This window comes from Syntrophorhabdus sp. (assembly GCA_012719415.1).
Taxonomy (GTDB): domain Bacteria; phylum Desulfobacterota; class Syntrophorhabdia; order Syntrophorhabdales; family Syntrophorhabdaceae; genus Delta-02.
In genome coordinates this window covers 1-51767 of the sequence record JAAYAK010000320.1, presented here as the reverse complement: position 1 = coordinate 51767, position 51767 = coordinate 1, and the positions used below count along the sequence as shown (strand labels likewise).

45 protein-coding genes, 2 tRNA genes, 1 other RNA gene and 4 pseudogenes are annotated in these 51767 nt (G+C 57.6%); 23 read left to right on the top strand and 29 right to left on the bottom strand.

Translation table 11 applies throughout. The features are described from left to right. Window positions 1-374: 374 nt before the first annotated feature. Window positions 375-1307 (top strand): tetratricopeptide repeat protein, encoded by a 933-nt coding sequence (locus GXX82_18200; protein NLT24971.1) that lies wholly within the window; start codon window positions 375-377, stop codon window positions 1305-1307. Window positions 1308-1844: 537 nt separating this feature from the next. Here the strand turns inward: GXX82_18200 and GXX82_18195 are convergent. The 4 genes and pseudogenes from GXX82_18195 to GXX82_18180 all read right to left on the bottom strand — a co-directional run bounded on the left by GXX82_18195 (window position 1845) and on the right by GXX82_18180 (window position 4141). Then, window positions 1845-1952 (bottom strand): annotated as a pseudogene (locus GXX82_18195) (DUF2497 domain-containing protein). A 378-nt stretch (window positions 1953-2330) separates the two neighbouring features. Next, a pseudogene (locus tag GXX82_18190) lies at window positions 2331-2552 on the bottom strand (isocitrate dehydrogenase (NADP(+))). A gap of 321 nt (window positions 2553-2873) precedes the next feature. Next, window positions 2874-3497 (bottom strand): annotated as a pseudogene (locus tag GXX82_18185) (AAA family ATPase). Between the two features lie 74 nt (window positions 3498-3571). Beyond that, entirely contained in the window at window positions 3572-4141 is a 570-nt protein-coding gene (locus GXX82_18180) for a helix-turn-helix domain-containing protein (protein ID NLT24970.1), read from the bottom strand. A 524-nt stretch (window positions 4142-4665) separates the two neighbouring features. Here GXX82_18180 and GXX82_18175 point away from each other — a divergent pair. The 12 genes from GXX82_18175 (at window position 4666) to GXX82_18120 (ending at window position 17569) form a co-directional block, all read left to right on the top strand. Continuing rightward, entirely contained in the window at window positions 4666-6504 is a 1839-nt protein-coding gene (locus GXX82_18175; GenBank protein ID NLT24969.1) for a KUP/HAK/KT family potassium transporter, read from the top strand. Between the two features lie 135 nt (window positions 6505-6639). Next, complete coding sequence (locus GXX82_18170) at window positions 6640-7995, top strand: potassium transporter (protein ID NLT24968.1); 1356 nt, start codon at window positions 6640-6642, stop codon at window positions 7993-7995. 9 nt (window positions 7996-8004) lie between these two features. Then, the gene (locus tag GXX82_18165; GenBank protein NLT24967.1) at window positions 8005-8649 is read left to right on the top strand and encodes a TrkA family potassium uptake protein; all 645 of its coding nucleotides are present in this window, start codon (window positions 8005-8007) and stop codon (window positions 8647-8649) included. Window positions 8650-8835: 186 nt separating this feature from the next. After that, window positions 8836-9147 (top strand): hypothetical protein, encoded by a 312-nt coding sequence (locus tag GXX82_18160; GenBank protein NLT24966.1) that lies wholly within the window; start codon window positions 8836-8838, stop codon window positions 9145-9147. A 4-nt stretch (window positions 9148-9151) separates the two neighbouring features. After that, entirely contained in the window at window positions 9152-11242 is a 2091-nt protein-coding gene (locus GXX82_18155; protein NLT24965.1) for a hypothetical protein, read from the top strand. A 27-nt stretch (window positions 11243-11269) separates the two neighbouring features. Continuing rightward, complete coding sequence (locus tag GXX82_18150; GenBank protein ID NLT24964.1) at window positions 11270-11785, top strand: V-type ATP synthase subunit K; 516 nt, start codon at window positions 11270-11272, stop codon at window positions 11783-11785. A 25-nt stretch (window positions 11786-11810) separates the two neighbouring features. Next, window positions 11811-12398 (top strand): hypothetical protein, encoded by a 588-nt coding sequence (locus GXX82_18145; GenBank protein ID NLT24963.1) that lies wholly within the window; start codon window positions 11811-11813, stop codon window positions 12396-12398. Continuing rightward, on the top strand, window positions 12395-13399 hold the full coding sequence (locus GXX82_18140; GenBank protein NLT24962.1) for a V-type ATPase subunit: 1005 nt from the start codon (window positions 12395-12397) through the stop codon (window positions 13397-13399). Before GXX82_18145 ends, GXX82_18140 begins: the two co-directional genes overlap by 4 nt. Continuing rightward, entirely contained in the window at window positions 13392-13736 is a 345-nt protein-coding gene (locus GXX82_18135; GenBank protein NLT24961.1) for a hypothetical protein, read from the top strand. Before GXX82_18140 ends, GXX82_18135 begins: the two co-directional genes overlap by 8 nt. A gap of 11 nt (window positions 13737-13747) precedes the next feature. After that, on the top strand, window positions 13748-15505 hold the full coding sequence (locus GXX82_18130; GenBank protein ID NLT24960.1) for a V-type ATP synthase subunit A: 1758 nt from the start codon (window positions 13748-13750) through the stop codon (window positions 15503-15505). A gap of 33 nt (window positions 15506-15538) precedes the next feature. Further along, window positions 15539-16915 (top strand): V-type ATP synthase subunit B, encoded by a 1377-nt coding sequence (locus GXX82_18125; GenBank protein NLT24959.1) that lies wholly within the window; start codon window positions 15539-15541, stop codon window positions 16913-16915. A 15-nt stretch (window positions 16916-16930) separates the two neighbouring features. After that, window positions 16931-17569, top strand: a complete 639-nt coding sequence (locus tag GXX82_18120) for a V-type ATP synthase subunit D (GenBank protein NLT24958.1) — start codon at window positions 16931-16933, stop codon at window positions 17567-17569. 55 nt (window positions 17570-17624) lie between these two features. On the opposite strand, the gene GXX82_18115 is transcribed toward GXX82_18120, so the two are convergent. The 4 genes from GXX82_18115 to GXX82_18100 form a co-directional block, all read right to left on the bottom strand. Next, the gene (locus GXX82_18115) at window positions 17625-18473 is read right to left on the bottom strand and encodes a cytidylate kinase-like family protein (GenBank protein NLT24957.1); all 849 of its coding nucleotides are present in this window, start codon (window positions 18471-18473) and stop codon (window positions 17625-17627) included. Between the two features lie 11 nt (window positions 18474-18484). After that, on the bottom strand, window positions 18485-19816 hold the full coding sequence (locus GXX82_18110) for a hypothetical protein (GenBank protein ID NLT24956.1): 1332 nt from the start codon (window positions 19814-19816) through the stop codon (window positions 18485-18487). A 285-nt stretch (window positions 19817-20101) separates the two neighbouring features. Continuing rightward, window positions 20102-21244 carry a sodium ion-translocating decarboxylase subunit beta gene (locus GXX82_18105; GenBank protein ID NLT24955.1) on the bottom strand — a complete coding sequence of 381 codons (1143 nt, stop codon included), beginning with the start codon at window positions 21242-21244 and terminating at the stop codon, window positions 20102-20104. Between the two features lie 381 nt (window positions 21245-21625). Beyond that, window positions 21626-21970 carry a hypothetical protein gene (locus GXX82_18100; GenBank protein ID NLT24954.1) on the bottom strand — a complete coding sequence of 115 codons (345 nt, stop codon included), beginning with the start codon at window positions 21968-21970 and terminating at the stop codon, window positions 21626-21628. A 127-nt stretch (window positions 21971-22097) separates the two neighbouring features. Here GXX82_18100 and ispG point away from each other — a divergent pair, with 127 nt between their 5' ends. Further along, window positions 22098-23159 carry a flavodoxin-dependent (E)-4-hydroxy-3-methylbut-2-enyl-diphosphate synthase gene (ispG, locus tag GXX82_18095; protein ID NLT24953.1) on the top strand — a complete coding sequence of 354 codons (1062 nt, stop codon included), beginning with the start codon at window positions 22098-22100 and terminating at the stop codon, window positions 23157-23159. 132 nt (window positions 23160-23291) lie between these two features. Here the strand turns inward: ispG and GXX82_18090 are convergent, their stop codons facing one another. The 5 genes from GXX82_18090 to GXX82_18070 form a co-directional block, all read right to left on the bottom strand. Then, the gene (locus GXX82_18090; GenBank protein ID NLT24952.1) at window positions 23292-23882 is read right to left on the bottom strand and encodes a CDP-alcohol phosphatidyltransferase family protein; all 591 of its coding nucleotides are present in this window, start codon (window positions 23880-23882) and stop codon (window positions 23292-23294) included. A gap of 11 nt (window positions 23883-23893) precedes the next feature. Beyond that, entirely contained in the window at window positions 23894-24985 is a 1092-nt protein-coding gene (locus GXX82_18085; GenBank protein NLT24951.1) for an inositol-3-phosphate synthase, read from the bottom strand. A 61-nt stretch (window positions 24986-25046) separates the two neighbouring features. After that, window positions 25047-25604, bottom strand: coding sequence for a Fe-S-containing hydro-lyase (locus GXX82_18080; protein NLT24950.1), 558 nt, complete (start codon window positions 25602-25604; stop codon window positions 25047-25049). Continuing rightward, entirely contained in the window at window positions 25601-26440 is an 840-nt protein-coding gene (locus GXX82_18075; GenBank protein NLT24949.1) for a fumarate hydratase, read from the bottom strand. The genes GXX82_18080 and GXX82_18075 overlap by 4 nt, the downstream gene beginning before the upstream one ends. A gap of 10 nt (window positions 26441-26450) precedes the next feature. Beyond that, window positions 26451-27812 carry an NADP-dependent malic enzyme gene (locus GXX82_18070; protein NLT24948.1) on the bottom strand — a complete coding sequence of 454 codons (1362 nt, stop codon included), beginning with the start codon at window positions 27810-27812 and terminating at the stop codon, window positions 26451-26453. 233 nt (window positions 27813-28045) lie between these two features. Here GXX82_18070 and GXX82_18065 point away from each other — a divergent pair. The 7 genes from GXX82_18065 to dacB all read left to right on the top strand — a co-directional run bounded on the left by GXX82_18065 (window position 28046) and on the right by dacB (window position 34604). Next, a tRNA-Ile gene (locus GXX82_18065) sits at window positions 28046-28118 on the top strand. A gap of 106 nt (window positions 28119-28224) precedes the next feature. Further along, window positions 28225-28935: a hypothetical protein gene (locus GXX82_18060; protein ID NLT24947.1), complete on the top strand. Its 711-nt coding sequence runs from the start codon at window positions 28225-28227 to the stop codon at window positions 28933-28935. Beyond that, the gene (locus GXX82_18055) at window positions 28935-29333 is read left to right on the top strand and encodes a ribonuclease HI family protein (protein ID NLT24946.1); all 399 of its coding nucleotides are present in this window, start codon (window positions 28935-28937) and stop codon (window positions 29331-29333) included. The genes GXX82_18060 and GXX82_18055 overlap by 1 nt, the downstream gene beginning before the upstream one ends. Next, an RNA gene (gene rnpB, locus GXX82_18050) (RNase P RNA component class A) lies at window positions 29326-29694 on the top strand. Before GXX82_18055 ends, rnpB begins: the two co-directional genes overlap by 8 nt. 131 nt (window positions 29695-29825) lie before the next feature. Then, window positions 29826-31406 carry a glycosyltransferase family 39 protein gene (locus tag GXX82_18045; protein NLT24945.1) on the top strand — a complete coding sequence of 527 codons (1581 nt, stop codon included), beginning with the start codon at window positions 29826-29828 and terminating at the stop codon, window positions 31404-31406. Window positions 31407-31411: 5 nt separating this feature from the next. Continuing rightward, a complete protein-coding gene (locus GXX82_18040) occupies window positions 31412-33055 on the top strand; it encodes a glycosyltransferase family 39 protein (GenBank protein ID NLT24944.1) in 1644 nt (547 codons plus the stop codon). 19 nt (window positions 33056-33074) lie between these two features. After that, the gene (gene dacB, locus GXX82_18035) at window positions 33075-34604 is read left to right on the top strand and encodes a D-alanyl-D-alanine carboxypeptidase/D-alanyl-D-alanine-endopeptidase (GenBank protein ID NLT24943.1); all 1530 of its coding nucleotides are present in this window, start codon (window positions 33075-33077) and stop codon (window positions 34602-34604) included. A 6-nt stretch (window positions 34605-34610) separates the two neighbouring features. On the opposite strand, the gene GXX82_18030 is transcribed toward dacB, so the two are convergent. The 16 genes from GXX82_18030 to GXX82_17955 form a co-directional block, all read right to left on the bottom strand. Then, a complete protein-coding gene (locus tag GXX82_18030) occupies window positions 34611-35366 on the bottom strand; it encodes an ABC transporter permease (GenBank protein NLT24942.1) in 756 nt (251 codons plus the stop codon). Beyond that, the gene (locus GXX82_18025; GenBank protein NLT24941.1) at window positions 35356-36087 is read right to left on the bottom strand and encodes an ABC transporter ATP-binding protein; all 732 of its coding nucleotides are present in this window, start codon (window positions 36085-36087) and stop codon (window positions 35356-35358) included. The genes GXX82_18030 and GXX82_18025 overlap by 11 nt, the downstream gene beginning before the upstream one ends. A 163-nt stretch (window positions 36088-36250) precedes the next feature. Further along, a complete protein-coding gene (locus GXX82_18020) occupies window positions 36251-36529 on the bottom strand; it encodes a 4Fe-4S dicluster domain-containing protein (GenBank protein ID NLT24940.1) in 279 nt (92 codons plus the stop codon). An 11-nt stretch (window positions 36530-36540) separates the two neighbouring features. Continuing rightward, on the bottom strand, window positions 36541-37830 hold the full coding sequence (locus GXX82_18015) for an FAD-dependent oxidoreductase (GenBank protein ID NLT24939.1): 1290 nt from the start codon (window positions 37828-37830) through the stop codon (window positions 36541-36543). A gap of 5 nt (window positions 37831-37835) precedes the next feature. Further along, the gene (locus GXX82_18010; protein NLT24938.1) at window positions 37836-38816 is read right to left on the bottom strand and encodes an electron transfer flavoprotein subunit alpha/FixB family protein; all 981 of its coding nucleotides are present in this window, start codon (window positions 38814-38816) and stop codon (window positions 37836-37838) included. A 15-nt stretch (window positions 38817-38831) separates the two neighbouring features. Beyond that, window positions 38832-39623 carry an electron transfer flavoprotein subunit beta/FixA family protein gene (locus tag GXX82_18005; GenBank protein ID NLT24937.1) on the bottom strand — a complete coding sequence of 264 codons (792 nt, stop codon included), beginning with the start codon at window positions 39621-39623 and terminating at the stop codon, window positions 38832-38834. Window positions 39624-40013: 390 nt separating this feature from the next. Then, window positions 40014-41315, bottom strand: a complete 1302-nt coding sequence (gene rpoD, locus GXX82_18000; GenBank protein NLT24936.1) for an RNA polymerase sigma factor RpoD — start codon at window positions 41313-41315, stop codon at window positions 40014-40016. Between the two features lie 256 nt (window positions 41316-41571). Beyond that, on the bottom strand, window positions 41572-43284 hold the full coding sequence (gene dnaG, locus GXX82_17995; protein NLT24935.1) for a DNA primase: 1713 nt from the start codon (window positions 43282-43284) through the stop codon (window positions 41572-41574). Beyond that, window positions 43281-45572, bottom strand: a complete 2292-nt coding sequence (locus tag GXX82_17990) for a hypothetical protein (protein ID NLT24934.1) — start codon at window positions 45570-45572, stop codon at window positions 43281-43283. The genes dnaG and GXX82_17990 overlap by 4 nt, the downstream gene beginning before the upstream one ends. 18 nt (window positions 45573-45590) lie before the next feature. After that, entirely contained in the window at window positions 45591-46040 is a 450-nt protein-coding gene (locus GXX82_17985) for a GatB/YqeY domain-containing protein (GenBank protein ID NLT24933.1), read from the bottom strand. Window positions 46041-46046: 6 nt separating this feature from the next. After that, window positions 46047-46256, bottom strand: coding sequence for a 30S ribosomal protein S21 (locus tag GXX82_17980; GenBank protein ID NLT24932.1), 210 nt, complete (start codon window positions 46254-46256; stop codon window positions 46047-46049). 148 nt (window positions 46257-46404) lie between these two features. Next, window positions 46405-47100 (bottom strand): hypothetical protein, encoded by a 696-nt coding sequence (locus GXX82_17975; GenBank protein ID NLT24931.1) that lies wholly within the window; start codon window positions 47098-47100, stop codon window positions 46405-46407. Window positions 47101-47225: 125 nt separating this feature from the next. Beyond that, a complete protein-coding gene (locus GXX82_17970; protein ID NLT24930.1) occupies window positions 47226-48515 on the bottom strand; it encodes an adenylosuccinate synthase in 1290 nt (429 codons plus the stop codon). A 114-nt stretch (window positions 48516-48629) separates the two neighbouring features. Further along, on the bottom strand, window positions 48630-49700 hold the full coding sequence (gene ruvB / locus GXX82_17965; GenBank protein NLT24929.1) for a Holliday junction branch migration DNA helicase RuvB: 1071 nt from the start codon (window positions 49698-49700) through the stop codon (window positions 48630-48632). Then, window positions 49697-50311, bottom strand: a complete 615-nt coding sequence (locus GXX82_17960) for a Holliday junction DNA helicase RuvA (protein ID NLT24928.1) — start codon at window positions 50309-50311, stop codon at window positions 49697-49699. The genes ruvB and GXX82_17960 overlap by 4 nt, the downstream gene beginning before the upstream one ends. After that, window positions 50308-50793, bottom strand: coding sequence for a crossover junction endodeoxyribonuclease RuvC (locus GXX82_17955; GenBank protein ID NLT24927.1), 486 nt, complete (start codon window positions 50791-50793; stop codon window positions 50308-50310). The genes GXX82_17960 and GXX82_17955 overlap by 4 nt, the downstream gene beginning before the upstream one ends. A gap of 344 nt (window positions 50794-51137) precedes the next feature. Between GXX82_17955 and GXX82_17950 the strand changes: the two are divergent. After that, a pseudogene (locus tag GXX82_17950) lies at window positions 51138-51596 on the top strand (nucleoside deaminase). After that, window positions 51577-51670 (top strand) — tRNA-Ser (locus tag GXX82_17945). The pseudogene GXX82_17950 and the gene GXX82_17945 overlap by 20 nt, the downstream one beginning before the upstream one ends. Window positions 51671-51767 lie beyond the last annotated feature (97 nt).

The following is a 51767-nucleotide window of genomic DNA, read 5'->3' as shown; positions in this document are numbered from 1 at the left end:
CCGGCAGTAAATGACCACCGCACAGGGAACGGTTCCAAGGAACCTCTCTTATCAAACTCTTGGGGGTGTTATCCTTTGCGTGTTTTTTACTGCAACAGGGCTTTTGCTGGATCCCGGCCTTCGCCGGAATGACGGCTATTAAGTGAGGAGCGATGGGAAAGAGGAGCGCCTCAGTGAACGGCCCTTGCGGTGTCAGGGAAGATCGGAACCTTTGCACTTTGCCTGGAGCCTGGAACGTGAAGCGTGAAACCGTCTTCTAAGGTCCTTAGCCTGAGACGTGTGACCTGCGACCTGAGACTGCTCTTCTTTGTCTTGACACGTCGGCGCCGCTTTGCTACTGTGTTGTTGCCTCATGCGTGAGTGCGGGAGATCGAATGGCCACCGCGAAGAAGACTGCCCAGCAATGGTTCCTCGAAGCCTACCATCACCACCTGCTCGAGCAGTCCATCGACAAGGCCATCAAGGCGTACAAGAAGTGCATACAGCTCGATCCGGCCTACACCGACGCCTATGTCAATCTCGGGCTCATCCATCTCAAGCGTGAGCAGTACGATAAGGCCCTGCAGTATTTCGCGCGCGTCACCCAGCTGGAACCGGACAATATAGAGGCATACATCAACCTCGGCTATGCCTACGAGAAGATGGACCGTTTCGGGAGCGCGAAACAGATGTACGAGCACTCCCTGAAGATAAATCCCCGGCACATGGAGGCCTTCATCAACCTTGCCAATATCGCCGAGATGCAGGCCGACTACAACGGGGCCATCGACCTGTGGAAGAAGGCCATCGAGGTCGATCCAAACGCCGCCCAGCCCCATTTCTTCCTGGCTTCGACGTATGACCGGCACGACATGTTCGACGAGGCCATCGAGGAATACGGGCAGACCCTCGCAATCGACCCCCACCATCTGAAGGCGCTGTTCAATCTCGGACGCCTTTTCATCCAGCAGGGTGAGCCGAGGAAGGCCTTCGACCCATTCGCGCGCATCGTGGAACTGAACGGCGACAACACGGCGGCATGGAATTACCTGGGATACATCTATGAAGCGCTGGGGAGCATCGAGTACGCCATCTTCGCGTACAGCAATTCCCTCATCATCAACAACTACCAGGAAGACGCCCACTATAATCTGGCGCGCCTGCAATACCTCCAGTACCGGGTAAGTCCTGACCCGGCAATGCTGGAAGGAATAAGGAGCAGGCTCCTCTACGTCACCTCAGTGAACCCCAAGCACCGCGAGGCCAAACAACTTCTCGGCATGATCCAACTCCACAGGACGAGGGAACAGAAAGAAAACGGGGAGTAGAAGACCGTTAGAGCCGTTGGCACCGTTAGAACCGTTGGAATCGCTGGAATCGTTTTGAGCGTTCAGGGGCTTCATCCTGCCGCTCTGTGATCGTTGTCTTTCAACCCCGAAAACACACTGACCGAGGAACATGCAAAAGAAAACCCCCATCAGTTCTCACTCATGGGGGCAACATTCTCAACGCTCAATCGGTTCTAACGGTTCTAACGGCTCCAACGGCCGTAACCTCGGGTTGCGGCGTTATGCTTCCAGCCTCTTCATGATAACCGTCAATATCTCGCTCCAGATGGAGACGGGGTCGACGGTTGGCGAGGCCGTGAGCTGGGGGTTCTTTTCCAATGTCTGTGCGGCCAGAACGCCCGCCACCTTTCTCTTCTGATCGACACCGGCCCCCACCGTCTGTTCCGCGATGTGAGGAGGGATCTCTATTCTGATCCTGCATCCGGCGATGACCGCCACATCGGGCTCTGTCTCCGCCTGCTCCTCCACACCCTCCGCGGATGCCCCGGCATATGCCTCCGGCGACTCTTGAGGTGCAGGAGGTGGCGGTGGCGGTGGCGGTGGCGCCATCACGGGCCTCTCCGTTGGTGGCGGTGGCGGTGGCGGTGGTGCCATCACGGGCCTCTCTGTCGGAGGTGGCGGCGCAGGTGGAGCCTCTTCTTTCACCTCAACAGGCCTGAATACCTCCTCAGGCTTCATCTCGGGCCCCGACACGACCTCTTCGGCAACAGCTCCGGCCTCTTCTCCGAACTCCAGTTGCTCCTCTTCTGCCAGCCCGGCTCCCTCGGGGGCGGCTTCGAGCACCGGCTCCTTCTCTTCCGCGGGAGTGATAACGGGGGGAGGCGCGGGCAACTCTTCCACCACTTCAGGCGCTACCTCCGATCTTCCTGCCGCAGCCTCCTGTCCCTGCATGGCGGGACCGGCAAAGAACTGCCCCGTTGGAGCCGGCGTCGCCGGCGGAGGCGGCGTCTCTTCCTCTACCGGCAGAGGAGGCGGAGGTGCTGCCATCACGGACTTTTCCGCTGGAGGAGGAGGTGGAGGCGGTGGAGGAGGCGGCGCCATCACGGGCTTCTCCGGTACCGGCGGTGGAGGTGGAGGCGGTGGAGGTGGAGGCGGTGGAGGTGGAGGTGGAGGTGGAGGTGGTGGAGGTGCCATCACGGGCCTCTCTGGTACTGGTGGGGGAGGTGGAGGTGCTGCCATCACGGGTTTTTCCGCTGGAGGAGGAGGTGGTGGTGGAGGAGGCGGTGCCATCACGGGTTTCTCAAGCGGCGGCACATCGACGGCCGGGGCCTGCATTGCAGGCGGCTCGGCTGCCTTTGCTTTTCTCACGGGCCGCTCCTTCACGCTCTTCTTCTGCACGGCGGGACCTGTCATCTTCAGGAAGCGCTGGCCGATCTGCTGAACAATGTCCCCGGTGATGACGTCGAAGTTGTTCGTCTCTCCCGCCTTCAGGCACAGCTTCGCTATCTTGTTGATGAGACGGGGCACCCCGTTCTCAGAGTACTGGTAGAGCCGTCGGACGGCGTCATCCGTGAAGATCTGCCTCGGGGCGCCCGCCATTTTCAGACGGGAGTCGACATAGTTCCTGACAAGCTCCTCGCTGTCCATCTTTTCGATCCTGTTGTACGTGCCGATACGCTGGAACAGGTTCGCCCTCTTCGGGTGCTCGAGCCTCTTTGCAAGCTCCATCTGGCCTGCAAGGACTATGGTGAAGAGATTTCTCGTATCGTCCTGCATGTTCGTGAGAAGCCGCAGGCTCTCGAGATTTGTCGGTGATATGGCATTGGCCTCGTCGATGAAGACAAGGACCTTCTTTCCCTCATCGGCCGTTTCAAAGAGAAGCTTGTTGAACACCTCGAGGAGTTCCGTCTTTCCACGGATCTCGCACTCCTTGCCGGTCAACTGACCTATGATCTCGCGGAGTATCTGCACGAAGGACATATCGGGGTTCGTGACAAAGGCTATCTTGTACTTGCTCTGGTCGAGCGAGTCGAGGATGAGGCGCAACGACAACGTCTTGCCAAGCCCCACGTCGCCGACGATCACCGTGAGACACTCGTTTCCTTCCTCGATCGCGAAGAGCGTCTCTGCGACAGTGTTTTCCACTGAGAGATGAGAATCAACATACATCGACGGGTCCGGCACATTGTCGAATGGCGGCTTTTTCAGGCCCCAGTACTCAGTGTACATGTGTTGTGTCCTCCTTCTGTCGGGCAACAGGCTACCCTGCCATATCCCCACCAGACAGCATGATCGCTGTTTCGTTACATCTGCAGACTGTTGCTCAAATAATCCACAACATCTTCAAGGAGAAACCGCCTGAGCTTCCCTATCTTGTAACTCTTGATCTCCTTCTCCTTCACCAGGCGGTACAGCATGCTCTTGCTTATCTGGAGCATCGTGGAAACATCGTTGGGGTTCAGCATGCGTGTCGTGTAGACGGGCTTGAAGTGGAAATTGAATGCTGTGCTCCCGTCGGCTGTTTGCTCCATAGACATCTTGACCCCGTGATGCTTGCCGCTCAAGAGGTCCTTGATGCAGTTCATGGACTGGACGATCTCGGACTGCTGGGGGCTGAGCTGAATGGAAAAGATCTGCTCCTCCTCCCCCGCCACTTCCTTGAATATGAGGTGATCCCCGTCCTGAATGTTGAAGCTTTCCGGCGAACCTGCGGTAGGAGCCGGGGCTGATACTTCGGGGATCTGCTCTATCTCGGTGACTTCCTGGTCGCTGACCGGGCTCGTGACAGGTGGAGCCGTATGGATCTCAACAACAGGATCCTGCGTTGCCTGCGCTGTCGTCTTTCTCCGTTTAACTATGCAAATCTTTTCCATGACTCCCCTTCGAGATATGGTATTTATTGTTCCCTCATTATCGCCTGCTTTGAAAAACGCTTTACTTCACTATTAAAACCGATATTTATGTGCATTCTATATCAATTTACTTCCAAAACAGGATTGACTACATTAGAACTTATTCCAAAAAGGGTGTCAATCAAATTTCCTAAGCCCTCTTCGTCCCCGGGAAATGGCGGTCGCATATCGTGTGGTCGGCATCGGGGCCCGGAAGGTTCACTGACAGGAAATAGCCGATAAGGCGGGCCGAAAGGTCCCGGGAGGGAAAGCGCTGGCAAAAGGCCGGAAAATGGAACTGATGAACATTTGGTCGTCTTCATGGTCCCGCCGCCTTCCAGCATGGTCATACAATCGCTAACCTGTGCGCTTCGAAACACACTATAGAAAATGCGGCCCTCCCTGTCAACGCATTTTTCCCGCCCCTCAGACATGGCGAACGTTGCTTTTCTCCTTGATTGGGTCTAGAATACAGACTGCCACATATCAGGGAACCTTGAGACCCCATGGAAACCACCTCCCCGACGACAAAAAGCAAGGATTCCGGCATCAAAGAGATCGTACGATCCCTGGGACTCGTCTTCGGGGACATCGGGACGAGTCCCATATACACCATCACGATCATATTCCTCCTGATGAAGCCCACGGAGGCGAATGTCATCGGGGTCCTTTCACTTATCCTCTGGACAATGACGGTCCTTGTGACCATCGAATACGCGTGGCTGGCCATGAGCCTCGGCGAGAAAGGTGAAGGCGGCGCGTTCGTCCTCAGGGGAATGCTCGTGCGCCTTCTGAAAAAGACCCGTTCCATGGTCTTCGTCACCGTCATCACCTTCATCGGCGTATCCCTCCTCGCCGGAGATGGCGTGATAACTCCCGCCATCAGCATCCTGAGCGCCGTCGAGGGCATACTCCTCATACCGGGTTTCAGCGGAACACGGCAGACGACACTCATAGCGATTGCCGGCATCATTGCCATCATACTCTTCGCCTTCCAGAAAAAGGGTACGGACAGGGTGGCCGGGGCCTTCGGCCCCCTCATGGTGATCTGGTTCCTCGCGCTTTCGCTGTCCGGTATCCTGTCCATCATACACACCCCCTCGGTCCTCAAGGCCCTGAACCCTTGGTACGCCGCCAGATTTCTCTGGCACGAGGGTATTGCCGGTTTCTTCGTCCTCTCGGAGGTCATCCTCTGCGCGACAGGGGGCGAGGCGTTGTACGCGGACATGGGGCACCTCGGCCGCAAACCCATCATACGCGCATGGTATTTCGTCTTTTTTGCCCTGGCCCTGAGCTACCTCGGGCAGGGTTCGTTCATCCTCACGCATCATGGCGGCACATCGAACGCGCTCTTCGGGATGATCCTCAGTCAGTCCGTTGTCCTGTATGTGCCCTTCCTTATCCTCAGCATCATCGCCACGGTCATCGCGTCACAGGCCATGATAAGCGGCATGTTCTCCATAGTCTACCAGGGTATCAACACCCGGCTCCTTCCCATGTTCAAGGTGGAATACACCTCGCCCAGGCTGCGGTCGCAGATATACATCGGTTTCGTCAACTGGTTCCTCCTTCTCTCGGTCCTCTTCATAATGGTCGAGTTCCGCGAGTCGCACCGCCTGGCCGCCGCTTACGGCCTCGCCGTCACGGGTACCATGGCGCTGACGGGGATCATGATGACGGCAATATTCCACCTGCGCCGGGAATGGTTCAAGATGACCGTCGCCATCCTGGTGACGCTCGTCGACCTTGCATTTCTCATTTCCAACACCTATAAGATACCCCATGGCGGGTACTGGTCCATCATCATCGCCCTCATTCCTCTTTTGGTCATGCTCGTGTACACGGCGGGCCAGCGCAGGCTCTACCGCCGGATACGGCCCCTGCCGCTTGACGTGTTCCTGGAGAGCTACAACCAGGTCTACCGCGAGCTCAACAAGATCCGTGGGACCGCCCTCTACTTTGCCCGTGACCCGCAGATGATACCTCCTTATATTGTCCACACCATGTTCCGGAACCACATCATCTACGAAACGAACGTCATCGTCTCCATAAAGACCCTCGATCAGCCCTTCGGCGTGCAGAGCTCGTTCCAGGATGCGCTGGCTGACGGGCTTGAAGCGTTCCGGATAGAAATGGGATACATGGAGGTCGTCAAGATCGAAGAGATCATGAAGGAGGCGGGGATCAATGAAAAGGTCATCTTTTACGGTCTTGAAGAGATAGCGACGGACAGGCCCCTGTGGAAGGTGTTCGCGATCTTAAAGAGGCTGACCCCGCCCTTCATCCAGTTCCACGACCTCCCTTTGAACAAACTCCACGGCGTGATCACGCGCGTCGAAATGTAATTCCCGGGTCAGAGTGTTCCCCTGCCGTGACAGGACATCGGCCGCCCGGCGACCCACCTGTTGCAATTGACCATGGTAATGTAATAACATTTCACCCAACACGTAAAGACCATGCCAACTGATCTATCGCTTTCAATGAGGCTGTATCTCTCCCGGCGTCTCACGCCCGCGCGCATATTCATCCTCGGGTTCATCTTCATCATCCTCGTCGGGACCGTCTTGCTGTCGCTGCCGTCCAGCGCTCGTCCGGGCCGGCTCGGTCTCGTTGACGCCCTCTTCACGTCGACATCGGCCGTCTGCGTCACCGGTCTTACCGTGATAGACATAGGCAGGGACCTCTCATTGAGCGGACAGACGATAACGCTCTTTCTCATGCAGGCGGGCGGCCTCGGTATCACGACATTCTCCGTCCTTTTCCTGGGAATGATGGGTTTCGGGATCTCGGCCAAGAGCAAGGATATCGTCCAGTCGACGTTCGCCCACTCTCCAGGCATCGATTTCCTGCACATCCTCCGGTCTGTCGTCCTCTACACCGCTGTCATCGAAGCGGCCGGGGCGGCCATCCTCTTTCTCTGCTTCGTGGAGGGATCCGATCCCGGCACGGCCATCTGGAGGGCCGTCTACCACGCGATATCGGCGTTCAACAATTGCGGATATTCGATCTTCCCGGACAGCCTGATGTCCTACCGCGATAACCCGGGCGTGAACCTGACGGTCATATCCCTTATCATCATCGGTGGGATCGGGTTCATCGTGATCCACGAGATCATCGAGCGCAACAGAGACCAGCGAAAGAGGCTCTCGGTGCATACCAGGATAGTTGTCATCACGACCTCCATTCTCATCGCGGCAGGGGCGGTCCTGATCTATGTCCTGGAGAGAAAGTTTATGCTCAAGGGCCTTGGCCTTGAGTCACAGGTCCTCATCCCCCTCTTCCAGTCCGTCACGGCGAGGACGTGCGGCTTCAACACCATCGACATAGGGGCTCTCACGAATGAATCCATCCTGGTGCTCCTCATCCTCATGTTCATAGGCGCCTCACCAGGTTCCACGGGAGGAGGGATCAAGACGACAAGCGCCGCGGTGCTTTTCCTGCTTCTCTGGAACCGGCTGAAGGGGAATACGCACGTCAATGTGTTCAACCGGACCATCCCCGAGGAGACCGTCACCAAGACGATCTCCATCATCTTCGCCTCGGCGTTCTCGATCGTGCTCATCACCTCGTTCCTTCTTTTCTCCCCTTCGCTGTCGTTGCCGCCGGACAGGACGCGTCATTTGTTCCTGGAATACCTTTTTGAGGCCGTTTCCGCTTTCGGCACCGTGGGCCTCTCCATGGGCGTCACGCCCCATCTGAGCACGGCGCAAAAGCTGGCAGTTATTGCTCTTATGTTCGCCGGGCGCGTCGGCCCCCTCACGCTGGCGCTTTCGCTCACTCTCGCGTCACGGAAGAAAAGCATCGCCTATGCCGAGGAAACGGTCATGGTCGGTTAGGGAGGATACATGAAAAGGGTCGTCGTCATCGGTATCGGGATCTTCGGCTTCAACCTGGTAAAAGAACTCTACGAAAACGGCATGGAGGTCATCGCCATCGATAAGAACAAGGACGTGGTGCAGAACATGGCCGACTTCGCCACGAAGGCGATAGTGAGCGACGGACTGGAGAAAAACGTCCTGGAATCGCTGGGGCTCAGAGAGAACGACGTCGTCGTCGTATCCTTCGGCGAGGACCTTGCGGCGAGCACGCTCATCACCCTCCACCTCAAGCAGATGAAGATCAGGAACATCATCGTGAAGGCTCCCAACGTCGAATACAAGCAGGTCCTGGAGAGCGTCGGGGCCACAGAGGTCATAATCCCCGAGAAGGAGATGGCAAGCAAGGTGGCCAGAAGCCTCATATCTCCCAACATACTCGATTACATTCCCCTGGCGGAGGACTATATCATCGGCGAGATCGCCCCACCCGCCGCCTTTCAGGGAAAAACCCTGGCGGATGTTCACCTGAGGAGCAAGCACAATATCAACGTCATTGCCATACGGGACACCCTGACCGACACAGTGACGATGGTACCTCCCAATTATGTGATCAAGGACAGCGAGATCCTGATAGTTATCGGCAAATCCAGGGATATCGACAAGATACAATGAGCCCCGGAAACCCGTGCGGATTCGCCTGTGTATCATTGTATGCACCTGTTTATCACTGGATAGAAAAAACTTGACATACAGTACCCCATCCATGTAACAATAGTGCTCAATTGCTTATTCATCCAGCCGGACCTGTCTTTCGGTTGATATCGCATAACCTTTCGAATGACGAGAAGGAACGACGATATGACATCCCTGCTTGACAACATAATATCGCTGGAACAGGAGGCGGACGGCATCATCGAGGCTGCCCACACCGGGTCCAAAGCGGTCCTCGCATCGGTAGATGACGAGCTCGCCAGGTACCGCGAGGAGCTTACTGCCGAGCTCGAGGCCCGCCTTGCTCAGTTCAAGACTGAGGTGGAGAAAGGATTTGCAGAATCCCTCTCCCGGGCTTCCGCGCAGCACGCCGAAAAACTCCGGGCGGTCAGGGAAGCGCCCGAAGAGTTCTCTACCCGCGGGGTCAACAGGATACTGGACAGGTTCCACAACTGGTAAACGAATGGCGATAGACCCCATTAAGAAGCTGACGATCCTGAGCCCCATGCACAGCAGCAAGCGCCTTCTGCGCACCGTCAGCTCCCTTGGCGTCGTTGACGTCACCGACGCCTCCGAAGGTCTCACGGACACGGCCCCCGACCTGAGGATCAAAGGTGTCTCCACAGAAGACATTGATGACATACTGCACAAGATCGACGCCATACTGAACCTCCTCAAGACATACGCGCCTGAGGAACAGGGGTTCTTTCAGGGCCTGACGCCAGTCCCCCAGATGATCGATAAACAGGAGCTCAAGAACGCGACGGAGAACTACGACCTCGCTGGCCGCTCCCGTGAGGCAAATGAGCTCGACGAGATACTCAGGCGCAGCGAACGCGCAAAGGGCGATATCGAGAACCGCCTGGCAACGTTGATGCCCCTGTGCGACCTGTCGTTCACAATGGAAGACTTTCACCGTCCCCGCCGGGTCCGTCTCCTGTTCGGTCATCTGCCCCGCAAGAACCTGGAGCATCTCTCGGGACCGGCATCCCCCTTAACCGATATCGCGTGGGAACCGATCGAGGAAGGGTCCGACACCTGCGGCGTCTATCCCTCCGGGTTCACACCCGCCCCGGGCGGGCAGAAGACAGCGAACAGGGACAACGTCAGGGTACTCATCGCTGTCCTTGCTGACGACGCGGACGAGGTGAAGGATGAGCTGTCCCGGCTTTCCTTTATAGAAACGGGCCTTCCCGACCTCTCCGGCACGATAGGAGACCACGTCAGGGCTCTTGAGGAGGACCTCGTCCAGCTTTCCACAACGATCGATGAGACCATCGCCAGGGTCAGGGCGCTTGCCTCCGACAGGCGCTCCCTCATCATCCTCAAGGCATTCTGGACCGCCGCAAGGAACGAGCGCCTGGCACTGACGAAGACACTCGGTGGAAAATGGGTCCATCTCCTCACCGGGTACATACGGGCCCGGGATGTGGAACGCCTGCAGAGCGCCTTCGCCAAAGAGTTTCCCGACTCCGTGGTCATCCTCGACGATCCTTCCGAGGACGAGAACGTGCCGGTGAGCCTCTCCCTCCCGAAGGTCTTCCGGCCTCTCTCACTGCTGGTGGAGATGTTCGGTCTGCCGCCGTATCGCAGCTTCGACCCGACACCCTATTTGCACATAAACTTCTATCTCTTCTTTGGCATATGCTTTTCCGATGTGGGATACGGCCTTATGCTCATCGCCACTTCCCTTTACCTGATAAAGAGAACAAAGCAATACCAGGGCGTGGCGGACTTCGGCCGCATCCTTCTTGGCGGCGGCATAAGCACCGTCATCTTCGGGGCCCTGCTGGGGTCCTGGTTCGGCGACCTCTACATGGAGAAGTATCTCGGCGAGAACAATCTCCTCATGCGAGTCCAGGCCTTTTTCGTGGTTCTCGACCCCATAAGCAAGACGATCTACGCCCTGCTCTTTGCCCTTTTGATCGGCGTCCTGAACCAGTTCTTCGGGATCGCCCTCAGAATGTACGGGGCGATCAGGAAGGGAGACTGGAAGAGTGCCGTCTTTGACGGTCTCTTCTGGTACCTGACACTCCCTGGCCTGCTCATAATCGTCAGCAAGCTTTTCATCGATACTCCCCAGACCCTTTACCGGACCGGTCTCGCGCTGTTCGGCGCCGGGGCGCTCGGGCTCATCCTGACGCAGGGACGGGACATGAAGGGCCCTGTCGCCCGCATCCTGGGCGGGGTCGTCAGCCTCTACGGGATCGTGGGAAGCTACGGGATCACCGCCTTCATCGGCGACGTCCTCTCCTATTGCCGGCTGCTTGCCCTCGGTCTCACCACGTCGATCGTGGGCACGACCTTCAACATGCTCGGCGGGCTCTTGAGGGACATTCCCTACGTGGGACTCTTCTGTTTCATCTTCATCGTCGTCGCGGGCCATCTTTTCAACTTCGTCATCAGTCTACTGGGCGCCTTCGTCCACTCGATGCGCCTCATATTCGTCGAGTTCTTCGGGCGCTTCTATGACGCGGGGGCGCGGCCCTTCCAGCCCCTCGGGTTCGACTCGCCGCTGTGCGAGATGAAAAAGGAGGGCACAAAAAATGGATAATCACAAAAACCTTGGAGGAAGAATACAATGACCCCAGAATGGATCGAGATTGGTCGCGGTCTTTGCTACGCGGGGGCGGGCCTCACCTTTGGCCTGGCGGGCGCCGGTTCGGCCTGCGGGATCGCCATCGCCTCCCATGCCGGAGCGGGAGTGATGCGCGAGAAACCGGAGCTTTTCGGGCGCATGCTCATCATGATCGCCTTGCCGGGCACGCAGGGATTCTACGGCTTTATCGCCGCCATCCTCATCATGACCCAGACGGGACTCATCGGGGGGGGAAACCTCAAGATATCCCTCGGGACGGGCCTCGCTCTTTTCTTCATCGGCCTCGGTAACGGGATCGCCCAGCTCGTCTCTTCCATAAAGCAGGGAGAGGCATCGGCCGCCGGGATCGCGCTCATCGCGAGACGACCGGAATCAGCGGGGCGGGCCATCCTCTTCCCCGCCTTCGTCGAGACCTACGCCGTCGTGGCCCTCCTTGCGACGATCCTCTTCATAATCTTCCTCACGCAACCCTCTGTGCTGCAGCTCTTGCCACAGTAGACGGATAAAGGAGCCGTGCGGGGCCATGAGTCTTGACAAGATCAAAGAAGCGGTATTGAAGGCATCAAGGACAGAGGCGGAACACATCAATGCCGCCGCCGCGAGACAGGCGAAAGAGAAGCTGGATATCCAGAAGGAGAACCTGCGTCGGGAATTCGAGTACCAGTATGAGGCCCGTTCCCGTCTCATCGAGGAAGAGTATGCCCGAAAACTGGCCCACTTCCAGGGAACTGCCGGAAAAGAGTACCTCGAAGCGAGAAACGCCTCCCTGCGGGCCATCTTCGACAGGGCCCGCGAGACGGTTCTCGCCTGGCCCGCCGATGAGTATGGACGGGTGATGGAAGGTTTCCTCGAAAAGATCGTCCACGGCGGGAAAGGGCGGATACGGGTCCACCCCGATGACAGGGAGGTATTCTCAAAACTTCTGGACGGCATGGCGTCAGAGGGTGGTGAGAGAACGGCGATCGAGATCGACCGGGACCCGCTCCCGGAAAGGGGCGGATTCATCTTCATAAGCGATGACTTTGAGGTGGACGCAACGATAGGCACCATATTTCAGGATATAGAGAGATCGATCCTGCCTGAGATCGCTGAGGACCTTGCACGCGAATGAGACTGTCTGCCGGCTACATGTTGCCTTTCATCAAGAACCGACCTGACTGGGGTTTCGTCTGCGGCAGGATCAGCGCGCTTGAAACGAAGCTCTTGCCCAGGGAGTTCTTCACCCTCGTCATAGAGATGCATCATACGGAAGACGTGTACCAGCACCTTCAGGGAACACTGATCGAGGACTATCTCGATCCCGGCGTCCCCTGGGATGATTTCAGCGCCATTGCCGACGAATGCTTCTACGACCTCGCCACATCGGTCAGGGCCGAGTGCCCTTCACCCGTTCCCGTTGACCTCTTCCTCATACGAAACGACTATCTCAACATAAAGAGCGCCCTTTCCGGCATAGACAGCCGTTTCCTGCCGGGCATGGTCAGGGAACAGGTAATAGGCGCCGTTCTCGATGGAGATTATGCTGACCTGCCCGCCCCTTTCAGGGACCGGATCACCGGCGCGGGAATAGACCTCGGCGAGCTCGATGAATCCATGTCCGACATGTTCGTCGACGGGGCATACCTCCGCCACCTGCTCATGCTGGCCGACGAGATCGACAGTCCCCTCATCCGCTCCTGCGTTCAGGAAAGCGTCCTGGGGCATGCCGTTTCCTCCCTGTGGCGCGTGCAGAGACAGGGTCGCGACCTGAAACAGGTCATCGATCTTTTCCTGCCCGTGGGAGAGGAAAACCCCCTCATCATGGACCTGGCGGGCGCGCCGGACCCTGCCATGTGGCCGGAGCTGGTGGGAGGCGAGATCGGGGACGTGCTGGCCCGCGCACTGCAGATGCCCTACGACGACCAGATCTCCACATTCGAGCTGAAGGTAACTAATTTCGTCCTTCACCTCTCCGCCTTCGCGCGCCTCGAAACGTCGGGACCCGAACGGGTCTTCGCCTTCCTCATGGCGCTTGAGGCCGAGATCCAGAACCTCAAGCTCGTCGTCACGGGAAAGATCAACAGGATAAACGAGGATATCCTGGGTCCGCGGTTGAGGTATGTCTATGGCTAAGGCTTGCATTGTTGGCGAGAAGCACCTGATCCTGGGCTTCAAGGGCATCGGTTTCGAGATCGTGGCCGTATCGGACCCGAAAGACCTTGCCGAGGAGCTCTTCATGCTTTCGCGCAGGAGCGACATAGGGCTCATTCTCGTCACCGAGAGCATCGCGGCTGAGGCTCCGGAGGTGGTCGAGGAATTCCGGTCACGGAGCGACGTCATTCTCACGGTGGTCCCCATGTATGAAGACAGCCCGAGGACGGGGTACAACGAGATGAGAAAGGCCATCGAACGCTCCATGGGTATAGACCTTTTCAAGAAGGAAGATACTGAAACGAGTGAACAGGAATGAGGGATGACAGCATGGATGGAATAAGTGGAGAGGTGATAAAGGTCTCGGGACCGCTGGTCGTTGCCAGGGGCCTGTCGGGCGCGCGCATGTTCGAGATGGTCCGTGTGGGTGAGATCAAGCTCTTCGGCGAGATCATCGAGATCAAGGGTGAGGAGTACTCGATACAGACATACGAGGAAACGGAAGGAATAGGTCCCGGTCAACCCGTTGTGCGCACCGGCGAACCGCTCAGCGTCGAGCTGGGTCCCGGTCTTATCCGTTCCATCTATGACGGCATCCAGAGACCTCTCGATGTCCTGGCGCAGGATTTCGGAGAATACATCGTGAGGGGAACCCAACGCCCGGCCCTCGACAGGACAAAGAAATGGGATTTCGTACCGCTGGCCCGCGTCGGCGATGTCGTGAAAGGGGGCGACATCCTGGGAACCGTAGAGGAGAGCGCTCTTGTCAGCCACAAGATCATGGTCCCGCCGGGCAAGTCGGGGACCGTGGGGAAGATACGTCCCGTAACGGGGAACGTGGACACGGAGATCGCCGTCATACAGAGTCCCGAGGGCCCCTTCGGTGTGACGATGGTCCAGAGATGGCCTGTCCGCGACCCGCGCCCGACAAAGCGGAAGGTGCCTCCAACTCAGACCATGACGACGGGGCAGCGCATCATCGACATGTTCTTCCCCATAACGAAGGGCGGCACCGCCTGCGTCCCGGGACCCTTCGGGAGCGGCAAGACCGTCGTGCAGCACCAGCTCGCCAAGTGGGCCGACGCGCAGATCGTCGTGTATGTCGGCTGCGGCGAGCGCGGCAACGAGATGACCGACGTTCTCATGGAATTCCCCCACCTCAAGGACCCTCAGTCGGGAGAACCCCTGATGGAACGCACGGTCCTTATCGCCAACACGTCCAACATGCCTGTCGCGGCCCGAGAGGCAAGCGTTTTTACGGGGATCGCCATCGCCGAGTACTTCCGCGATATGGGATACTCCGTCGCTCTCATGGCCGATTCCACAAGCCGCTGGGCCGAGGCCATGCGGGAGATATCGGGCCGCCTCGAGGAAATGCCCGGGGAAGAAGGCTACCCCGCCTACCTCGGCTCCCGCATTGCCGGTTTCTATGAAAGGGCAGGCTCGGTCATGTGCATAGGCACCGATGACCGCCGCGGTGCGGTCTCCATCATCGGGGCCGTTTCCCCTCCCGGAGGCGACCTTTCGGAACCCGTCGTGCAGACAACGCTCCGCGTCGTCAAGGTCTACTGGGGCCTCGACGACAAGCTGGCCTTCGCCAGGCATTTCCCGGCCATCAACTGGCTGTCGTCCTATTCGCTCTACCAGGACATCGTCGACGCCGACGCGGACGACAAGATAGACAAGATGTGGTCCGTCAACAGGAAACGGGCCATGACCATCCTTCAGAAAGAAGCGGAACTGGACGAGCTCGTCAGGCTCGTCGGCATCGACGCCCTTTCCCTCGAGGACAGGCTCCTCATGCAGGCCGCCAGGATGATCCGGGAGGACTTCCTCCATCAGAACGCCTTCGACGACCGCGACACGTACACGTCCCTGAGGAAGCAGTTCCTGCTCCTCAATCTCATCCTGCGCTACTACGACGAGATACGGACGGGGCTTGCCGACGGAGCCACTCTGGAGGCCCTTCTTCGGCTCAACGTTCTCGAGGACATAACACGGGCAAGGCTTATTCCCGAGGAGGAGCTGGAACGGTTCAGTTCCATCGAAGGGGACATAGTGAACAGCATTCGTGCGCTGGTCTGGTAATGAGATTGCGAGGTAGATGAAACGATGGGAAACATCATTCGGGAGTACAGGACAGTGAAGGAGATCGCCGGGCCGCTCATGCTCGTCGATGACGTGGAAGGTGTGACCTACGGAGAGCTTGCCGACATAAAGCTGGAGGACGGCAGCATCCGCAGGGGCCGGGTCCTGGAGGTACACGGAAGCAAGGCGATGGTCCAGGTCTTCGAGGGAACCCGGGGGCTCTCTCCGCAGGACGTGAAGGTAAAGTTCCTCGCCAAAGGGATGGAGCTCGGTATGTCCATCGACATGCTCGGCCGCGTCTTCGACGGCTCCGGTCGGCCCATAGATGATGGTCCCGCCATCATCCCCGAAAAGTATCTCAACGTCAACGGCAACCAGATCAATCCTTACGCCCGGGACTACCCGAATGAGTTCATCCAGACGGGCATTTCGACAATCGACCTTCTCAATACCCTCGTGAGGGGCCAGAAACTGCCTCTCTTCTCCGGCTCGGGCCTGCCCCATTCCCGGATCGCCGCCCAGATCGCGAGACAGGCAACGGTCCTCAAGACGGGTGAGAAGTTTGCCGTCGTCTTCGCCGCCATGGGCATAACATTCGAGGAGGCGGAGTTCTTCATAGCCGATTTCAGGAAGACAGGCGCCATAGAGCGTTCCGTCCTCTTCATCAACCTTGCCGACGACCCGCCCATCGAAAGGCTCACCCTCCCCCGCATGGCACTGACGACGGCGGAGTTCCTCGCCTTTGAGAAGGACATGCACGTCCTCGTCATCCTGACGGACATAACCAACTATTGCGAGGCCCTCCGGGAGATCTCGGCGGCACGGAAGGAAGTCCCCGGACGCCGCGGCTACCCGGGTTACCTCTACACCGACCTTTCGACGATCTATGAACGCGCGGGACGCATCAAGGGGAAGAACGGGTCCATAACACAGATCCCCGTCCTCACCATGCCCGAGGACGACAAGACACACCCCATCCCCGACCTGACGGGCTACATCACCGAGGGGCAGATCATCATCCTCCGCCCTCTCCACACCCAGGGCATCTATCCGCCCGTCGACGTCCTTCCGTCCCTCTCGCGACTCAAAGACAAGGGCATCGGGGCCGGAAAGACGCGGGAGGACCACTCGGACGTCATGAACCAGCTCTACGCGGCCTATGCCCAGGGAAAGAACGCGAGGGAGCTCGCCGTCGTGCTCGGAGAATCGGCGCTGACGGAAGAGGATGTCCTTTTCGTGAAATTCTCCGATGCCTTCGAGGACCGCTTCGTCCGCCAGGGCGAATACGAGAACCGGACCATAGAGGAAAGCCTGCGCATCGGCTGGGAGCTTCTCGGCATGCTCCCGCCCAACCTCTTGAAGCGTGTTCGCGATGAGTTCATCGAACGCTACTACCCGAAGACCTCGTGATCCCGGAGGATTGCTGTGAGACTCGCCGTTAACCCGACACGAATGGAGCTTCTGAAACTCAGGCGCCGGCTCGTCGTCGCCCGCCGGGGGCACAAACTCCTCAAGGACAAGCTCGACGGCCTGATAAAGGAATTCATGACCATAGCCCGCGAGTACCGCAACCTGCGGCAGATCGTCGACGAGGAGCTCCCCTACGTCATGAAGCTCTTCGTTCTTGCCGAGATCACCTCGTCACGCTCCATCACGGAGAACGCGCTGGAATCGGTCATGCAGGACCTCGCGCTCACGGTCCGCCCCGCGCGGCTGATGAGCGTCAGGGTCCAGAAGCTGGAGATCGCTTACGGGGAGGCCACGGGTCGCTACTCCCTGGTGCATACGTCGGCCGAACTCGACATGGCCATCGCGAAACTCCGCGAGTTCCTTCCGAAGCTCCTTTCCATGGCCGAGACCGAGGACACGGTCCGCCGGCTGAGCAAGGAAGTGGAGAAGACACGTCGGCGCGTGAACGCCCTCGAGCATTCCTTCATTCCCCGCCTGACCGAGACCATCCGCTTCATCACGTCGAAGCTTGAAGAAATGGAGCGCTCCACGACGAGCTCCCTCATGAAGATAAAATCCCAGCGCCTGGCCCGCGAGGCGGCACAGGGGACGTGACAAAAAAACTCCCCGGCGTTTATCACCGGGGAGTCGGAACTTGCGTAACTCGATCCTACCTGAAATCGAAGTGGCCGAACCGTGGAAGCATCTGGTACTGTATGTCAAACTCGAGCGGCAGATCGCCCGCGATGCCTTTCGCCCTTTCCTTGATGCTCTGCGCGTCGTCCGTCTCGTGCACGAAACCCCTCACGATGAGCCCGTAGCGGGGCATCCCCCCCTCTTTGGGAGCGACGTCGAGATAGGAAACGGTAAAGGAGGGGTCCGTCAGGATCGCGGCCTTCACCTTCGCGGCAACGGCCCTGAGGTTGAGGATGTCCAGCGCTTCCTTCGTCCTTAACGCCTCCTTCGCGGCAAGCCCCTTCTTGATCTCATCGATGATCTCCTCCTGGGTCCGCTTCGACCTGTCGAAGACCACGTCGAATTCCTTCCGATCGTTCCATTCCTTGCCGTAGATGACGTACATGGAACGTGCCATGTCGGCATCGACCTTCTCGATGATCCAGCGGGCCGTGGCCTCATTGATCACCTGGTCGCCCTGGACCCTGTTTACGCGGTCCTCCATGGAACTCTCTATCCTTATCCTGAGGGCGTGAGGGATCCCTTTCAGGAGGAACGTGGCTCCCGTGCCGGCGATGATCACCTTGTCCCGCTGCGCGTAGCTGTAAATAAGGTTCTGGATGATGGCGACGAAGGCCTTGAAGGACCAGTCGTTGCGCTCCCAGACATTTGGATAGTGTTCATCGAAGTCCTTCGCGTACGTCCCCCAGCGCGGGCCCTCCGACGAGATGTCCTTGAACATTGTGGACCTGTCGATGTACTCGTAGCCCAGGTCCCGGGCGATCTTCAGGGCTATTGCCCTGGCTCCGCCGCCGAACTGCCGTGAAATTGTCAATATTGCCATGATACACCTCCCTATTTCGCGAACGGGAAGACCCAGATAAGCATGGCCGGGATATAGCAGGCAATGAGCGATACTATCACGAAGGGAACGGTCATGCTGAGAAACTCCTTGAGCTTCACCTTCACCTGGTCCTCTTTCTCGCCAAGGTTCTTCGCGACGAAGAGCGCGGGCGCTCCGGCGATGGTGAGGTTGCTGCCGAGAGTACCGGCCCACAGAAGCATCCAGTAAAGGGGCCAGGGGTTCATGCCCGTCTCCTTCGCGAGGTCACGGATGACGTAGAGCATGGTAAGAATATAGGCGTCATGCTCGACAATACCCACGATAGGAGCAGTGACCCAGAAAAGGAGACTGCTTCCCACCACAAGGCTCTCTTTGATGAGCGGGGTTATCATGTTGGACACCAGCTTGATGACGCCCGAATGCTCGAGACCGCCGACAAGGGCAAAGAGAGCCACGTAGAAGAACACGGCGCGCCAGTCAAGTTCAGACAGGACGTGCTCCAGGCTCGGTATCTCCAGGGTGAACCGGTCTTTGAACATCTCGAAAACGAGGATGAGACAGATGGCCCCCCACATGGCTATGAAACCGAGATGATAGCCGAAGATGGGTCTTAGCGCCATGGCCAGGATCGTGAGGGCGAACACGACGCACACGGTGATCGCAAAGGGTTTGTCCTTGATATGGTCAAGAGGACGTTCATTCATGGATGCCACGTCCATGGTTATGCCTCTGTATTTCTTCTTGAACATCATGTAGAAGACCCAGCAAGTAACCGCATACGAAATGAGAAGGATAAATAACGAGGACGGCCTTCCCAGCTGCCAGATGAAACCCGCGAACTCGATGCCGGAGACGCTGTGGAGCATCTGGGGAGGCAGGTCACCAAGAAGCATTGCAGTACCCATGAAGTTCGCACAGAGGGCAAGGAAAAGCACCGGCGCAAAGGCGGGGAAACCGAACCTCCGGCAGGCGTGAAAGATGACGGGTGCGAACATGAGGACGACGACCACGTTGTCGATCAGCATGGAGACGAATCCGGCCAGCGCACCGATCATGGTCACAAAGAGGGCCACATTCCCCCTCGACAACCTGAGGATAGCCGCCGAGAGGAAATCGGGCACCCCCGACTTCCCGAAGTACCCGGAGATGATCCAGATGGACAGGAGAATGATGATAACGTTCCAGTCAACGATCTTGAAGGCATCGATGTCCGACATGATCCCGAAGAAGACCATGAAGAGGATGCCCAGCAACGCGGCCAGAACGCTGTCGATCCAGCCTGTTATGACGAGGATGATGCTCGCCAGAAAGATCACGAGTGATGCAGTCTGCACAAAATCCATAGGCCTTGAACCCCCTTTTTCCGTGCGTCACCAAGCAGACCGAGAGCATTCGCTCTCCCCAGTCACCCCGACAAGCTAAAGATCTGCACTTGCTTTGATTGTGATTGACACTGAGCTACTATATAACAAGTCACTTCTTTGAAGCAAGCACTATCGAACGAAAAGACCGAATTGCGGTGCCACTCCAGGCACCCCCTTTTCTCTGCCCCCAACAACGTCCAAAAAAAGGGCCGGACAGTCATAGCCTGTCCGGCTCCCGTTCAATTCCGTTCCCTGTTCTAATGCCTAGATGAGGCCCATTCCATTGAGGACGGAGAGCATGACGGCGGCCGCCATCACCGACCCGACCTGCCCGCCGGCATTGGCTCCCATGGCGTGCATGAGAAGATAATTTCTCTTGTTATACTTCAATCCTTCCTTCTGGGCGACGCGGGCCGCCATGGGAAAGGCCGATATACCCGAAGCGCCGATGAGCGGATTGACCTTGCCTCCGGTAACAACGTAGAGGATTTTCCCAAAAAGGATGCCGAAAACCGTATCAAGGCATATGGCGAGAAGCCCGAGGATAAGGATGATGAGGGTCTTGGGCTGCACAAAGACCGGCCCGCTCATGGTGGCGCCGATGGATATGCCGAGGAGGAGTGTCACGATATTGGCTATCTCGTTCTCCGCCGCGCTCGTCAACCTGCTGACGACTCCCGACTCCTTCATGAGATTGCCGAGCATGATCGTCGCCAGAAGGGGGAGACCCTTGGGGGCGATAAGACCGCCAACGATGGTGATGACGATGGGAAAGAGCATCTTCGTCGTCTTGGAGACGCTTTTTGCGTGGCTCTTCATGACCGTGGTGCGTTCCTTCTGCGTCGTCAGCATCCTCATGATGGGGGGCTGAAGGACCGGCACGAGGGCCATGTATGAATAGGCCGCGACTGTCACGGGCCCCAGCAGGTGTTGAGCGTACTGCGAGGCCACATATATGACGGTGGGACCGTCACAGGCGCCGATGATGCCGATGGTCACGGCATCCTTATAGGGAAAGCCGAGAGCGAGAGCGAGAAGGAGAGTGATGAATATTCCGAACTGGCCTGCCGCTCCCAGGAGGAAAGTATAGGGGTTTTCCAGAACGGGCCCGAAGTCCGTCATGGCTCCTATGCCGATGAATATGAAGAGGGGAAAGAGTTCCGTGATGACACCCGCGTCGTAGATGATGCGCAGGAATCCCTCTTTGTCCATGAGTCCCGCCAGGGGAATATTGATGAGGATACAGCCGAATCCGATGGGAACCAGGAGCAGAGGCTCACAGTCCTTCTTGATGCCGAGGTACAGCAACAGCCCGCCGATGATCATCATCACGGGATGCGACCAGTGCAGGTTCGCGAAACCAGCCGTAAGTCCATTCAAACCGCTCATTACCGAATCAGCAAACATGCCCCAATCCTCCCTTTATTTGTCTTCTTCTTTCCTGTACGGAAAGACCTTCTTGAGAGCAGACATAATGAGACTGAAAACAATGAGGGTACATATGGTACCGCCCATTCCGACAACAACCATCGTGAAGCCAAAGGTCCATTTGTCCATAGTAACCCGTCCTCCCGGTTTGGTGATTTTTATATGAATATTAAAGGTGCCGAAATTGCTGTAAAACACTATCTCAACCACTTACCCATAGTCAAGTGAAATTGTTAACGAGGAAGCACCTTGTCACGCGAAGGAGGCGGTCCTGCTGTCTGCCGGTGACGGGGCCTCAAGGGGCGCTTCCGACCCGTGAAAAGGGGTAATGAGGCAGCGGAAGACCTGCGGGAAAAGCTCCTACGGCTCCCGGGTCTGTTTCGCCTTCGACTTCGCCTTGTCGATCATCACGATCCCGATGTAGAGGAGGATGAACGTGGGAACCAGGAAGAACCTGAAGGGTATCTTCTCGATCCGCATCCTGTCGGGAGAAAAGGGGCTCTTCCCCGGGGTGTCGTCCGATGGTTTGCCGGCGGTGTCGGGCGGTGCGGGAACGGCACCTTTCGATATCCTGATACCGGCGTTGTAGAAATTGTCCATGAACCCCTTATCCATATCGAAACCGGAGACAAAGGGCAGGGCGAAGAGGGGAATGCAGATCCCTATCGCTATGAGGAGAATGCCTTGTTTTCTGCCGTCCTTCATGTTTGCTTCACTATATCACATGTGGCGCGGGAGAAGGACACTTTTTTGCCTCCGCTGATGATTGACATCCGCTCCCGGCGGGGATATGATAAGCGAGGTTCAGTCACTCCAATTCAAGGAACAAGAAATGAAACGAAAAAAGACACGGCAGATACAGGTTGGCGGGGTCCCGATAGGGGGAGGAAGTCCCATTGTTGTGCAATCAATGCTCAAGACGAACCCCGAGAACTTCATGGAGACCCTCGAACAGACACGGGAACTGAAGAGGGCCGGGTGCGAGCTGGTCAGGATCGCCCTGCCCCAGGAAGAGACCTGCAAGATAATTCCCTTTCTCAGGAAGGAGGTGGACGTGCCCATCATCGGCGACATCCACTTCAATCACAAGATCGCTCTGAAGGCCATGGAACTCGGCATCGACTGCATCAGGATCAATCCCGGCACCATCAATAACCTGCGCAAAATGCGGGAGATCGCTGCCGCGGCCCTGGAAACGAAGACACCTGTCAGGCTCGGGATGAACATCGGTTCCATGGAGAAAAGGGTCCTTAAGAAGTACACGAGGCCGAGCGCCGACGCCATGGTGGAAAGCGCCCTCTACCACGTGGCCCTCTTCGAGGACGTGGGATGGACGGAGCTCAAGGTGTCGCTCAAGGCCTCGGATATCAGGGAGACCATCGACGCCTACAGGAAATTCTCAAGGAGATCCGATTATCCCCTCCACGTGGGGATAACGGAGGCAGGCCCCGTCTTCTCCGGCGCCATCAAATCGGCGATCGGCATCGGCATACTGCTCCACGAAGGTATCGGGGACACCATCAGGGTCTCGCTGACCGGCAACCCCGTGTACGAGGTGATAGCGGCCTATCACATCCTGCGCGACCTGGGCCTGAGAAAACGGGGCATCAACATCATCTCCTGCCCCACCTGCGGCAGGACGAAAGTGGACCTCGCGGCGATAGTCGAGGAGTTCGAAAAGGAGATCAACGACTTCGATTCGTACCTGGACGTGGCCATCATGGGCTGTGAGGTCAACGGCCCCGGCGAGGCGCGCGAGGCGGACATAGGCCTCGCCTTCGGCGCGAACAGCGCCATGCTCTTCAAGAAAGGTACCGTCATCAAGTCCGGCATCCCCCGGGAGATGGCAAAGAACATCCTCAAGGAAGAGATCTTCAACATGGTGAACCGGTAAGAAACGGTTGCAGCCGCTTGAACCGCTTGAACTGCTTGAACGTTGAAAGACTCGATGCCATCACTATCCATTCGTCTCGCTGAGATTTGCAGTTGTTCTTGACGTTCAAGCGGCTCAAACGGCTTAAGCGGTTCAAGCCGTTTTTCTGGTTTGTCTCCACACATGCACGATCCTTTGGATGACCGTCACGTGGGTGAGGACTGCGAGGATGATGATGATCCAGTTGAGGAGGAAAGGGACGAAGAGGCCTATGATGAGAAGGACGAGTCTCTCGGGCCTCTCGAGGAGACCTGTTTTGCCGGAAAGACCCGCGGCCTCCGCCCGCGCGCGGGCATAGGGTATGAGCGCGGCGCCGATCACCGCGACGAAGGCGGCCATGGCGTATCCCGTGCTCCCCTGGCGGACGTAAACGAAGAGAATGGCCCCCATGACGGCCATGTCGGTGTACCTGTCGAGGACGGAGTCGAAAAAGCCGCCGAAGCGCGTCACCCTGCCGGTACCGCGGGCCATGGCGCCATCGAGGATATCGAAGAAACCGGCCACGACGAGGGAGGCGGCACCTGCCGCGGGAGATCCCATGAGGATGAGCGCTGCCGCCAGGAAACCGAAGAGGGTACCCGCTGAGCTTATCACGTTGGGCGATATCGTCCTCTGTCCGAGGATGGCCCGGTACAGGGAAAGGATGACGGGATCGAGGCGGTGGCCGATCTTAGAGCTTATCACGCAAGGCCCCCCTACCGGACCCTTTCACCCCTGATAAACTCCTCCACCATCACCCGCGCCGTCTCGTCGGGGTACTGCCGGATGGGGTGCTTCATGGTGTAGGCAGAGATGGACTCCAGCACTCCGCCGATACCCCTGTCCCGCGCCACCTTGCAGCACCGGACCGCGTCGATGATGCATCCCCCGCTGTTCGGGGAATCCTCGACGGAAAGCCTCAGTTCGCAGTTGATGGGTATGTCGCCGAATATCCTTCCTTCGAGCCTCATGAAGCAGACCTTGTTGTCCTTCTGCCAGGGGACGTAGTCCGAAGGGCCGATATGGATGTTCTCCGCCGGGATGGGGACATCGAGGGTCGACTGCACGGCCTCCGTCTTCGATATCTTCTTCGACGTCAACCGCTCCCTGTTGAGCATGTTGAGAAAATCGGTGTTGCCGCCGGTGTTGAGCTGATAGGTGTTGTCGAGCTTCACCCCGCGGTCGTTGAAGAGCTTGGCCAGGGTCCTGTGGATGATCGTCGCCCCGATCTGGGACTTGACGTCGTCCCCGACGAGCGGTATTCCCTTCTCTTCGAAACGTCTTGCCCATTCGTCGTCTGACGCAATGAAAACGGGGATGCAGTTGATAAGGCTGACGCCGCTTTCGAGGCAGCACTCGGCGTAGTGGCGCACCGCCTGTTCCGAACCGACAGGCAGGTAGTTAAGGAGAATGTCGACGTTCCGTTCCTTCAGGACCTTTGCGACATCGACGGGCTCCTCGTCTGCGACAACGAAGGAGCGCTCCGGCGGGTACTGCTTCATGTGAGGCGCCACGCCGTCGAGGACGTGACCCATGAGGACGGTGACACCCGTGGGCGGGATATCGGCCTCTATGGTCTTCGTGCAGTTGGGGGGTGCGAAGATGGCCTTCTCGAGAGGGGTCCCCACCTTCCGCCGGTCGATGTCGAAGGCCGCCACGATCCGGATGTCTCCCGGTCCGTAACCGCAGATATCGCTGTGCATGAGCCCGATGGCATCCTCGCTCTTTCGGGAATAGTAAATGATACCCTGTACCAACGAGCTCGCGCAGTTCCCCACGCCGGCTATGGCGACACGAATCTCTGGCATTGCATCTCCTTCTATTATCATTCTTTTAGAATATTTGCCCTAAAAAGTCAAAACAAGGACATCACTTTCTGTAGCGTTCAATGCCTTCCAGGTACAGGTCGTTGCCATGAATATCGTTGATGACGAAAAGCGGCATGTCCTTCACCTCAAGCCTGACGACCGCCTCGGGCCCCAGGTCCTCATAAGCGATCACCTCCGCGGCGACAACGGTGCGCGCGATGAGCGCACCGGCCCCGCCTGTCGCTCCGAGATAGACCGCCCTGTGCTCCTTGAGCGCGTCCCTCACCTTCTCGGAACGCTTACCCTTCCCTATCATGCCTTTCAGACCCAGGGAGATGAGTCTCGGCGCATAGACATCCATGCGGGAACTCGTTGTGGGCCCGCAGGACCCCATAATCTTTCCCGGCGGTGCCGGCGCCGGGCCGCAATAGTAGATGACCTGCCCCCTGATGTCGAAAGGCAGCTCACCTCCCGCATCGAGGGTCTCGATGAACCTCTTGTGCGCGGCGTCCCGGGCCGTATAGATGAAACCGGACAAAAGAACCTTCTCCCCCGCCCTCAAGGACCCTGTTACGTCATCAGCAAGAGGTGTCCTTATCCTCTTGAGGTCCGTTGTCATAGGATGGCCTCCCTGATGCGGTGCGCGTGGCACTGGATGTTCACCGCCACGGGCAGCGACGCGAGATGGCAGGGCGCCATTTTTATGTGAACGTCGAGGGCCGTCACCGTGCCCCCGTACCCCTGAGGGCCTATACCGGTCGCGTTGATCTCCTCGAGCAGTTCCGTCTCCATGGCTGCCAGCTCCCCGTCATCATTGCGTTTACCCACGGGAACCATGAGGGCCTCCTTGGACAGCAGCGCCGAGGTCTCGAAATTGCCCCCGATGCCCACACCGACGATGATGGGCGGACAGGGATTGGGTCCTCCCTTGCGTACCATCTCGAGGACGAAGGCCCTGACCCCATCCTTCCCCTCAGCGGGCATGAGCATCCGCACCTCCCCATAGTTCTCGCTCCCGCCGCCCTTCGGCAGAACGGTGATCCGCATACCGTCCCCTGGCACGATCTTCGTGTGGATGATGGGAGGTGTGTTGTCCCCGGTATTCTTCCGCGTGAAAGGATGGCAGCAGGACTTTCTGAGGTGACCGTGGCGGTATGCCCGGCGGACCCCCTCCGTCACGGCCTCCGTGAGGTCTCCTCCCACGACGTGCGCGTCCTGGCCGATCTCGAGAAAGGTCACCGCGAGACCCGTGTCCTGGCATATGGGCATCCGCTCTTCCCTGGCCGTATCGGCGTTCTTCAAGAGTTCCCTCAATACTTCCTTGCCGACAGGCGAACGCTCCTTCTCTATAGCGTCCCGGATGGCGCCGTACATCATATCGGGAAGATCGATGTTGGCGTCGATGAACAGGCGTTCTACAACGGAAACGATATCGTCCACATGGATCTCGCGCATGAGGGGCCCCTTAACCGGCGTAGGGCGCTATGATGCCCTTCTCCATAAGAAGACCCACCTCGTCCTGGGCCCTGCGGATCTTCGTCACCGCCATGTCGTAGAGTTCCTTTTCGTCGATGGTGAGGCGCGCGACGCCCTGCTTCATTGCCATCTTCGCGACCGCCACGGCCTCCCGGGGGAAAACTTCCCATTCATTCATCGTCGGAAGGAGGTGGTCTTCGGTAAGCCCCCTGTCCTCGGCGCACCGGGCAAGTTCGTACGCCGCGGCTATGCACATCTCGTCGGTGATGGTCCGGGCCCTGACATCGAGGGTACCCCGGAATATCGCCGGGAATCCCACGGAGTTGTTTACCTGATTGGGGAAATCGCTCCTGCCCGTGGCAACTATGCGCGCCCCCGCCTCTTTCGCGTCCCAGGGCCACATCTCGGGTATGGGGTTGGCACAGACGAAAACGATCGCGTTGTCGGCCATCGAGGCCACCCAATCCTTCTGTATGACGTCCGGTCCCGACTTCGACAGGGCGATGAGGACATCCTGCCCCTTCAGCGCCGCCGCGGTGTCGCCTTCACGGTTCTCCCCGTTCGTTGTCGCGGCGAGTTCCAGCTTCTCCCTGTAGTTGGGCTTGATATCGTCTCTCTTGCGGTTGAGTATTCCCTTGCTGTCCACGACGATGATCTTCTTCGGATCGGCCCCCGCCTTGATGAGCATGCGCACGATGCAGACGTTCGCGGCGCCTATGCCGATCATGGTGATCTTCGCGTCCTCGATCTTCTTTCCCACTATCTTGAGGGCGTTCACGAGACCGGCGAGCGTGACCGCCGCGGTGCCCTGCTGGTCATCATGCCAGACGGGGATCGGCGACTCCGCCCTCAGCTTTTCCAGGACGTAGAAGCATTTCGGGTTCTCGATGTCCTCGAGGTTGATGCCCCCGAAAACAGGCGCGATGAGTTTCACCGTCCGAACGATCTCATCGGGGTCCTTCGTATCGAGACAAATGGGGAAGGCGTCGACTCCGCCCAGGTACTTGAAAAGGAGCGCCTTGCCCTCCATGACGGGCAATCCCGCCATGGGACCGATATCACCAAGACCGAGCACCCGCGTCCCGTCGGTCACGATACCCACCATGTTCCCCTTGTTCGTATACTCGAACACCTTCTCGGGGTCCCTGTTTATCTCCTTGCATGGCTCCGCCACTCCCGGCGTATACCATATGGCGAAATCGTCGATGTCCCTGATGACGCACTTGGGAACCATCTCTATCTTCCCCTTGTAGAAAGGATGCATCTTCATCGCATCCACAGCCGGTTTCCTGGCCTTCTCCAGAAGTTCTTCCCTGGTGACCTTACCGTCGCTCACGACACGCCTCCCCATCTTCTCATTTCGCAACTGTGTCGACATTGTAGTATAGATTCGCCGAAAAATGGAATGGAAAAATGGAGAAAGACGGGGTTATGGGTCAGGGGTCAGGGGTTCTGCGTTGGGCTAACGAGCATTCATCCTCCGGTTCTTCCCATTACCCATCACCTATCACCCATCACCCGGACCGCAGGTCCATTCCATCATTGACAAACCCCCAAGAAATCGTTTAGTTTATTAGAGAAGTCGGGCCCATAGCTCAGCTGGAAGAGCCACCGGCTCATAACCGGTAGGTCCTTGGTTCGAACCCAAGTGGGCCCACATATGAAGACATGGTGAAGAAATTTCTCATAGAACGGAATAGCAAACTCACGTAAGAAGGGGTGTACCATCGGGTACACCCCTTCTCATTTATGGAGGCAACAGGGTGGAGCGGGAATTAGAGACTCTCTTTGAGGCACAGAAGATCGAAACGATGATCATGGAAGGGGAGCAGAAGCTTCTTCAGGCTCCGAAGAAACTCAGACAGATGGAAGACCAGCTCACCGAGGTCCGGGACAAGATCGAAAAGGAGAAAGAGATCGTCGAGGAACTCGAAAAAGAGAGGCGCAAGAAAGAGAAGGAGCTGGAAGGCGAAAAAGAGAAGATAAAGAAACTGGAAGTCAAGCTCTACGACGTGAAGACGAACAAGGAATACCAGGCCCTTCTGAAAGAGATCGAATCCGCGAAGGAGGCCAACGACCGGACCGAGGAGGACGTCCTCGTCCTCATGGACAAGGTAGAAGACCTCAAGAAAGACTACGAGACCTCCCAGGTGGAACTCAAAAGGCTGGAGAAGGAATCGGAGATAGAGAAGACGGAGATACAGAAAGAAACCCGGTCAATGGATGCGGTCATAGCGAAGCTCACGACGGAAAGGGACAATCTTCTCTCCATCGTGAGCGAGAACCTCAGGACCACGTACAATATCCTTCGGGAAAAACGGGGCGGCATCGCCGTCACAAACGTGCGAAACGGTGTGTGCCTCGGCTGCAATATGAACATCCCCCCTCAGCTCTTTATCGAGGTCACGAAGAACAAGCAGCTCATCCAATGCCCGAGCTGCAACCGCATCCTTTTCTTCAGAGAAGACGACTGATGCGCTGGCATGTCCACGTAGACGGGGCTTCCTCCGGAAACCCCGGGAAGTCAGGCGCCGGGATCGTCGTCAGGGACGACAGGGGAGAGATCGTGCTCACGCAGGGTATATATCTCGGCGAAATGACGAACAACATGGCCGAGTACGAAGCGCTTCTCCGTGCGCTGACCATCGCGGTCGAGCATTCCGTCAAGGATGTAACGGTATACACCGATTCACAGCTCGTGGCGAACCAGGTCACGGGGGTCTACAAGATCAAGAATAAGACCCTCTTCGGATACGTGCGGCGGGTCAAAGAAATCGTGAGCAATTTCGAACATTTTACGATACAATATATACCGCGGGAACAGAACCGGGAAGCAGACAAGCTCGCGAAGGATGCCATAATAAAAGGGTAGACGGGTGGTCGCTCCGCGTGAAGCGGGGAGGAAAGTCCGGGCATCGAAGGGCAGGATGGTTCCTAACGGGAACCGGGGGCAACCCCAGGGAAAGTGCAACAGAAAATACACCGCCTCCGAAAGGGGGTAAGGGTGAAATGGCGGGGTAAGAGCCCACCAGTCCCGCGGCGACGCGGGAGCTTTGTAAACCCCATCCGATGCAAGGCCAAAGAGGGTGCCGCCCAAAAGGCGGCGTGGATGGCCCGTCCAGTACCCGGGTAGGCCGCTTGAGGTCCGGGGTGACCCGGATCCTTAGAGAAATGACCGCCGTTTCCGCCTGCGAGCGGAAAAACAGAACCCGGCTTACAGTCTACCCTTATTCTTATAAAGACCTGTCGCACGTCGCAGGTCCCATGTCGCAGGTTTGAAACGACGGATTGGAGCATAGACCGCCTTTTTGTTGTGACCTGTGACCTGTGACCTGTGACCTGTGACGAAATACCAAAGCGACCGATGGATAATGCCAGGACCGCGAAAATAGCTCTTGTTCTGATTCTCGCAGTCAGTGCGCTTTTCTTTACCAATCTCGGGGGACGGGATTTCTGGGCCCCTGATGAAGGGGATTTTGCCCAGATCGTGAAGGAGCTGGACAAGGACCTTGTCGTGCCCCATCTCAACGGTGAGGCCTACGGTGAGAAGCCGCCGCTTTTCTACTATGCGGTCTTCGCGTGCGCGAAGATATTCCGGTGGCTCCCGGAAGAGACCTCGATGCGCCTTGCTTCGAGCTTCGCCGCTATCGCCGTCATCGTCGTCTTCTTCCTCACACTGAAGGCGCGCTTCGGTCTGACACGAACCCTCTACGCCACGGCAATACTGGGGCTTACACCCCTGTTCTACTGGCAGGCCCGCTACCTGCAGGTGGACATGGTGTTCTCGGCGGCCCTGGTCGTGGCGCTCCTCCTGTTCTTCCAATACATGGAAACGGGGAGAAAGGTCTGGTATTATCTCTTCTTCGTCTGCCTCGCCCTCGCTTTCATGACAAAGGGACCTCTCAGCGTGGCGCTCGCAGCACCCGTGGTCGTCCTCTACTGCGCCACCGAAAGAAGGTGGAGGGCGCTCCTTAACCGGCATACCTGTCCCGGCATCCTCCTCTTCATCGCCATCGTCCTTCCCTGGTACCTCGCCGTGTATGCCCGGGAAGGCTTCCCGTACCTCTACGAGAACATCCTGCGCCAGAACTTTCTGCGGTTCTTCGACGCCTGGAGTCACAGGAGGCCCTTTTATTACTACTTCACAACACTCCCCCTGGATTTTTTCCCCTTCAGTCTCTTCCTGCCGCTCGGCCTCTACGCGGCCGCGAAAGGTTGGGGAACAGACCGGGGAACGCGTTTCTTCACACTGTGGTTCATCTGGTTCTTCTTTTTCCTTTCCCTTTCGTCGGGCAAGATCAGCAAGTACATGCTTCCGGCGCTGCCCGCCCTCGCGGTCATCGTCTCGGGGACGATCACCGACGGAAGAAGCATCTACAACAGGATAGTCTTTGCCGTGACAGCGGGAGTCTTTGCCGCCCTGGGCATAGGTCTCATCGTGTACAGAACTTCTCTCTACGGCGAATTCCTTCCTGAAAGGATCATCCTCGGTTCACTCGCCCTGTGCGCCGCTGTTCTCATTTTTCTCTCGATGCGGCACCGTCGCGCGGGGGCCGCTTTCGCCGCGATAGCCGTCTTCATGGCCCTCGCGTACATGACGGGAAACGTCTCCATATTCGAGAAATGGAACCGCTACAAGTCGCCGAAACCCATGGCCCGGAAGATCCGTGCCCTCGCGGGCGACACCGTGCCCTGGGTCTACTATGGCAGTATGCGCGGGGTTTATGTATACTACGTCGGACGATTCGCCGTCCACGTGGAGGAACATGATGTCGCCGGGCTCAAGGAGTTCGCGTCACGGCATAAGGAATTCTACATCCTCACGCGCAGCCGGGATGCTGAGGAGGTGACGGGCGCTCTGCCCGGCGCCGTTGTGGAAACGGAAGACCGCATCGGAGATACGGCGATGGTCCTTTTTACAATGAGAAAGGGAAACGGCGGATAGCGATCATGAGACCGGGAAATACCTTTGCCAGGTACACGATCATCCTTCTTGTCCTGTCATACGTCTTCATCTTCTACGGCCTCGGCGACTATTCCCTGAAGGAGCCCGACGAGGGAAGGTATGCCGAGATACCCCGGGAGATGGTGGAAAGCGGGGACCTCACCGTCCCGCGTCTTAACGACGTGCGGTACTTTGAGAAGCCGCCATTTCTCTATTGGGCCGTGGCGGTTTCGTACAAGCTCTTCGGTGTAAGCGAATGGTCCTTCAGGCTTCCCAACGCCGTTGCCGCTTTCCTCAGCGTTATGTGCCTGTTTTTCTTCTGCCGGAGGTGGACCGACGACGGGGCCGCGTTCCTTGCATCTCTCGTCCTCCTGTCGTCCTTCGGGTTCTTCGGAATGGCGCGGATAGTCACGACGGACATGGTCCTCGCTTTCTGGCTTTTCCTGGCGCTCCTGTGCTTCTACGAACACTACCGCAAGAGAGGGGGCATCCTTGTCTACGGGTTCTACGGGGCCATGGCACTCGCAACGCTGACGAAAGGCCCCGTGGCCCCGGTCCTCCTGTGCGGGACCATTCTCGTCTTCCTTCTCATGGAAAGGAATCTCGCTTTCGTAAAGCACATGAAACCTCTTACGGGCTTCCTCCTGTATTTCGCCATAGCGGCGCCGTGGTTTGTCATCATATCGGTGAGAGAGAAGGAATTCGTCGATTTCTTCTTCGTGGACCAGCATTTCCTTCGCTTCATCACCACCAAGCACGACAGGGGCGGGCCCCTGTACTATTTTGTACCCGTCCTCCTGGGAGGAATGCTGCCCTGGTCGCTCTTCATCCCCCGGGCCGTGGCCGCGACCTGGAAACGCACCGACTGCCGTTTCTTCATCCTGTGGTCGGCCATCGTCTTCATCTTCTTCAGCGTGTCCGGCTCCAAGCTTCCGCCATACATCCTCCCCGCCTTCCCCGCCCTTTCCATCCCTCTGGGCATCCTCTTCCACGAGGGCCGGGGGTCCCGCTTTCGGCGGCACTGGGAGATCGCTGTCTACGGGCTCGGCATGGCGATACTCGTCTTCTCCTGTCTGCTGTATTTCAGCAACGATTTCATGACCTATATTGCCGACATCTCGATGGACGCGACGTCCATCACGCTTGACCTCAGGTACTTTTCTCTCTGGATATCTCTCACCTCGGCCGTCTGTCTCGTCCTCTTCTTCTTTCGGAGTTTTCGCGATCCGAAGAGGCTTTTCATTATCCTCTTTCTCTTCTCTCTCTCCACCATCGTTGCCATAATGGGCCATTCCGGGGTGGTGGACAGGATCAACACGGCCAAGAAGCTGGCATTGGCCGCGGCGGAACTGAAGACGCAGCCGGACATTGTCGTGAACTACTCCGCGCTCGACCTGACGATCCCATTCTACCTCAAACGCCCCGTCGTGATCGCGTCGTACAAGGGAGAGCTCGCCATGGGCGCGAAGTATGACGACGCCCGGAAGATATTCATGGAGGAAGAGGAATTCTTCCGCCTTCTCGGCTCTGACAGGAAGGTCCTCTTCATCACGAAATCCAAGAGGATAGAGAACCTGGAGAAGAAGTTCCCCGGACGGATAAGGACCCATCTGTGCCAGAACGACAGATGTCTCCTGTCGAACTACTGACCTCTGAGGATGTGACACGATGACAACGGGCAACATGACGGCACGAGACCGGGCCCGCAGGCACCTCCGGTACCTGTCCATGGTCTTTGTGTTTCTGGCCGTCCTGCACTCCCTTCCCGTCCCGGCTCCGGCCGAAACGGTCGGGACACTCAGTGACGATCTCACGGCCATCCTTGACGACCCCGCGCTTGGAGCAGCCCACATGGGGGTCGTCGTCGACTCCCTCACAACGGGGAGGAGGATCTTAGGATACAACGCCGGCAAGCGGTTCGTTCCCGCATCCAACATGAAGCTTTTCACCACGGCCGCGGCCCTGTTGGCGCTCTCCCCGGATTTCCGGTGGGAGACGCGGCTTATCACGGACGGCACGGTGACCTCCGGCGTCCTGAACGGAGACATCATCGTCGAGGGATCGGGCGATCCCACCATATCGGGATACTTCCACGAGGGAGACGTGCTCCACGTGTTCCGCCGGTGGGCGGCAAAGCTGAAGGAGCAGGGTGTGAGGGAGATCGGCGGCGACCTTGTGATCGATAACTCCCCGTTCCCGGACAAGCCTTACGGCAAAGGCTGGGACGTCGACCCGGTAAACTGCTTCAGCGCCCCAAGGGATGCCTTCACTTTCAACAACAACTGCATTCAGCTCGACATAACTCCATCGGGCAGGACAGGCGAGGCGGCACGCATCGTCATGGAGCCCGCCACGGACTACGTGAGTCTCGCGAGCGGCCTCACGGTCCGAAAGAATGCCGGCCCGGATGTCGTCAACCTCGAGTACACGACGCCGAGGACCCTGTCGATAACCGGCTCCATCGGGTCCGGAACAGGGATGATGACCCGCTACGTGGCCGTGAACCATCCCGCCTATTTCGGGGGTTTTGTCCTGAGGGAAACCCTTGAGGCCGCCGGTATCGTCGTGAGGGGAGATATCCTGTGTGCCCGTAACTGCCCGAAGACGGTCGATGTGCGGACGAGAAGAGAGAAAGGGGAATGGACCACCGTTGCCATCTACCGTTCTCCCCGGCTTGCCGAGATCATAAAGGTGGTCAACAAGCTCAGCAACAATCTCTACGCCGAGCTGCTGCTCATCGCGACAGGCAGGGCCGCGGGGGCGGCCGGGACCGAAAGATCCGCCGCGGCCGCCCTTGCCGCGCTTCGCCGCGCCGGGGTGGATACCTCCGGCGTCGTCATGACCGATGGCTCGGGGCTATCCCGTCATGACCTCGTCACACCCGACAGCGTCGCCCGATTGTTGAGGGTCATGGCCGAGGGACCCCACGCCCGCTCCTTTGTCGACTCCCTTCCCGTCATGAGCGTCGACGGCACTCTCGGCGCGAGGCTCAAGGGCTCCCGCGCGGCGGAAAGAGTGCGGGCGAAAACAGGGACGATGACGCACGTACGGGGCCTCTCGGGCTACGTGACGACCCTGAGAGGGGAGAGGCTCGTCTTCTCCATCTTTTCCAACAATCATGTCGCGACATCGGCGGTCGACGCCGCCATGGACAGGATAATTCTCAGGCTCCTCGGCGAGTCGCCATCGAAACCATAGAGAGCCCTACCTGATTATCCTTCTTTTCATCAACCTGAACGGGAAGGGCGCAAGGAGGATAACGACGACGATTATCCACACCGCGCCTTCCAGCGCGTTGCCGGGGGACCCCGCCGCAAAGGCCCTGCAGACGTTGGTGAGGTGATACAGGGGCGTGAACCAGGCCACCTTGCCGACAAAGGCGGGGAGGTTGTCGAGAGGAAAGAATATCCCCGACAGGAGGAACATGGGCGACAGAAAGAGCGTGTAAAAATAGTTCAGGGAATCCACTCCGGGGACCAGCGCCACGCACACGAGCGATATCTGCGCGAAGATGAGCCCGCTCAGGAAGAGAACGGGAATGACAAGCACGACGAGGGGAGAATCGACGAGACGGAACGCGCTTATCGTTCCGACGATGATGATGCCGTAGAGCATGCTCTTCGTCGCGCCCCATATGAGCTCGCCCGCGATGAGGTCATCTATGTTCACCGGCGTCGCCAGGATGGCGTCGAAGGTCTTCTGGAAGAATATCCGCACGTAGGTGCCGTACGTGCATTCATATATGGTCGCGAACATCGATGAGGAGGCTATGATGCCTGGCGCGATGAAATTGATGTAAGGCTTTCCCTCGACCTCCGAGATATATCCTCCGAGACCAAACCCGAAGGCGACAAGGTAAAGGACGGGCTCCACGAAGTTGAGGGCTATGCTCGACATGTAGAGCTTCCTGTAGACCGTGAAGTGCCTTTGCCACACCCTCAGGGCCCGCTTAATCTTCAAGCTTCCTCCCCGTGAGCGTGAGGTACACCGCTTCGAGGTTCCCTCCATGCTCGTCCATCAGGTCTCGCGGAGAGGCGATGACGATGATCTTCCCCCTGTCCATGATGGCCACGCGGTCACAGAGCCTCTCGGCCTCCTCCATGTAGTGCGTCGTCAGAAGGAGGGTCTTGCCCTGCCGTTTCAGGTCTTCGAGCCTTTTCCAGACCATCTGTCTGCTGTGGGGGTCGAGACCCGTCGTCGGCTCGTCGAGTATGATAACGTCGGGATCGTTCACGATGGACCTGGCAAGAAGGAGGCTCCTCTTCATGCCTCCCGACAGTTCCCTGATATTGGCCTTCATCTTGTCCGTGAGACCGACGGAGGCGAGAAGCTCCCTGGCCAGGGGTACCGTCTTCTTCTTCGGCATGTCGAAGTACCTGCCGTAAACGACAAGGTTCTGGATCACGGAAAGGTCCGGGTCGAGACTGTCGTCCTGGGGCATCACGCCCATGCGCGCTTTGATGAGGCTCGGCTCCTTCGTGACGTCATACCCGAGGACCCTGACCTCGCCGCCCGTCGGGGGGAGAAAGCAATGGATGATGCGCATGATCGTCGTCTTGCCGGCCCCGTTGGGCCCGAGAAACCCGAAGCACTCCCCCTTGACGATGGAAAAGCTGACCCCGTCGACGGCCCTGAACCCGTTATAATCCTTGATCAGATCTTTGGCGGTAATGATCTCCATGGAAAGCTCATAATTAAAATAGCAGAAAGGAGGAAAAGAAGAAACAGGTTAGAGGCAGGAAAGAGACAATGGGTGATAGGTTATAGGTCATGGCTGATGGGAAAAAAACGAAACCTTTGTGACAGTTCCTATTACCTATTACCTATCACCCATTACCCCTCTTCTATCCATACCTGTACTGCACCCCGAAGTCACCCTTCGGGTAGCTCCACTGTATGGCGCCTTCGGTGCAGGCTATCATACAGGTGCCGCATTCCAGGCATCCGGCGTACTCCACCACTATCTGGTTCTCCTCTTCATTGAAAGTGTAGAGATGTCCGGGACAGACGGTCAGGCACTGCCTGGTGGTGCACCTGGACCTGCAGATATCGTGATCTATGAGGATGTGGCTCTCCCTGTCCGTTTTGAAGGCGTCAAGGGCGAGCTTTTCGTCTATCTTCATGGCCTGTCACCTCAGATGTTCCTGATGCGGGCAAGTTCGATGAGCCGTTTCACGCTCAGCATGCCCGACGAGCGAAGCTCCTTCCACAGGGTCTTTCCCGGGGACCCTTTGGGGTTCTCGTCGAACCACATGATCTTCTCCACGAGACCGGGAAAGGTTTCAGGATAATAGGAGAAGAAGGAGTCGTTGTCGAGGTATCCCGGCACTCTCCGCGATGCCTCGAGGTCTTTGAGGACGAAGGATTCCCTGAGACGCTCGCCGTAGCGGGAAAGGCCCTTCTCCGAAAGATCGCCCGATGCCTTCGCTTCGACAATGGCCTCGGCGGCCGCCATGCCCGAGGCGATGGCGAACTCCATCCCCCGCACCGTCACGCCCATATTGAGGGCAAGGCCCGCGGCGTCGCCCGCAAGGAGAATGCCGTTTCCGCAGAGCTTCCCGATGCCGTCATAGCCGGCCTCTGGTATGACATGCGCCGAATACTCGACGATCCTCGCGCCATCGAGGAGCCTTCGCATCTCGTAGCGCTCCTTGAACATTTCGAGGAGCGTCGACGCGTCCAGCGCGGGGGTCCTCCCCATCATGGCGCCGATACCCGCCACGACACCCAGGGAAAGGGTGTCCCTGTTCGTGTAGAGGAATCCGCCCCCGAAGACACCCTTCGTCACGTCACCCAGGAACAGATGGGCAACGCCTTCCCCGTCACCGACGTTGAACCGGTCGTTTATCTTCTCTTCAGGAAGCTCGAGCACCTCTTTCATGCCCACGGCGTATGCCTTCGGAGACAGGGCAGGCAGCAATCCCGCCTTGCGGCCCATGAAAGAGAGGACGCCATCGGCGGCTACGACAACGTGAGCGGGGATCTCTTCCGCTCCGGCGCGTATCCCGGCCACCACCCCGTTCTCCCACAGGAGATCGTCGACGCGGTACTTGGGGATGACGAAGACGCCTTTCGCCATGAGCCTCTCCGAGAGCCACCTGTCGAGGCGGGCCCTGAGCACCGTGCAGCTGTGGTCCTCGTTCCTGAACCTGTCGGAGGTGTGGTCGATACTGACGGAATTGGCGCTTCCCAGAAGACTCCAGCGTTCGCGCACGACCTTGCGCTCAAAAGGCGCCCCGGCAAGCATCTCCGATGCCATGCCGTCTATGGGTTTGAGGTAGAGCCTCCCGCCAGTGACGTTCTTGCTGCCCGCGAAGTCGCCCCGCTCCACGACGATGACCTGCAGGCCGTGCCCGGAAAGCACCCAGGCGCAGGACAGGCCGGCAAGGCCGGCCCCGACGATCACGACATCGATCTTGTCCATGCCCCTTACGTCTCTTCCCGTGTCTTCTTCAGTTCATCCTTCAGGGCGGGGAGGACGGCGAAGACATCGTCCACGATGCCGTAATCGGCGTACTGGAATATGGGGGCGTTGGGGTCCTTGTTGATGGCGACGATGACCCGCGATGTGTCCATGCCCATGATGTGGTGGAGGGCGCCCGACAGGCCGCATCCGATGTACAGTTTCGGGGAGACCGTCTTGCCGCTCTTTCCGATCTGGTCATCGTACTCCCGCCACTTGCTGTCAATGACCGTTCTCGACGCGCCCGTGCGGCCGCCCATGAGGTCGGCTATCTCGTCGAGCATGGCAAAATTCTCGGCGGCCTTCATGCCCCTGCCGCCGCAGATGATGAAGTCGGCCTCCTGGAGATCGACCTTGCCGGAGGTCTTCTTTTCCGCCGAGAGGGTCTTCATCGCCGGATTCCCGGCCACGGCGGCCGTCTCCTCGATGATCTCACCCTTCTCACCGGCGTCGGCCACGGCAAAGGAATTGGGCCGGAAGGTGACGATGACCGCCGAGTCCGCCTTCGGCGCAAGCCAGGAGATCACCTTGCCGCCGTAGAGTGGCTTCTTTATCTTCATCCCTTCACCTGTGAGGTCGACACCGACCGCGTCGGACACCATGGCGGCCGAGAGGCGCGCGGCTACCCTGGGAAAGAGGTCCTTGCCTGTCACCGACGACGTCCCCAGAACAACCATGGGCTCGTACTTCTTCAGGATGCTCTCGAGGACCGATCCATAGGTATCCCACCCGTACTCCGCGAGCGAAGGGTTGTCGACAAGGATGGTTGTACCGGCATAGCCGGCGACGGTATCGGCAGCGTCCGTGAGGCCCGATCCCAACACCACCGCGAAAAGCGTGGACGAGAACCGCGAGGCCATCTCCCTGCCGATGGACAGTAGTTCCAGCGATGCCTTTCTCGGCTTCGCGTCTTTGCATTCCACAACAACAAGAACGTCCCTGGTCATGTGCAATCCTCCTCTCTACAGGACCTTCGCTTCATCCTTGAGCGCCCTGACGAGGTTCTGCACCTTCTCTTCCGGGGACGCTCCCTCCATGATGTGGACCGAAGGCCGGCCAGCGGGTGCCTCGTAGGACAGCACCGTGATCTTTGATGACTCCCTGTCTATGGGACCGAAGGGCATCTCGATGGATGCGGGATCGAGGACATCTATCTGCGTCTTCATCGCCTTCATCACACCCGTGATGAGAGGTACCCTTGGCTCATTGAGGCCTTTCTGGCAGGTGAAGAGGGCCGGCAGCGAGACCTCCGACGTCCTTTTGCCCCCTTCTATCTCGCTTTCGACCTCGGCCTTGCCGCCACCGGTGATGGTGAGCTTCGTCACCTGGCTCACGTGCGGTATGCCGAGGAACTCCGCCACCATGGGACCCACGTTGGCACTTTCATCATCCATCGCCTGACGTCCGCAGAGTATGACATCGAACCCCTCTTTCCGGGCGAACCCCGCGAGAACACGTGAGACGATAAGGGGGTCGTCGGCCTCCCGATCCGTGCTGTCGATGAGGAAGGCTTTGTCCGCGCCCATGGCTATCGTCGTCCTCAAGGCTTCGACGGCCCTTTGCGGCGCGAAGGCGCACACCGTTATCTCCACGTCCTTCAACGTCTCTTTTACGCGTATGGCCTCCTCGACGGCAAATTCATCGAAGAAGTTCACGACATATTTGTTCTCGACCTCGAGACTCTTCTGATCGGAACTTATGATGATACGCGCTTCCGTATCAGCCACCTGCTTCACGAACACTAGGACCTTCACTTCTTCAGCCTCCTCCTGTATGTGGATCTATACCGAAAACCACGAAAGAAAAACGAAACGGCCGGGAGTCGAACAGACTGTACTATATAATGAGCAATGTAAAAATCCCCTCGTTTTACTCTGAATTTGTCATTACAACCATGGGAAATTTTGCATAAATTATTTTACCGATGCCCTTTTGTCAAGGAAAAACTGGCAACGAGAAGACAATGACCAATAACCAAATCCCAATGACCGGAAAATAACCAATCACCACGCTCCAATTACCAAACGGCAACAGGTACTACAGCCTTGTGCTGCCTCTCGTTTTGGTCAATTGGTTATTGGTAAATCGGTCATTATCTCCTTCATTGGTTATTGGAATCTGGTCATTGATCATTGTCCTCTATATCACAGGTCCACGAAAGAACGCAGGAGCTTCGCCCTCATGGGGTGCCTGAGCTTCTTCAGGGCCTTGGCCTCGATCTGCCGTATCCGTTCACGGGTGACCTCGAAGACCTGCCCCACCTCTTCCAGGGTATGGTCCTGCCGCTCCCCGAGGCCGAACCGCATCCTCACCACCCTTTCTTCCCTGGGGGAGAGCGTCGAAAGGATGGAATTCAGGTTCATCACGAGGTCTTCGTAGATGGCCGAATCCTGGGGCGTGAGCACGTTCTTGTCCTCGATGAAATCCGCGAGGTGCGTATCCTCATCGTCGTTGATGGGCGTCTCCAGGGATATGGGCTCCTTGGTTATCCTGAGGACCCTTCTGACCTTTTCCGACGAGAACCCTATCCTGTCGGCTATCTCATCGGGATAGGGCTCCCTGCCCAGCTCCTGCACGAGACCGCGGGACACCCGTATGATCTTGTTGATGGTCTCTATCATGTGCACGGGGATCCGTATCGTCCGCGCCTGATCGGCGATGGCTCGCGTAATCGACTGACGGATCCACCAGGTAGCGTAGGTGCTGAACTTGTAGCCCCGTTTATACTCGAAACGGTCCACCGCTTTCATGAGGCCGATATTCCCCTCCTGTATGAGGTCGAGCAGTGACAGCCCCCTGTTTATGTACCTTTTCGCTATGCTCACGACGAGCCGGAGATTGGCCTTGACGAGTTCGTTCTTGGCCCCCGCGAAGTTGGACTCGGCCTGTTCGATCCTCTTCAGGTAATGCCTCAGGAGCTTCGAAGATATCCCGATCTCATCCTCGATCCTCGCCTTTCTGTTCATCAGGGCCTGAAGGTGCCTCTTGCTTCCTTTTTCCTTCGATCTCCTGTACCGGGCGATCTCGACGTCGATCTTGTCGATGCGCTCCACGTACCGTTTCATGCGGAGGATGATCTTTTCCGTGATCTTCTTGCTAAGGTTGATCTCGGTTATGATCTTCTGCACTTCCTTGCTGTGACCGTCTTTCCTGCCTTTCGCGTTCTCCCTTGACCGGGTATGCTCTTCCTTGAGCCGCTCGAGCAGGGCGATCACCCTTTCCCGCTGGTATTCGAGTTCCGTGTCACCTTCTTCCTCATCATCCGCCTCGACAGTGATGTCCTTGACGGCCGCCTTCGATGTCTTGAGCGCCATGAGGGCACTGAGGAGCTCCTTGACGGTTCCGGGAAAAGACAGGAGCACCTGCTTTATCTCTTCCCTCGCCTCCTCCATGAGACGGGCGATCTCCTTCTCGCCTTCCCGCGTCAGGAGGGCCATGCTTCCCATCTCCTTTATGTAATGACGGATGGGATTGATGAGATCGTCGTCATAGACCTCTTCAAGGTCCCCATCCAGGGCCCCGTCGGCGTCCGCATTCTCAGCGCCGCCGATAGCATCCTGGTGTTCGATCTCGAAAAGGTCGATGTCATCAAGGATGTTGCTGGGCTTCTCACCTTGCGATATGAACGCGTACAGCTCCCCGTTCTCAAGATTCTCTTCATAAGGATAATATCTCCTTACTTTCTCAGGCATGGCCACCTCTCTATAAAAAATTATTTTTTATATGCGTCAATACCTGCCTCTTCTGTTCCAGGAGTTCTGTGACCGCCGCTGCGTCCCCCGATCTCTCCGCCTCGGCAAGCTTCTCGGTGATCTTCTTCGACTTTTCCCTGAAGAACTGGCGCTCAATGTGCCTGAAATAATCAAGGAGCACCTTCTCGGGCTCATCGGGGCCCGCCCCGGCCTCGTCAAAGGCCGCTTTGAGAACAAGCCCTTTGAGGTCCTCCTTATCAAGCGTCTCGATGAAGTTCTTCACGTCAATGTTCTTTCCCTGTTCAAAACAGGTAACCATTCTTGTTATGACCTCTCTGACATCGTCATCCCTGATATAGCGCAATACCTCCTTTCCCTGAAAGAATTCAAGAAGCTCGGGGCGTGCCATGCAGACATTGATGACCTTTCTCTCGATCACCCCTTTCGCGGCATCAGCCCGTGGAGCCCCGCCAGTCACGTCGTACGTCCTCGTCCCCGCAAAATGCTCTTCCTCGACCCCCGTCAATTCCGAAAGCCTCTTGACGTAGAGCCTTCTCTTGACCTTGTCGCGAATGGCGTCGATGTGCGGCATCACCTGCCTGATGAAGGCCTGCTTCCCCTGAAGGGTCGTCATCTTCTCTCTTCCCGCATAATGGTCGAAATAGAAGTCGAGGATGGGCCTCTTGCCCTTCACGACATCCGCCACGGCGGCGGCGCCTTTTTCCCGGACAAAGCTGTCGGGGTCATGTCCTTCCGGCAGGACGACCATGTTGCCGTTGACATCCATCTCCGCAAAGAGACCGATGAGCCTCAGGGCGCTCTTGATCCCCGCTTCGTCGCCGTCGAGCATGAGGGTGATGTTCTCCGTGTAATTCCTCAGCTTCATGATCTGTCCCTCGGTGACCGAGGTCCCCAGCGTCGACACCACGTTCGTGAGTCCAGCCCCGTATAGGGCTATGAGATCGAAGTAGCCCTCGACGATGAAAACCTCATCATGATCGGTGATATGTCTCTTGGCCCTGTCTATACCGAACAGTGAGGTCCGCTTGGAAAACACCGAGGACTCGGGGGAGTTCACATACTTCGGTATGCCGTCCTTCTCGAGTGTTCTTCCCCCGAAACCGATGACCCTCTTGTTGACATCGATGATGGGAATGACGATCCTTCCCCCGAACATGTCGTAGAGCTCCGTCTCTTTCATCCTCACGATGCCGGTGCTGAGGAATACGTCGGCGGGTATCTCCGTCGCCTTGAGGAAGGCCTTCAGGGCACTGCGGGAACGCTCGCTGTACCCGAGTCTGAATTCGTCCGCGATCTGACGGGAGATGCCGCGCCTCGCGAGATACTCGAGGGCAAAGCCGGTGCGCTTGAGGCCTTTCTGATAGTACTCGCAAAGCTTCCCCAGGGCATCGTAGTGGCCCGCTTTCCTCCTGTCTCCCTTCCTTTCGACCTCTATGCCGTATTGACGGCCAAGATGCTCGAGGGCCTCGACGAAGGTCAGGTTCTCATACTTCATGATGAAGTTGATGGCGTTGCCGCCTTCCCTGCAGCCGAAGCAATAGAAGATCTGCTTTTCGACGCTCACGGTGAAGGAGGGCGTCTTCTCCTTGTGGAAGGGACACAGGCCCATGTAGTCCTTTCCAGCCTTTCTCAGCTTCACGTGCTGAGATATGACGTCGATGATGTTCACTCTCTGCAGGAGCTCATCGACTGACGCTTTCATGCGAACTCCACTATGGTGACGCCCGCGTTCTGCTCGTCCGTGTGAAACGTGCGGACGTAGGGGGTCTCGGCAAGTCGGTCCCTCACAGCCTGCATGAGCCGTCCCGTCCCCACGCCATGGACGATCCTGACCTGTGATGTGCCCTCGACAATGGCCCGGTCAAGGAAGGTGTCTACGGTTTTCAACGCCTCCTCCACCCGCATGCCGATGATCTTCAGGTCCCGCTGCTCTGTCTTTTCTACGTGTATTTCAGATCTGTCCCGCGACACCCGCTTCGGGCCTTCGACGGTCTTCTCGATGAACATCCGTTTCAGCTTCGTCCTGACGTTGCCCACGGCAACTTCGAAAACACTTCCCTCTTTGTCGATATCGACGACGTACCCTCTGCTTCCCAGCGTCTTCACAAGAACGTAATCGCCTATTCGGATGTCCTCCCTGACCTCCTTAGCCGGTCCCCCCAACCTTTGTTTCAGGGAACGTATCTTGTCCTTACTTCTTGTTATAGACGTTCTTTCCTTTTTTGCAACCTCTTTTTTGATCTCATCGACCTCGATCTCGAGTTCGAGGAGCCTCTCGCGGGCCTTGTCCTCCCATTTCCGGAGGTACTCATCCTTCTTCTCCCTGATGACCTTGAGCCTGTCGCGGGCCTCTTCCTTGATCTTGACCAGTTCCCGGCGCTCCCTGACCGTCTTTGCCTTCTCCTCCTGAAGGCTCGTTATGAGGTCGTTGAGCATGAATTCCTGCTCATTGAGATAGGTGTAGCTCTTCTCTATGATGACGGCGGGAACGTCGATCTTCCGCGCGACATTGATCGCGTTCGAGTACCCGGCGGTCCCGTAGATGAGCTGGTAGAGAGGCTTCATGTTCGTGGTATCAAAAGAGGTCGCCACGTTCATGGCATAATCCTTCATGTATCCATAGGCCTTGATGAGATTGAGATGGGTCGTGACGACGACGCGGCACCCCTTCTCAACAAAGGCGTCTATAACCCCCATGGCCAAAGCAGACGCCTCCTGGGGCTCCGTGTTGCCCCCTATCTCGTCGATGAGAACGAGTTCGTCACCCCTGGCGTTGAGATACAGGTCCTTGATGGCATACATGTGGGCGGTGAAGCTGCTCAGTTCCAGCGATATGTCCTGCTCGTCTCCGATCAGCGCGAACACGTTTGAAAAGAGAGGGATCACCGGCCTTTCGGCCGCGGGAATGAAGAGGCCCGTCTTCGCCATGAGCGACAAAAGCCCGATCGTCTTCAGCGCCGCGGTCTTGCCCCCGGCATTGGGGCCGCTTATGATCATCACTTTCTCGCTCTCTTTCATGGCGATATCGATGGGCACGGCGTCCTTCTTGCGGGACATCGCTATGAAGGGATTGACGGCCTTCCTGACCTCAAGGCCGCCCGACGGGGTCACCTCGGGTCTCACGCATCTGAATTCGTGGCAGAAAAGCGCCATGGCATGGAAGAAGTCGAGCTCGGCGAGGCATCGCACGTTCCCTTCGAGGGCTTCCCTGAAACCCCGCGCGAAACCGGTAAGCTCATGGAGAACCTTCTTTTCTTCTTCCTTCTCCTCGTTGACGAGGATGTTGATGCTGTTGTTGAGCTCCACGCACTCCACGGGCTCGACAAAGGAGGTCTTGAGGGAATGGGAATAGTCGTGCACGATACCCTGGATGGCCTCGTTGAAGTTCGGCTTCAGGGGGATGACGTACCTGTTGTTCCTCAGGGATATGTAGTCATCCTGAATGATGGGGCGCATGGGCTCCCGGCCCATTATCCGCTCAAGCTGCTTTTTGATCCTCTCCCTGTTCATGAAGAGGTCCGCCCGTATACGCGACAGCTCGTAGGACGCGCTGTCTTCCAGGTAGCCCTCCACGTTCACGGAGCGCGCGATGCGACGGGAGAGCACAGGCAGCCTGTCGATCCCTGCGACGAGCTCCTCGGTGAAGGCGCTTCTCTTGAACACCTTTGCGAGAAAGCCCGAAACGTCTTCGCAGACCCTCAGGAAATCTGTCAGGGAAAGGAACTCCGGGGGTTCGAGGACGGAATCCCTGATGGCGATCCTTGCCAGCACCCCGGTTATGTCGGGGACGTCGGAGAACGGCACCCTGCCGTCCCACTTTATGACATCCATGACAGCTTCTATCCGGTCATGACGCCGGGTGATCTCTTCGATGTCGTCGATGGGACGGAGCTTTCCCAGGGCGTCCCTGCAAAAGGGCGTCGAAGAGAATTGGAGTATAACATCCCTGAGCTTGAGGTAATCGAGATATGATAATGTCTTATCGATCATAGGGGCTTTCGACTGCCGTCATGACGATGACAGTCTTTTAAGCACCATTGCACTCAACACTTTGCCGTCTATCCTTCCCGGAAATTTGTCCATGAGGAGTTTGATAACCTTCCCCATCTCCTTCCGGCTTGTCGCACCGACGGCCGCGACCGCTTCCTCTATCTCCCTGAGGATCTCTTCCTCCGAAAGCTGTGAGGGCTGGAATTCCTTGAGTATCTCCAGCTCTTTCTCTTCCTTTTCGGCGAGTTCGAGACGCCCGCCCTTCCTGAAGCTCTCGATGGAATCGTTGTGTTGTTTGATCGACGTCTTGACGAGGGCGTAGAACTCCTCGTCCAGCAAAGGTCGTATTTTCTCGACTTCCTTGTTCTTTATGGAGGCAAGGAGCATCCGGAACACGGACACCCTTAAGTTGTCCCTCTTCTTTAAAGCCTCTTTCAAACCCTCTTCAATTTTGGATCTATAGTCCATTTACTCCTAGTAAAGACCTTTATCCATAGTTCTCTTGAGTTTTTTCAGAGCTCTCTTTTTCGCAGCGAGGATTTTCTTCTTTCTCTTAACACTGGGTTTTTCGTAGTGTTCTCTTTTTTTTATCTCGGAGAGAATCCCGGTTTTCTCACACTGCTTCTTAAATCTCTTGAGGGCACTCTCGAAGGATTCACCTTCTCTTATAATAACTGCTGGCATCCATTCTTCCCTCCCTCCATTGGTCCGTTAGTTAAAGCTCCTTATTAAAACCCGAAAAAACAGCCAAAGTCAACAGATTTTAGCGGTCTGGCGTTGATAGTCGACGATCTGAAGGGGGTTGCCAGCGTTCCCGAAGAGGGTCGGAACCCTATCCTTTCCTGACGGTGGAGAGGCCGTTCCCGGCGAACATGATGTCTCTTTCGTATTCGGCCACCACGGTTCGCAGGCTGTTTATCCTGTTCTTCCAGCCCTTCAGGTACTTGGCATACACCTGCGGCTTGGCGGAGGCGAGCCTGACGTAGCGCTGTTCCCTCATTGCAAGGTAGTCGTCGATACTCCCCTGAGACCTCTGCAGGATCTTCCTGGCAGCCGCCGGGCTGTTGACGTAGGTGTCAAAATGAACGACGCACAGGGGATAGGGCAATGAAGATGCCCCGGATGCCGCCCACAGTTTCCTGTAGATCCCTTCCACCTGCTCTCTGGTGATGTTCCTGATGCTCCCCTTGTACCCAAGAGCCCGCGCGGTGGATTGCAGGATTCCGTAGCGGGATGCGCCTCGTTCACCGTCTTCCCTTACAAGCCGGTTTCCTTCCTTCTCAAGGACGAAGTCGAGACACTTCCGGAATTTCGTCTCCTCGTCGTCAATGAGCGGTAAGGCGGAAATGCCCTGGCCCGCTTGAGCGGAGCTGAATTCCGCGGACCGGCCGGTTGTCAGAGAGCGAAGGAGAACATCCTGAAAACCCGAGGCATCGGGATTGCCGATGAAGTTGTCCGCCCTCTTCCGGCCGTTCTGCAGATACTGGAGCATCGATGCTGTCTGGGTGATATCGAGATTGCTAGCCATAGTGGTGAGGTTTGTGCAACAACCATGCCACCTCTTAGATTTTGACGAGTTACGTAAGGAGTCTCCCGAGAGGGACGGCCAGAGACCGGCCATGGCGTCGGATTTCTGACAGCGTTCCCGCCGGATCAGGCGAAGGGATTCCTGAGTATGATGGTGCTGTCCCTGTCGGGCCCTGTGGATACGATGGCTGCGGGAACACCGACGAGCTCTTCTATGCGCCTTATGTATCTCAGCGTCTGCTCCGGCAGGTCTTCGAGCCTCTTCGCGTCCTTTATCGATGTCTTCCAGCCCGGCATCTCTTCATACTGGGGTTCACACCGGTAGAAGTCCTGGAGGGCCATGGGCGGTTCTTCATAGAGTCGTTTGCCGATCTTGTAGTGGGTGCATATCTTGATCGTGTCGAAGGAGTCGAGAACGTCGAGCTTCATCAGGGAAAGACCGTTTATACCGCTCAGCTTGACGGCCCTTCTCACCAGGACCGCATCGAACCATCCGCACCGCCTCGGCCTGCCCGTGGTGGCACCGTATTCGTCACCGACCTTCCTCATGAGCTCCCCCTCGGCACCGGGCAGCTCCGTCGGAAAGGGACCTTCTCCGACGCGGGTCGTGTATGTCTTGCATATTCCCAGGATGTAGTCGACGGCGCTCGGAGGCACTCCGGCACCCGCGGAGATGTTCCCGGCAATGGTATTGGACGAGGTGACGTAAGGGTACGTCCCGTGGTCGATATCCAGAAAGGTTCCCTGGGCTCCCTCGAAGAGTATCTTTTTCTTCTTCGCCATCGCTTTGTGGAGAAAGGACGTCGAATCCACGACATGCCTCTTGAGCATCTTCCGGTAGGGCTCGAACTTCTTGAGGATATCCCGGATCATCAGGGGTTCGTCCTTGTAGTAGCGGCGGATGAGGAAGTTCTTCATCTCCAGGTTGGCCTTCAGCTTCTCCCGAAAGACCTTCCTGTCGATGAGGTCGATGACGCGAATACCCATCCTGCTTACCCTGTCCTCGTAAGCCGGGCCAATGCCTCTTCCTGTCGTTCCTATCTTCTTCGCGCTCCTCGATTCCTTGAGGGCATCGAGCTTCTTGTGATACGGCATGATGACATGGGTGTAACCGCTTATCATGAGGCGTTTGTCGTCCTTGAGATAGCCGAGACCCTTCAGTTCTTCCAGCTCTTTCTCCAGGACCTCGGGATCCATCACAACACCGTTGCCGATGACGCAGTGCGTCTTCTCGCGGAGTATGCCCGAAGGGATGAGATGAAGGATGACCTTCCTGTCGCCGATAACGATGGTGTGACCGGCGTTGGCCCCGCCCTGGAACCGGACGATGATGTCCGCGAACCCGCTGAGATAGTCGATGATCTTCCCTTTGCCTTCATCACCCCACTGAACCCCGACAACTCCCACGTTGGCCATCACTTTCTCCTGTGCTTTTTCATTGAAGAACATATGTTTTTAATACACTATCCCGCTAAAATCAAGGCTAATCGGGGAAAACCCGGCTTGAGAGGCGATTTGGGGAAACTGCACCTACCTGCCTTTCCCGGCAGGAGCATTGTCGAACAAACCACCCATGGGGGGCGTCCCCGAAAGTGGTATGCCGAGATGGGCAAAGGCCTTCTCGGAGGCCCTCCTGCCCTGGGAGGTGCGGATGATGAACCCCGACTTCAGCAGAAAGGGCTCGACGACCTCGATGAGCACGTCGGACTCCAGCTGCAGGGTCGCGGCAAGGGCCTCGATCCCCACGGGACCGCCCTTGTAGTTGAGGATGATGGTCCTGAGGAGCTTCCTGTCCGTCTCGCCGAGGCCATGGTCGTCGATGCCTTCAAGGCTCAGGGCATCGATGGCCACACTCTTCGTTATCATGCCGCCGGCCCTGACCTCGGCATAATCACGGACGCGCTTGAGGAGCCTGTTCGCCACCCTGGGCGTTCCCCGGGCACGTTTCGCCGTCTCCTGGGCCCCCTCATCGTCGATACTGACGCCCAGTATCGCGGCCGACCGCTTGATGATCTTCACGAGGTCCTCATCCCTGTAGAAATCGAGGTCCCGCACGATGCCGAAGCGTTCCCTGAGCGGAGACGACAAGAGGCCGGAGCGCGTCGTCGCGCCGATGAGGGTGAACTGCTCGAGGCGATACCGGTGTGTCCTCGCGTGAATGCCCTTGTCGAAGATGAAATCGACGGCGAAGTCCTCCATGGCAGGGTACAGAAACTCTTCGACGATCTTGGGTATGCGATGGATCTCGTCGATGAAGAAGACGTCCCCTTTTTCGAGGTGTGTCAGAAGGCCCATCAGGTCGCCGCCCTTCTCCAGCGCGGGACCGGAGGACGTCACGATCCGTGTGCCCATCTCGTTGGCGATGATGTGCGCCAGTGTCGTCTTCCCGAGCCCCGGGGGCCCGTTGAAGAGGATATGTTCCAGGGGCTCTCCCCTCTTCAGCGCCGCCTCGATGGCTATCTGGAGGGTCTCCACTATGGTGTCCTGGCCGACATACTCGAACAGGCGGCTTGGCCGCAGGGTGACAATGCCTTCGTCACCCCCGTTCTCTTCCTTCCTGTAAAGCTCGGAGATCTCCGTGGAGTTCTCTTCCTGTATCATTGCCTCTGACCCCTGTAGACTTCCTCAAAAAGCTCTTCCGAAGAGGCAATGCGCGGGTTTCTCTTCATTGCCTCTTCGATCATCTGCCGCGCCTCCAGCATCCTGTGGCCGAGCTGGGTGACGAGCACCTGCTCCACCTCTTTCACGAAATCCTCCGCGACCGGCGCGGCGGCGGCCGTCTCCGGCATGAGGGCATACTTTGCCACCCTGCCCTTCAGGGTCGCCACGATCTTGTCGGCCTTTCTCTCTCCTATCCCCTTCAGCTTGCGAAGGGACTTCACGTCCTTTTCCTCGATATGGCGCGCTATTTCCCGTATGGACTTCGTGAGCGCCTTGACGGCGGCCATGGGGCCGATATCCTCCACGGTGATGAAAAGCTCGAAGAACTCCCTGTCCAGCTCATGTCTGAAGCCGACAAGGACGGGCTTGGGCTGTCTTTCCGTCTGGTGGAAGGATATATAAAGGCTCAGGTCGTCCTCGGCCTTCTTCGATCTTCTTATCTCGCTCATGACGAATGCCGGGATGAGGACATCGTATCCGATACCACCGACAAGAAGGGTCAGGCGCTCATCGTAGATACCCTTCAGTTTTCCTTCGAGATAGGCTATCACACGACCCTCCGGTAGTCTCTGCGGTAATACACGGCAAGCGCCACAGCAAGCGCGTCAGATGCATGGAACGAGGAAATGCCGTTTGTCTTCAGCGCACTCGCCACGGCGTCCTTTATCTGCTTCTTCCCCGCGTTGCCGAAACCCACGAGGGAGTTCTTGATCTCCTTCGGTGCTATCTCCTGCACGGGGAGTCCCCTCTGCCGGGCCGTGAGGTAGAGCACCCCGAGAACACTGCCGAGGAGTATGCCCGCCTTTGGGTAACGGACAAGGGAAAAGACATCCTCGAGGGCGAAAAGATCGGGTTGCACCTCGCCGATGATGCGGTCCACATCGTGATGGATCTGCATCAGCCTGTCCGGAACCGTATCATGGGGAAAGGTCTTGATGGACCCGCACCTGACAAGCACCGGCGCCGCCCCGTCGCATCGCAGCGCCCCGAAGCCCGTACTGGCAAGACCGGGATCAATGCCCAGGATGATCATCGTCCACCTTATTCATCATTCTCTTCTCAGGTCAGCTGATCGATAATCATCATAACAGGATGAACGGGTCTTTGTAAACTAAGAAGACAGGCAATGAAAAAACGGGTAATGGGTTATGGGTTATGGGTTATGGGGAACAAAGGCGGTTGGAGCCGTTAGAGCCGTTAGAACCGTTAGAGCCGGAAGAAGAGTGGGATCATCCTGCCTGCTTGAATGCTTTCCCTTGAGACGCCTCACAAACCCTGGAACTATATGCTTCCTATTACCTATGACCCATTACCCGTCTTTGCCGTTTCACCTGTCTCTGTATTGATTTCGCCAACCGTTATCAGTATACTTGAGTGATGCTTGATGAGGAATACATGGAGATGTGCCTCGCCGAAGCCCGCGCGGCATGGGACGAGGAAGAGGTACCGGTGGGAGCGCTGGTGGCCGACGGATCGGGCGCCGTCATAGCCAGGGCCCACAACGCGACGCGCTCGCGGATAGACCCGACGGCCCACGCCGAAATGCTGGTCATCAGAGAGGCATCGCTCCGGCTGGGCAACTACCGGCTCACGGGATGCACGCTCTTTGTCACCATGGAGCCCTGCGCCATGTGCGCGGGCGCCATCGTCGAGGCACGCTTCGAAAGACTCGTCTTCGGCTGCCATGACGTGAAGCGCGGCGCCTTCGGCTCCGTCATCGACGTCAACACGCTGCCCCTCAACCACCGGGTCAAGGTGTCGGGCGGCATTCTCGAAAACAAGAGCGCTGATCTGCTCAAACAGTTCTTCACCCTGCGGAGAGGTACCGAAGTGGCCATAACGGGGCCGACTCGAAATCGGCTGTACGTCTAATAAGCGTACCGTGGGTTCGAATCCCACCCTCTCCGCCAAATAGAAACAGTCTCAGGTTTCAGGTCCCAGGTTTCAGGTTACAGACAGAAACAGGAGCAGCACTTTGCGGCATCAACTACGAAACGGCCGAGGGGG

Bases quoted from the DNA above. Each gene is read 5' to 3' on its own strand.
- GXX82_18010 (NLT24938.1), bottom strand. From the start codon at position 38,816: ATGACCAGGGACGTTCTTGTTGTTGTGGAATGCAAAGACGCGAAGCCG.
- GXX82_18110 (NLT24956.1), bottom strand. From the start codon at position 19,816: ATGGATTTTGTGCAGACTGCATCACTCGTGATCTTTCTGGCGAGCATC.
- rpoD (NLT24936.1), bottom strand. From the start codon at position 41,315: ATGGGAAGCATGGCCCTCCTGACGCGGGAAGGCGAGAAGGAGATCGCC.
- GXX82_17970 (NLT24930.1), bottom strand. From the start codon at position 48,515: ATGGCCAACGTGGGAGTTGTCGGGGTTCAGTGGGGTGATGAAGGCAAA.
- GXX82_18100 (NLT24954.1), bottom strand. From the start codon at position 21,970: ATGAAGGACGGCAGAAAACAAGGCATTCTCCTCATAGCGATAGGGATC.
- GXX82_18045 (NLT24945.1), top strand. From the start codon at position 29,826: ATGGATAATGCCAGGACCGCGAAAATAGCTCTTGTTCTGATTCTCGCA.
- GXX82_18135 (NLT24961.1), top strand. From the start codon at position 13,392: ATGGCTAAGGCTTGCATTGTTGGCGAGAAGCACCTGATCCTGGGCTTC.
- GXX82_17955 (NLT24927.1), bottom strand. From the start codon at position 50,793: ATGATCATCCTGGGCATTGATCCCGGTCTTGCCAGTACGGGCTTCGGG.
- GXX82_18020 (NLT24940.1), bottom strand. From the start codon at position 36,529: ATGAAGATAGACGAAAAGCTCGCCCTTGACGCCTTCAAAACGGACAGG.
- GXX82_17990 (NLT24934.1), bottom strand. From the start codon at position 45,572: ATGATCGATAAGACATTATCATATCTCGATTACCTCAAGCTCAGGGAT.
- ispG (NLT24953.1), top strand. From the start codon at position 22,098: ATGAAACGAAAAAAGACACGGCAGATACAGGTTGGCGGGGTCCCGATA.
- GXX82_18170 (NLT24968.1), top strand. From the start codon at position 6,640: ATGAGGCTGTATCTCTCCCGGCGTCTCACGCCCGCGCGCATATTCATC.
- GXX82_18085 (NLT24951.1), bottom strand. From the start codon at position 24,985: ATGCCAGAGATTCGTGTCGCCATAGCCGGCGTGGGGAACTGCGCGAGC.
- GXX82_18160 (NLT24966.1), top strand. From the start codon at position 8,836: ATGACATCCCTGCTTGACAACATAATATCGCTGGAACAGGAGGCGGAC.
- GXX82_18150 (NLT24964.1), top strand. From the start codon at position 11,270: ATGACCCCAGAATGGATCGAGATTGGTCGCGGTCTTTGCTACGCGGGG.
- GXX82_18015 (NLT24939.1), bottom strand. From the start codon at position 37,830: ATGGACAAGATCGATGTCGTGATCGTCGGGGCCGGCCTTGCCGGCCTG.
- GXX82_18075 (NLT24949.1), bottom strand. From the start codon at position 26,440: ATGCGCGAGATCCATGTGGACGATATCGTTTCCGTTGTAGAACGCCTG.
- GXX82_18115 (NLT24957.1), bottom strand. From the start codon at position 18,473: ATGGCAATATTGACAATTTCACGGCAGTTCGGCGGCGGAGCCAGGGCA.
- GXX82_18130 (NLT24960.1), top strand. From the start codon at position 13,748: ATGGATGGAATAAGTGGAGAGGTGATAAAGGTCTCGGGACCGCTGGTC.
- GXX82_18105 (NLT24955.1), bottom strand. From the start codon at position 21,244: ATGTTTGCTGATTCGGTAATGAGCGGTTTGAATGGACTTACGGCTGGT.
- GXX82_18155 (NLT24965.1), top strand. From the start codon at position 9,152: ATGGCGATAGACCCCATTAAGAAGCTGACGATCCTGAGCCCCATGCAC.
- GXX82_17985 (NLT24933.1), bottom strand. From the start codon at position 46,040: ATGGACTATAGATCCAAAATTGAAGAGGGTTTGAAAGAGGCTTTAAAG.
- ruvB (NLT24929.1), bottom strand. From the start codon at position 49,700: ATGATACAGGAAGAGAACTCCACGGAGATCTCCGAGCTTTACAGGAAG.
- GXX82_18200 (NLT24971.1), top strand. From the start codon at position 375: ATGGCCACCGCGAAGAAGACTGCCCAGCAATGGTTCCTCGAAGCCTAC.
- dnaG (NLT24935.1), bottom strand. From the start codon at position 43,284: ATGAAAGCGTCAGTCGATGAGCTCCTGCAGAGAGTGAACATCATCGAC.
- GXX82_18040 (NLT24944.1), top strand. From the start codon at position 31,412: ATGAGACCGGGAAATACCTTTGCCAGGTACACGATCATCCTTCTTGTC.
- GXX82_17975 (NLT24931.1), bottom strand. From the start codon at position 47,100: ATGGCTAGCAATCTCGATATCACCCAGACAGCATCGATGCTCCAGTAT.
- dacB (NLT24943.1), top strand. From the start codon at position 33,075: ATGACAACGGGCAACATGACGGCACGAGACCGGGCCCGCAGGCACCTC.
- GXX82_17980 (NLT24932.1), bottom strand. From the start codon at position 46,256: ATGCCAGCAGTTATTATAAGAGAAGGTGAATCCTTCGAGAGTGCCCTC.
- GXX82_18080 (NLT24950.1), bottom strand. From the start codon at position 25,604: ATGACAACGGACCTCAAGAGGATAAGGACACCTCTTGCTGATGACGTA.
- GXX82_18070 (NLT24948.1), bottom strand. From the start codon at position 27,812: ATGGGGAGGCGTGTCGTGAGCGACGGTAAGGTCACCAGGGAAGAACTT.
- GXX82_18055 (NLT24946.1), top strand. From the start codon at position 28,935: ATGCGCTGGCATGTCCACGTAGACGGGGCTTCCTCCGGAAACCCCGGG.
- GXX82_18165 (NLT24967.1), top strand. From the start codon at position 8,005: ATGAAAAGGGTCGTCGTCATCGGTATCGGGATCTTCGGCTTCAACCTG.
- GXX82_18175 (NLT24969.1), top strand. From the start codon at position 4,666: ATGGAAACCACCTCCCCGACGACAAAAAGCAAGGATTCCGGCATCAAA.
- GXX82_18145 (NLT24963.1), top strand. From the start codon at position 11,811: ATGAGTCTTGACAAGATCAAAGAAGCGGTATTGAAGGCATCAAGGACA.
- GXX82_18025 (NLT24941.1), bottom strand. From the start codon at position 36,087: ATGGAGATCATTACCGCCAAAGATCTGATCAAGGATTATAACGGGTTC.
- GXX82_18140 (NLT24962.1), top strand. From the start codon at position 12,395: ATGAGACTGTCTGCCGGCTACATGTTGCCTTTCATCAAGAACCGACCT.
- GXX82_18180 (NLT24970.1), bottom strand. From the start codon at position 4,141: ATGGAAAAGATTTGCATAGTTAAACGGAGAAAGACGACAGCGCAGGCA.